At 67.2% G+C, this 45551-nt stretch carries 36 protein-coding genes and 1 pseudogene; 13 read left to right on the top strand and 24 right to left on the bottom strand.

What is annotated here, in order from left to right:
- Positions 1-2696, top strand: a pseudogene (locus DB30_RS27095) (hypothetical protein); the annotation flags it as partial.
- Positions 2697-2723: 27 nt separating this feature from the next.
- Here DB30_RS27095 and DB30_RS27090 read toward each other — a convergent pair.
- Positions 2724-2939, bottom strand: a complete 216-nt coding sequence (locus DB30_RS27090) for a hypothetical protein (RefSeq protein ID WP_165703968.1) — start codon at positions 2937-2939, stop codon at positions 2724-2726.
- A 241-nt stretch (positions 2940-3180) separates the two neighbouring features.
- On the opposite strand from DB30_RS27090, the gene DB30_RS27085 reads away from it, so the two are divergent.
- A complete protein-coding gene (locus tag DB30_RS27085; RefSeq protein ID WP_052554186.1) occupies positions 3181-3813 on the top strand; it encodes an HNH endonuclease signature motif containing protein in 633 nt (210 codons plus the stop codon).
- A gap of 305 nt (positions 3814-4118) precedes the next feature.
- Here the strand turns inward: DB30_RS27085 and DB30_RS27080 are convergent, their stop codons facing one another.
- Positions 4119-5282, bottom strand: a complete 1164-nt coding sequence (locus DB30_RS27080) for a hypothetical protein (RefSeq protein WP_052554185.1) — start codon at positions 5280-5282, stop codon at positions 4119-4121.
- A 166-nt stretch (positions 5283-5448) separates the two neighbouring features.
- Between DB30_RS27080 and DB30_RS27075 the strand changes: the two genes are divergently transcribed.
- The gene (locus tag DB30_RS27075) at positions 5449-6633 is read left to right on the top strand and encodes a hypothetical protein (protein WP_052554184.1); all 1185 of its coding nucleotides are present in this window, start codon (positions 5449-5451) and stop codon (positions 6631-6633) included.
- Here DB30_RS27075 and DB30_RS27070 read toward each other — a convergent pair.
- From DB30_RS27070 to DB30_RS27020, 10 genes are all read right to left on the bottom strand, one after another.
- Complete coding sequence (locus tag DB30_RS27070) at positions 6625-8883, bottom strand: KR domain-containing protein (RefSeq protein WP_052554183.1); 2259 nt, start codon at positions 8881-8883, stop codon at positions 6625-6627. The genes DB30_RS27075 and DB30_RS27070 overlap by 9 nt on opposite strands.
- A gap of 247 nt (positions 8884-9130) precedes the next feature.
- Positions 9131-10345 (bottom strand): hypothetical protein, encoded by a 1215-nt coding sequence (locus DB30_RS27065; protein WP_052554182.1) that lies wholly within the window; start codon positions 10343-10345, stop codon positions 9131-9133.
- A 138-nt stretch (positions 10346-10483) separates the two neighbouring features.
- Positions 10484-11227, bottom strand: a complete 744-nt coding sequence (locus tag DB30_RS27060) for a hypothetical protein (RefSeq protein WP_146660805.1) — start codon at positions 11225-11227, stop codon at positions 10484-10486.
- A 71-nt stretch (positions 11228-11298) separates the two neighbouring features.
- Positions 11299-11946, bottom strand: coding sequence for a hypothetical protein (locus DB30_RS27055; RefSeq protein ID WP_146660803.1), 648 nt, complete (start codon positions 11944-11946; stop codon positions 11299-11301).
- 45 nt (positions 11947-11991) lie between these two features.
- Positions 11992-12639 (bottom strand): protein N-terminal glutamine amidohydrolase, encoded by a 648-nt coding sequence (locus DB30_RS27050; protein ID WP_052554178.1) that lies wholly within the window; start codon positions 12637-12639, stop codon positions 11992-11994.
- Entirely contained in the window at positions 12636-13499 is an 864-nt protein-coding gene (locus tag DB30_RS27045) for an alpha/beta fold hydrolase (protein WP_052554176.1), read from the bottom strand. The genes DB30_RS27050 and DB30_RS27045 overlap by 4 nt, the downstream gene beginning before the upstream one ends.
- Positions 13500-13537: 38 nt before the next feature.
- On the bottom strand, positions 13538-14362 hold the full coding sequence (locus tag DB30_RS27040) for a hypothetical protein (protein ID WP_052554174.1): 825 nt from the start codon (positions 14360-14362) through the stop codon (positions 13538-13540).
- Positions 14363-14470: 108 nt separating this feature from the next.
- Positions 14471-15667, bottom strand: coding sequence for a bifunctional nicotinamidase/pyrazinamidase (gene pncA, locus DB30_RS42495; protein ID WP_240480338.1), 1197 nt, complete (start codon positions 15665-15667; stop codon positions 14471-14473).
- Between the two features lie 24 nt (positions 15668-15691).
- Positions 15692-16381: an NUDIX hydrolase gene (locus DB30_RS27025; protein WP_052554172.1), complete on the bottom strand. Its 690-nt coding sequence runs from the start codon at positions 16379-16381 to the stop codon at positions 15692-15694.
- 4 nt (positions 16382-16385) lie between these two features.
- Positions 16386-17870 (bottom strand): nicotinate phosphoribosyltransferase, encoded by a 1485-nt coding sequence (locus DB30_RS27020; RefSeq protein ID WP_052554171.1) that lies wholly within the window; start codon positions 17868-17870, stop codon positions 16386-16388.
- Positions 17871-18264: 394 nt separating this feature from the next.
- Here DB30_RS27020 and DB30_RS27015 point away from each other — a divergent pair, with 394 nt between their 5' ends.
- On the top strand, positions 18265-21345 hold the full coding sequence (locus DB30_RS27015) for a fused MFS/spermidine synthase (RefSeq protein WP_052554170.1): 3081 nt from the start codon (positions 18265-18267) through the stop codon (positions 21343-21345).
- A gap of 84 nt (positions 21346-21429) precedes the next feature.
- Here the strand turns inward: DB30_RS27015 and DB30_RS27010 are convergent, their stop codons facing one another.
- Together DB30_RS27010 and DB30_RS27005 are read right to left on the bottom strand one after the other, a co-directional pair.
- The gene (locus DB30_RS27010; protein ID WP_146660800.1) at positions 21430-21729 is read right to left on the bottom strand and encodes a hypothetical protein; all 300 of its coding nucleotides are present in this window, start codon (positions 21727-21729) and stop codon (positions 21430-21432) included.
- A 560-nt stretch (positions 21730-22289) separates the two neighbouring features.
- The gene (locus DB30_RS27005) at positions 22290-24644 is read right to left on the bottom strand and encodes an FG-GAP-like repeat-containing protein (RefSeq protein ID WP_052554168.1); all 2355 of its coding nucleotides are present in this window, start codon (positions 24642-24644) and stop codon (positions 22290-22292) included.
- A gap of 109 nt (positions 24645-24753) precedes the next feature.
- On the opposite strand from DB30_RS27005, the gene DB30_RS27000 reads away from it, so the two are divergent.
- Positions 24754-24981: a VF530 family protein gene (locus DB30_RS27000; RefSeq protein WP_052554165.1), complete on the top strand. Its 228-nt coding sequence runs from the start codon at positions 24754-24756 to the stop codon at positions 24979-24981.
- A gap of 5 nt (positions 24982-24986) precedes the next feature.
- Positions 24987-25283: a hypothetical protein gene (locus tag DB30_RS26995; RefSeq protein WP_052554164.1), complete on the top strand. Its 297-nt coding sequence runs from the start codon at positions 24987-24989 to the stop codon at positions 25281-25283.
- Between the two features lie 15 nt (positions 25284-25298).
- On the opposite strand, the gene DB30_RS26990 is transcribed toward DB30_RS26995, so the two are convergent.
- The 6 genes from DB30_RS26990 to DB30_RS26965 all read right to left on the bottom strand — a co-directional run bounded on the left by DB30_RS26990 (position 25299) and on the right by DB30_RS26965 (position 32490).
- The gene (locus DB30_RS26990; protein ID WP_052554162.1) at positions 25299-25943 is read right to left on the bottom strand and encodes a hypothetical protein; all 645 of its coding nucleotides are present in this window, start codon (positions 25941-25943) and stop codon (positions 25299-25301) included.
- Positions 25944-26047: 104 nt separating this feature from the next.
- On the bottom strand, positions 26048-27553 hold the full coding sequence (locus DB30_RS26985) for a serine/threonine protein kinase (RefSeq protein ID WP_052554160.1): 1506 nt from the start codon (positions 27551-27553) through the stop codon (positions 26048-26050).
- Between the two features lie 115 nt (positions 27554-27668).
- Positions 27669-29306, bottom strand: a complete 1638-nt coding sequence (gene gpmI, locus DB30_RS26980) for a 2,3-bisphosphoglycerate-independent phosphoglycerate mutase (RefSeq protein WP_052554159.1) — start codon at positions 29304-29306, stop codon at positions 27669-27671.
- A 9-nt stretch (positions 29307-29315) separates the two neighbouring features.
- Positions 29316-30485 (bottom strand): hypothetical protein, encoded by a 1170-nt coding sequence (locus tag DB30_RS26975; protein ID WP_052554158.1) that lies wholly within the window; start codon positions 30483-30485, stop codon positions 29316-29318.
- Positions 30485-31366 carry a phosphate/phosphite/phosphonate ABC transporter substrate-binding protein gene (locus DB30_RS26970; protein ID WP_052554157.1) on the bottom strand — a complete coding sequence of 294 codons (882 nt, stop codon included), beginning with the start codon at positions 31364-31366 and terminating at the stop codon, positions 30485-30487. Before DB30_RS26970 ends, DB30_RS26975 begins: the two co-directional genes overlap by 1 nt.
- Complete coding sequence (locus DB30_RS26965; RefSeq protein ID WP_052554154.1) at positions 31366-32490, bottom strand: acyl-CoA dehydrogenase family protein; 1125 nt, start codon at positions 32488-32490, stop codon at positions 31366-31368. The genes DB30_RS26970 and DB30_RS26965 overlap by 1 nt, the downstream gene beginning before the upstream one ends.
- A 137-nt stretch (positions 32491-32627) precedes the next feature.
- Between DB30_RS26965 and DB30_RS26960 the strand changes: the two genes are divergently transcribed.
- Positions 32628-33149, top strand: a complete 522-nt coding sequence (locus tag DB30_RS26960; protein ID WP_205633073.1) for a hypothetical protein — start codon at positions 32628-32630, stop codon at positions 33147-33149.
- 22 nt (positions 33150-33171) lie between these two features.
- Here DB30_RS26960 and DB30_RS26955 read toward each other — a convergent pair whose 3' ends face one another.
- The 3 genes from DB30_RS26955 to DB30_RS26945 form a co-directional block, all read right to left on the bottom strand.
- Positions 33172-34032: a hypothetical protein gene (locus tag DB30_RS26955; RefSeq protein WP_146660799.1), complete on the bottom strand. Its 861-nt coding sequence runs from the start codon at positions 34030-34032 to the stop codon at positions 33172-33174.
- A 246-nt stretch (positions 34033-34278) separates the two neighbouring features.
- On the bottom strand, positions 34279-35463 hold the full coding sequence (locus tag DB30_RS26950; RefSeq protein ID WP_052554150.1) for an MYXO-CTERM sorting domain-containing protein: 1185 nt from the start codon (positions 35461-35463) through the stop codon (positions 34279-34281).
- Positions 35460-36020, bottom strand: a complete 561-nt coding sequence (locus DB30_RS26945) for a DUF3347 domain-containing protein (protein ID WP_146660796.1) — start codon at positions 36018-36020, stop codon at positions 35460-35462. Before DB30_RS26945 ends, DB30_RS26950 begins: the two co-directional genes overlap by 4 nt.
- A 639-nt stretch (positions 36021-36659) precedes the next feature.
- Here DB30_RS26945 and DB30_RS26940 point away from each other — a divergent pair.
- The 5 genes from DB30_RS26940 to DB30_RS26920 all read left to right on the top strand — a co-directional run bounded on the left by DB30_RS26940 (position 36660) and on the right by DB30_RS26920 (position 43162).
- A complete protein-coding gene (locus DB30_RS26940; protein ID WP_146660794.1) occupies positions 36660-38327 on the top strand; it encodes a DUF4215 domain-containing protein in 1668 nt (555 codons plus the stop codon).
- 94 nt (positions 38328-38421) lie between these two features.
- On the top strand, positions 38422-40182 hold the full coding sequence (locus DB30_RS26935; RefSeq protein ID WP_052554144.1) for an IgGFc-binding protein: 1761 nt from the start codon (positions 38422-38424) through the stop codon (positions 40180-40182).
- Between the two features lie 4 nt (positions 40183-40186).
- Positions 40187-41926 carry an IgGFc-binding protein gene (locus DB30_RS26930; RefSeq protein WP_052554142.1) on the top strand — a complete coding sequence of 580 codons (1740 nt, stop codon included), beginning with the start codon at positions 40187-40189 and terminating at the stop codon, positions 41924-41926.
- A gap of 256 nt (positions 41927-42182) precedes the next feature.
- Positions 42183-42533: a hypothetical protein gene (locus DB30_RS42490; RefSeq protein WP_153258417.1), complete on the top strand. Its 351-nt coding sequence runs from the start codon at positions 42183-42185 to the stop codon at positions 42531-42533.
- Complete coding sequence (locus DB30_RS26920) at positions 42464-43162, top strand: hypothetical protein (RefSeq protein ID WP_165703967.1); 699 nt, start codon at positions 42464-42466, stop codon at positions 43160-43162. The genes DB30_RS42490 and DB30_RS26920 overlap by 70 nt, the downstream gene beginning before the upstream one ends.
- Here the strand turns inward: DB30_RS26920 and DB30_RS26915 are convergent.
- Positions 43088-43906 (bottom strand): DODA-type extradiol aromatic ring-opening family dioxygenase, encoded by an 819-nt coding sequence (locus DB30_RS26915; protein ID WP_165703966.1) that lies wholly within the window; start codon positions 43904-43906, stop codon positions 43088-43090. The two genes, DB30_RS26920 and DB30_RS26915, sit on opposite strands and share 75 nt — an antisense overlap.
- Before the next feature lie 203 nt (positions 43907-44109).
- Here DB30_RS26915 and DB30_RS26910 point away from each other — a divergent pair.
- Positions 44110-45551: DNRLRE domain-containing protein (locus DB30_RS26910; RefSeq protein WP_146660786.1), on the top strand; the 1442-nt coding region annotated here is incomplete at its 3' end.

Genomic DNA, 45551 nt, shown 5'->3' with positions numbered 1-45551 from the left:
CAGTCGCGCTCGAGGCCACGGTCACGGCGCAGGACGACCCCACGGACGCGGCGGCGCTCGAGGCCGAGCTCGAGGGCCGCGCCCGGGTCCGCGAGCACTATCGCAACGCCACGCTCGTCTCGACCCACGAACAGCTGCGCGCGCTCGATCAGCTGCTCGATCACCTCGACGCTCACGATCGCCGGGCGACCTTGTTCGTGACCCCGCTCGAGGATCGCTTCGCCGGCGCGACCATGGGCGAGGACACCCTTGGCCGCCGCTACGCCGCGCTCGCGCGCAAGGTCAACGATCACGCCGATCCAAACCTGCAGATCATCGATCTGGACCACCCGCTGTTCGTCGACGCGCACTTCATCGATCACGTGCACCTGTGGCCCGACGGCGCCCGGCTGCTGGCGATCAACCTGCTCCACGAGCTCAACCTACCCTTGGCCCAGCGGCCCCACGAGGTCATGATGGTCCACCCCGAGGGCCACGATCGCAGCTTGGTCCACCGGGTCAGCAGCGGCTACAACGAGGGCGGCGCGTGGCTGGCCCAGCTCCGCGAGCCCGAGGGCGTGGCGGTGACCGACGACGGCACGCGCGTGGTCGTGGCCGACACCCAAAACCACGTCCTGCGGGAGCTGCGGGGCAACATGCAGTTCGTCGAGACCATCGCCGGGCGGCCCCGCCAGGGCGACCAGATCGACGGCTGGGCCCGCGTCGACGCCCGCTTGTTCGAGCCGCGCAACCCCGAGCTGCGCGGTGACGCGGTGTGGTTCATCGACGGGCAGGACCGCGAGCACGTTCGCGTGCTCGAGGACGACTGGGTCCGAACCGCGAGCTGGGCGGGTCCGACCTGTGCCAGCTACCTGCGCCTGCGCGCCCGCGTAGGGGGGATCTGGATGCTGTGTGACGATGGTCGGCTGCTGCTGCTAGACGTCGAGCGCCACCGCTCACGGGTGCTGTCGGAGGTTGCGATGAGCCCGCTGGTGGCCTTCGATCTGGGGCCGCAGGCCGTGTACCTTGGCGACGTCGACGGCCGCCTGTGGCAGCGGGAGCTGGTGAACGCCGACTCGGCCGAGGCGTCAGACACACTCGAATTGGGCAGCTGGGAGCTGGTGTTTCGCAACCGGGGCGACGACCTGCTGCCCAACGGCCACCGCGTGGGCTTCCCCTATCACTACGACGAGCTGCGCCTGGCCAAGATCGTGGATCTGCGCTTCATTCAGCGCTACGGCGGGCTGCTGATCGCCGACGAATTCCCGCTCAACGCGCGCGAGAAGTCGCTGGAGAGCAAGTGGACCGAGCGCGTGCACCTGCGCTACTTCGACCTCGAGGCCGAGCGGATCTTGCCTTGGCTCAAGCCGCTGACCCACGGCGACGGCCACGTGATGTACAACGAGAGCGTAGAGCAGTACGCGTCCTATTGGCACGTGGGGAGCATGGCGATCGCCCAAGACGACGCCTCGATGATCTGGGTCGAGCACAAGCGCTCGCGGATCGTGCGGATCGCCGATGGCTTGCTGGGGGTCGCCAAGACCGGCAATCACCACACCAAGGCCATCACCGTGCCGATCCTCATGACGATCGCCTCGGTCGGGCCCAAGGTCGCCGCGCAGCTGCGGCCGGATCGCTACTTGGATCGGCGCTACGAGCCGCTCGCGCGGTCGGGGCCGTATGTTGCGTTGTTGCTGGGTTCGTCGCTCAGCTCGATGTCGGACCGCTACTCGAACTACTCGCTCGGTCGGCGGTTGGAGCAGGAGCTGCAGCGCGATCTTGGCTACCGCGACCGCGTGCGCCTGGATCTGTTTCAGATGTCCTGGGGGGCGTCTTCGTTCGGCGAGAACATCAATAACCTCGTCAACTGGATGGGCACATCGGTCCCGCCCGACGTGGTGTTCATTGAAGCCCATGACTTTGGGGGGTCGTATCTGAGGGACACCAAGGAGCCGGGCGAGGTCAACGCCGCGTTCGCCAAATTGCAGCGATTCGCCGAGCGCTACGACAGCCTGGTCGTGTTCTACGATCTCTCGTCAATGGAGTCCAACCGCCGCGACGGCATGCGCTCGACCGACGCCAACGTGCGCCAGCTGCTGGACAAGGCCGAGCAGCTGGGCTTTGTCGTGCTGGATCCGGGTGATCGCATGCTCCCCCACCTGCTGACCTACTCGCCGTGGGGCAACCAGCCGTTTGACGACAACCAGCACCACGGCTCGACCTGGGCGATCGACATCACCGCGCACACGCTCGCGGGCATGGTCGCGCCGGTGCTGCGCGAGTTCTTCGTTGACCGGGTGCCGGCCCGCCTGCGCGAGGTGGACCCCGCCGTGTTCGACGCGAACGAGGGCACCCGCAAGCCGCTGCGGCTCGCGCTCGACGAGCTGGATCTAGACGGCGTCGAGCTGCCCGAGGTGTCGATCACGCATGTGCAGACGAACTACGTCAACCGCGAGCTGCAGGTGTATGTTGACACCGCTGGGCTCGGTGACGCGGTCGTCAACCAGAGCTGGGATCGGATCGGCGCGGCGGTGGTCATCATGGTCTTGCAGGATGATTTGTACGCGGATCTGGCTGAGTCGTTGACCTTGGAGCTTGTCGAGTTTTCGAACTATGACGAGTATGGAAATGGGGTGTTGAGCTCGGCAAACTCGGTCTGGAAGCGGCGGTTTGATGGGGGGAGTTTGCGCAACTTCTTGCGCAAGCATGCTCGGTAGCTACGCGCTCCGCGGGTCTCACGATTCTCACGATTCATCGATCACGGGTGATTGCCGCCGCGTCCACGCAAACCCGAGGCCGACCAAGATCAGCAGTATCAGTCCTGCGATCAACACGGTGACCTCCAGCTTGTCGTTGCGCCGCGTCTGCTCGAGCAGCCGCAGCGTACAGGCGTGCTTTGGCGCGGAAGTCTCCGCGGCGCTAACGTCGGCCCAAGCACAGGCTTCCGCAGAAGCCTCCACGGCGCCATCGTCGGCCCATGCCCAGGCTTCCGCAGAAGCCTCCGCGGCGGCGCCATCGACCGCGCCGGGGTGCAAAGCACAGGCTTCCGCGGAAGCCTCGGCAGACCGCCTGCCCACAGATCCCCTGTCCGCCACCTACGGCGAGCACCTGCAGCAACAGCAAGCGGATGCGATCGTCAACATCTCCCGAGCCTATCTACAGCACCGCCCACGCACGCTCAGCTCCGGCTACGAGCTGGTGATGTTGACCTCCAAAGACCAACTCCAACACGGTCCAGGAGGCGTCGGTGGGTTCTTGCGCGACGGCACGCCGGTCCCGCTGCACATGGCGCGAATGCTGTCCTGCGACAGCGCCCGGGTCGACGTGGTGACCGGCGCGGACGGCCAACTACTCGATGTCGGTCGCAGCACCCGGGCGATCCCCTCGGCGATCAGTCGCGCGCTGTGGCTGCGTGATGGCGGGTGCCGGGTGCCGGGGTGCGGCCGAAACCGGCATCTTCATGGTCACCACATTCAAGGCTGGGCCGAAGGCGGGCCAACCCGCTTGTCCAATCTGGTGCTCGTGTGCCCGGGTCACCATCGCATGATTCACGAGGGCGGCCTGTCTGTGGAAATTCGGGCTGACAAGATCATGTTCATCGACCAGCGTGGTCACGCGATCTCGGCCGCGCCCCCTCGCGTTGATTGCGGCCAAGATCTGGAGTCTCTCGAGCGCTTCCTGCGTGAGGCCGACCTGCTGATCGACGACAGCACGGCGGCGCCTGTCCTGCCAAAGTGGGACGGGCGACCGATGAATCTGGGGGAGGCGTTGGACTGGATGTTCATCGCCGACAGGAGCCGCACGTCCGCGCGGCAGCGGCAGACAAGCAACTGAATGGTAGCCCGTCGGACAACCTGGGCGGGCCACCTCGGAGATTGCGCGACGCCCGCGCCGATGAGATGCCGGCGACGTGACGACTACTGGCTCCCTGATTGGCCTGAACCGACGACGCGAGTTCATTCTGGGCGAGCTCTAGTGCCGCTCACCCTACGTCCGTTCCGGGTTAGGTGCGGAGCTGAGGCCCAAGGGCGAGGAGCGGCGACGACGCTGTACCGGGCGTACTGCTAGGAGCGACACTGCCATTGGGCCTCAGTGCCGTGCATAACCCGGGGCGGACGTAGGGTGAGCGGCACTAACGCTCAATCGCGGGAGCGAGCCTGGCTCTGGTGAATGCCATCGACAAACGCAACCGGCGTGCTGGTTGGGTCGCCGGGGATCACCCACCACTGCGAGCGCAGGCTGGTGAGCAGGTTGGTGCGCTGCTCGTCGGTCATGTCGGGCAGGCGCTTGAACCAGTACACGAGCTTCTTGGCGTCGAGCTGGGGGCCGCGAAGCAGCGCGGCGACCAGCTCGGGATACTGCGCGGCGACGGCTGGGGGGACCTTGGCCTTGGCGCCGGGCTCCGACAGCGGGGGCGTGAAGCGCTGCAACCTGGCCTCGAAGGCCTGCAGCTGCTCGACGTTCATGACCGAGACCGCGGTGTACCAGTCCTCGTCCACGTCCGATTGCAGCGACATCATGGTCAAGATGTTCGCGTAGGCCTCGCGCGCGGCGTCACGCACGACGAGCACCCGCGCCGGTCGCAGCTGCTCGCAGCGGCGCTCGCAGCTGTCTTGCACGCCGCGCTCGCAGGCCGCGGCGAAGCTCGCGTTGGCCTGTTCGGTCTGCCCGGCGTGGCAGTACACGGCGCCAAGGCTCTCGAGGATCTCGGGCGCGGGGACCAGCTGCGCGGCCTTGCGTGCCGCTTCGATCGCTTGGTCATCGCACTCGCCAGACACGCCGCACCGTGCCCACGCTTGCACGCTGCACGAGCGGCCGTCGTTGTCGCTGCAGCCGGCCGCGCCCAGCTCCGCGAGCTGCTCGGGGGCCGGATCCACGCACGCGAGGAGGTCGCCGCGCTCACACAGCTCGGCGCGCGCCGGGTCGGCTTCGCTTGCACCCCACGCGCAGCCGTCGGGTTCGTCGTGACTGCACGCGAGCGCGTTGAACTTGTCGGCCTCGGCGCCGGCCCAGCTGTTGCGCGCGAACTCGAGGCAGGCGGCGCCACAACCTTGCGAGCAGGCGTCGTGCAGGGTGCCGCGGTGTTGCTCGTAGTGGGCGGGGTCTTGGGCCTCGAGCTGCTGCGCGCGCAGCTGCATGACCAGCTCGCGGCCGGCGGCGCGATCACCTGCCGCACACGCAGCGACCGGGCCCGACGCGCGCTCCGACCCCGGCGCGTTGCTGCTGGTGCCGCCCTGGGTTGGGCAGGCAGCGGCCGCAAACAACACCACGAGCAGGCTGGGCCACGAACGATCTACGCGCATGTGCACACTTAGCAAGGAATGACCCGCGCGGATACGCCGGACTTTGGAGTTTTCCATGGCCCGACGCGCGAACAGCACGAGCCGCCCAACACGACGGGACGCGACGGGACGCGACGGGTAAAGCTTGCGCTGGCCGAGTCGCGCGGGCCGATCCACATGCACCAACATGTGGGTCTCGCAGCTCGTCAAAGCCGTGTGTCTGGCACTCGTCGCAATCGCCGTGTTCGCGGTCCCGGTCGTGGCGGACGCAGCCGAGGTCCGCAAGGGTGATCACGTCGAGGTGACCGCGAGTGAGATCGTCGATGACACCCTGATCGCGCTGGCCCAGTCGGTCGTCATCAAGGGCCACGTGCGCGGGGACGCGGTCGTTTTTGCGCGCTCCGTCATCGTGGAAGGCACGATCGATGGGGATCTTCTGACCGCGGCGAGGCGCGTCGATATCCGGGGCACGGTGGCCGGCAGCGTGATCATGGCGGGGCAGGACGTCACGATCGGCGCGTCGGTGGCCTCGCAGCTGTACGTGGCGGGGCAGACGATCCACGTTGGGCCGGCGACGAAGCTGGGCGGCGACGCGATGCTGACCGGCAGCGAGATCGAGATCGCCGGCACGGTCGGCCGAGACGTCTACGCGATGGGCGATCGCGTTGACGTTGACGCCGCGACATCGCGCGATCTCGTGATTGGCGGCGAAGACCTGCGGGTTGGAGGCACGGCCACCGTTGGGCGCAACCTAACGGCCAAAGTTGGGGACGCCGAGGACGTGGTGGTTGATCGCAGCGCGTTGGTGCGCGGCTCGACCAACGTCGAGGTTGGGGCGATCGCCGACAACAACCCCTATGACGAATTCAGCTTCTATGCCTGGCACATCGCGATGATCGGGGCCGGGCTGATCTGTGGTCTGGTCGGGTTCGCGCTGGTCCCGGGGCTGTTTCGCGCGCCGCAACAGCAGGGCCAGTGGTTGCGGATGTTGGGCATCGGGGCTGTGGGCCTGTTCCTGGTCCCGATCGGCTCGGTGGTAGCGGCCGCGACCTTGATCGGGCTGCCCCTGGCGATGGTCGCGATGGCCGGCTACCTGATCGCGCTGTACGTGGGCAAGCTGGTGATCGCCGCCGAGCTTGGCCGCCGAATCTTGCGCTTTCCCAGCTTCGAGCGGCGCCGGATCCTGTGGAGCTTGCTGCTTGGATTGGTGATCGTGACCGTGCTGATCGAACTGCCCTACGTGGGCGGCGTGATCGCGTTCATTGTGGCGGTGCTGGGGTTTGGTGCAGTTGGCAATTACTTGCTCATGCGGAACCGGCTGCCAAGCTCGGGGGCGCCTCAACGAACGCATGACCCCGGCATATCAAAGTAAGCCAAGCATGACCTCGGCGATCGCAGCTGCGCCGCGATCGTGGGTCACCGCGTAGTAGCCCCCCGGTACGCGATGGGCCACGAGCTCCGAGACCCGTGGCAGCCAGCCCTGCGCATGATCGAGGGTAGCGGCGGGAGTGTTTGGCCCAAAGTAGTGGACGCTGGCGTCGAGGGTGCCCGGACGCCAGGCGGCCAGCGCCCGCGCGTGCGCGACGAACAGCTCGACCCTGGCCGCGAAGCGCTCGGGCTCGAGCGTGGGCGGGACCAGCTTGGTCGCGCGCGCGAGGTTGAACAACAGGTCGAGGCGAGCCTGGGGTGGCGCGTGCGCGAGCTCGGCCCGCGCGACCTCGTTGCGCCGGTCACCGGGGTCGAGCTGGCCAAGATCGGCCAGGAACGCCGCGAGCAGCTCGAGCTGGTCCTGTGCAGGTTTTGGGGTGGGCGCGTGGGTGTGGATCATGGCGAGGAGTCCGACCTCGCGGCGGTGGTGCAGCTCTTGCCGCGTCATCTCGAACGCGAGCGCGCCGCCGAATCCCCAGCCAAGAAGATCGAGCGGGCCCTCGGGTTGAACGCTGCGCAGGACGTGGCGGGCGTCGGCTGCGATCTGGGTGAGCTGCGCTGGGCAGTCGTGTGGCGCGGACAGGGCTGGCGAGCGCAGACCGATCAGCGGCCGGACCGTAGCGAGGCGGTCCACGAGCGCCGCATAGCAGCCCGGCTCGCCGTTCGCAGGGTGCAGGAGAAACAGCGGGCGGCCGTGACCGGTAGCGAACGAGATCAAGGGTCCGGGCAGGGGTGGGGGCGAGTCATCGAGCAAGCCCAAGACCACGCCAGCGAGCGGGGCCTGGCTCGCGCTCCTCGCAGCGCCGCCGCCAAGCCGACCGCGGTCGATCGGCGCACACACCAGCTGCGCATGCGCGGCCGTGATCGCGGTGTCGATCGCCTGCGCGGCCAGGGTTCGATCGACCACGCCAAACCCCGCGTGGATGCAGCGGCGGGGCAGCGGGTGCAGCTGCGGGCTGTCGTGCCACGGACCAAACGCGATCGCCACTGCCTCTGATCCACGCCCTCGCAGGGCGCTGGCGAACGCATGCGCGAACGCGTGACCGGCCGCTTGACACCCGCGACCTTGGGCGAGCCCAGGCACCAGCGACGCGACCGACGTACACGACATGAAGGGATCGAGCTGGCCAAACACGGCGTGGAGGTTCCAGCTGCCCGCGACCTCGATCGCCATTGCGTCGCCGATGTTGCGGGGCTCGAGGGTGACCAGCCGGCCCGCGTCGTCGCCCATCGCCGCGTGCACGACACCGCGGATCGGGGGACGGCCGGCCGCCTCGCGCTCACGACGGAGCGCCGCGAGGGCTGCACGATCACGCACGTCGACCCGGGCGAGTTCGACGGTCGCGCCCGCGAGCTCGAGCTCGGTGATGAAGTCGAGCTCACGATCTTGGCCCGCGAGCACCCGAACGCCGACCATGACCAGACGCCTGGCCCCGCGCTCGACCAGCCCGCGGCTGATCTCGCGGCCCAGCCGACCGAGGCCGCCGACCACGAGATACGCGGCCTCGGGGTCGAACGCGATCCGACCCGCGCGGGCGGGCGTCGGCACCAGGCGCGGCGCCAGGCGCTGTGAACCACGCAGCGCGAGCTCGCGATCGTCGTCGAACACCCGCGCGGCGCCGACGAACGAGGCCGCGGCGCGATCGGGATCGAGGCGCGGATCGAGGTCGATGAGGCCAAGGTCGAGCTCGGGGTGCTCAGCAGAGATCGCCCGCGCGAGGCCCCACGCGGGCGCCTGCAGGGCTCCTGCAAGATCAAGCTCGGGTTGCCCCGCCGCGCAGGCGCCCGAGCTGACCACCCGCAAGCGCGGGGTTGACCGCGTTTCACTGGCGAGACCCACCAAGCAGCGCGCGCACGCGGCCAGGGTGCCCGGTCCGCGGCGCAGCAGATCATCGAGCTGCTCGGGCGCGAGCGCGCGACCCGAAAAGACTGGCTGCCCAACGACGAGCCAGACCTCGTCGAACGCCTGGGTCCGCAGCTTCGCGTCGAGCACCGCCTCATCATCGAGATCGGCCGCCTCCCAGTTCATCACGCTCACGCCGATCCCAGCGCGCTCACCCGCCCACGCGAGCGCCTTGGCCAGGGCCTCGTCACCGGCCAGGATCAACGCCCGATCGCAACGCGGGCGCGCGGCGGATGAAGGCTGGATCGGCGTCCAGACAATCTCGAACAACGCGTCGGGGGTACGGTCCATCGCAGCCTCGCGCTGGCGCTTGGGCGGGGACCGCATGTGGCACCGACTGACTCGGCGTCCATCCAGCGGGTGCGCGCAGACCAGCGACCTCTCCCGCACATTTGGCCCCGAACCGGCAGCGCTGACAACTCGCCGACGGGACTGGCAAATGGCCGACCTGCGGCATTGCAACAACCAAAGAACGAGCCCCGACCGAGGTCATCCGTGACCAAGGCCGGGGCGGAAGGTTGGGGTTTTCAGCCCAGCACTATTGGCACTGAACGCCGATCTGGAATTCCCAGTTGTAGGAGCCGGGGCCCCCACAGCCCACGCCCACGTTTGGCAGCGGGCTGCACGAGTTGGCCACGTAGTATTGGCTGTTGGGCACGATCGAGGTGCCGACCGGGCACGGGTTGCCCCAATGGTTGATGTAGTCCTGCGTTGACCAGTTGCCGTTGACGTAGAAGTCGAGGTTGACCTGCGCGCCGCTCTCACAGTCGGCTTGCATCTGCGCCTGGGTGCCGGCTGCCATGCACATCTTGCGAGTGCCCTCGGGCGGGACCGAGACCGCGCCCGGCTCGAGGCAGTCGGCGGGCGTGTGGTTGATGTCATCACTGACGACGACGCACGCACGCTTGACGCCAGAGCCGTCGCGCGAGCCCGCGCCCACGGTGCGGTTGAGGCCGAAGTACCAGTTCTTCTCGTCGTGGCGGGCGGCGTCCTCGTAGTCGCAGCTGATCCCACGCGCGGGATCGGCCGCGCCGTTCGGGCACTTCGTATAGTCGAGCTTGAGGCCGTGGTTGTCGCTGATCGTGAACGGCGAGCCGTTGCCCCCGTCAAAGCCCATCACGCCGACGTGTGTACCCTCTTTGTGATAGGTGATCGTGTGCACGACCTGGCAGCCGCCGCCGTGCGCGTTGGCGACGCTGGTGGTGTTGGCGAACACGTTGTGGAGCGCGTCGGTGCTCGAGAAGAACAGCGCGCTGGTGTTGAACATGTGCAGCTCGGCGTCGTGATCTGCGGTGCCCGAGTCGCCGCCCCAGCCGTTGGTCGTTGGCGAGTCGGAGATCGAAAACGCGTACTCGGTGGGGTCACAGATCTCGGCGTAGATGTCCATGCGGCGGAACCCGTTGGCGTCCATGTGCACGGCGCCGGTCCACTCTTGGGGGTCGAACTCGTTGGCGTCGACGATCGCCGGGTCGCAGTTGGTCGAGCCGTTGGCGACGTCGACCTCGCACTGGTAGATCGCGTTGACGACGTTCTGGGCCTGCTCGCTGGGGGCCGCGAGCCCGAGCTGCTCGATCTCTGCCATCTCTTCATCGCTGAGCTCAGCCAGCGGGATCTCGAGCGAGAGCGAGTCGCTCACGCTCGCAGTTTGGGCGGCGTCCTCGCCAAGCTCGAGGTCTTGGTCAAAGCTGTCGCAGGCGGTGAGCAGGGCGAAGGAGGCAAGCAGGGTCGTGGTGATCGCGGTGGAGGTGTTCATGACAGAACCCCCATTGAACGCGGGCGGCCCCCATCGAACGCCGACGCCGTCAGTTTTCGCGCGGGCTAGCTCACCCACAAAAAATTACGGGTCGCCGTCAGATCCCAGCGCGCGGCGACAAGGTGGCTGCCCGGGCGATCAGGGGCACACGAGCTGGGCGCAGCCGGCCTCGTCCGAGTTGTCGCTGCAGTCTTGGCTGAGGTCACACCGGGCGCCGCCGACCACGACCTCGCCGTTGGCGCAGGCGAAGCTTGGGCAGCCCAGCTCGTCAGATCCGTCGTCGCAGTCTGGTTCGCCGTCGCACTGGTAGCTCATGGGTATCGACCCGCTTCCGTCGGTGCAGGCGACAAAGCCGGGGCAGTCGAGCTCGTCGGATCCGTCCTCGCAGTCCGGCCCGCCGTCGCACTTGAAGGACATCGGATAGGTGCCGTTGCCGTCGGCGCAGGTGAGCGGGACGCAGTCGGCCTCGTCGGACGCGTCAACGCAGTCTGGTTCGCCGTCGCACTGGTAGTCGCCCGGGACCGTGCTGCCGTCGCCGCAGGTGAACGGCGCCGGCCCGACCAGGCAGGTGTCGATGCAGGCGGTGAGCGCGGGGTCGGGCATCGCCGTGAAGGCGTCACAGCTGATCTCGGACAGGTCTTCGCAGGTCGCCGCGAGCAAGCAGTTGGCGACGCAGGCAGACTCTGGATCCAAGTCTTCTTGTAGCGCGGGCGTCTCGCCCTCGGTCAGGAGCCCGCACTCTTGCAAGCGGTCGATGTAGGCCGCCGCCGTGCCGCCGCCGCCACCACCGTTGCCCGACCCGTTGTTGCAGCCAAGCCCCAAGCCAAGCGCCACGCCGGAACAAACCAACAACACCTTGCCGAATGGAAGCCTGATACCCATTTGCAGAGCGTAGAGAGGTACGCTGCCGCGCACAAGCCGTGATTTCGCCCGGCGACGGGTTTGATTGAGCGCTACTTCAACGGCGGCGCCCCATCGACCATCGTGCAGCTGACCTCGCCGTTGATCCCGACCGCGTTGCCGTCTTGGCCAACGGCCCCAAAGAAGTCCACGCGCCAGATGGTCTTGTCGTTCATGTGCAAGAACAGCTGCAGGCGGCCGTAGTCTTCGATCCCCGCCTCGCAGCCGGTCGCGGGGGCGCCAGTGGGCTTGCCGGCGAACACCTGGGCCTCGGCGACGGCGGCCCAGTCGATGGTCTTGTGGCAGTGCGAGAACCGGGCCTCGAGCTCCCGGCGTGCGCCGACCGGGAGCGAGGGGCAGCTGTCGCGCAAGAAGCCTTCAACGAGCGGGGTGAGCTGGGCCAGGCGGTCAAACTCGCCGTCTTGCAGGGCGTCGAAGGCCGAGCGACCGACGTTGGCGAGCGCCTGCTTGCGCTCGCTGAGCTCGGGGTCTGGTTGGGGCTCGGGCTGTGGTTGGGGCTCGGGCTCGGGGGCTGGCTCGGGCGCGGGCGGTGGCGGCGGAGCAGGCTCAACGCGCGGCGCGAGCCCGGGCTCGACGCCGGTGGCGGCTTGGTGACCTGGATCGTGCGGCTCGCCGCCGCAGGCCGTGGCCAAGGCCACGCTGATCAACAAGCCCGAAGCGAGGAGCGATCGTGTGCGCACGATCGGGAGAATATCGGGGCCGGCAGGTTGATGCACGGGCAGCTTCTACGCACGATCCACCGCGCCGCTCTGCGCCAACCACCGGCGCAAGCCGGGCAGATCCAGCAGCTCCCCAATGAATTCCGAGTCCTCGCTGTCCAAGAAGCGGTCGAGGTTGCTGCCGTCGTCGTGGGTGCCAGGCGGGAGCTCACCCATGATCGGGGGCCAGCTGGGCGGGGGCTGAACCCAGTCGCCTGCGGGAGGGTGCGGGCTCTGGGCGGGCAAGCGACGCAAGATCGAGTTGCCCTCGGGGCCGCGCATGTGCCGACGATCACTGCGAAGATAGCGGCGGTAGTCCGCGCAGGTGACCATGCGAAACCGCGGCGCGAACTCTGGCGGCAGCAGGCCAATCCCGTGAAAGCTGTCCTCGAGCCACTGTGCGGCCGGGCGCGGGGTCGGGCCGGCGGCGTCGAGATCCCACGCCTCCCAGCCTTCGGGGCGCTCGACCAACATGATCACGTGGTAGTCCCACGCGACCGGCAGCGTGGGATCGGGGCTGGTTCGTTGACCCCACATCGCGACCCGGCGGGCGGGGTTGCTGATGATCAACACGCGTCGCTCACCGCCGCCAGCCAGGCGCCCGCGCTCATCGGCGCATAGCTGCCAGATGTTCTCTTCGCAGTAGAACGGGCAGTACGCCGGGGCCTGGCTCATGCGCCCGCGTCCTCGACCAGCGGCCGCATGAACGGGATCACCAGCGCGGCGACCCCCTCGGGGTCGTCCAAGTGCACGTGGTGAAGGCCCTGGATCTGCGCGATCTCGAGGGTGGCCACCGCCTCCACGCGCGCGCGCATCAGCTTGGGATCGTGGGGCCACCCCTCGCTGGCCGAGACCAACAACACCGGACACTTGATCGCAACCAAGAACGCGCGGACCTGCTCCTCTGTCAAGCGAAGCCGCGAGTCCAGGCGCAGCCCGGGATCCGCCCGCCAGGTCCACCCATCTTCGAGCTGCACGAGCCCGCGGCCAAGCAGGATCCGCGCGGACTCGAGGTCCATCTTGGCGACCTCGCGCAGCCGGGCCACCGCGATGTCGGGGTGCTCGAACGAGCGCTTGGCCTTGTGGCGCTTGGTCGCCTCGATCCGCAAGGATCGCCCGAGCCGACGCGCGGCCTGGCCCGCGTCGTCGGCCATCGGGCCAAGCCCCTCGAGCAGCACGCATCGCTCGATCCGATCTGGAACGGTGCCGGCGACGAGCGTGGAGATTCCCGCGCCCATCGAGTGGCCGAGCAGCGAGAAGCGCTCCCAACCCAGGGCGTCGGCGGCGTGGATGACGTCGGCGACCGAGTCGATGAAGTGGTAGGGGCCGCGCTTGTGCTCCGACAAGCCATGGCCCGGCAGATCCAGGCTGATGATCCGTAGGCCAAGCGCGTCGCACAACATCGGAGCGAGGCGCGACATCGTGGCCGCGTTGTCGAGCCAACCGTGGCTCGCCAGCACCGGCCGCCCATCTGCTGGGCCCCACGCGAGCGCGGCTAGTTTGGTTCCGATGTCGAGTTCGAGCGCCTCGGGCACGGGCGACTCATGACGCGGATTGGCCGATCACGCAAGCGTCAGCAGACCGCGCCACAATCCAAGATCGCCGAGTCGACGCACAGCGAATCCCACAAGGTGTCACAGCAGTAGGGATCGAGGCCACACACGCAATTCTGAATGGAGGGCACCTGGCAGCCCGGGTACCCGTTGTCGGTGCAGCAATCGCCCGACCCGTTGGTGCAGCCGGCTGTGTTGAACCCGGTGCAGCTGCCATTGCACAGCAAGGTCCCGCCCGCGAAGCCCTGGGTCGCGCAGGTCTGGCCGCCCAAGTTGTTGCTGTCACACACCTCGCCAGCCTCGACCACCGCGTTGCCACATACGGCGTCGACGCAGCCGCTGACGTCGAACGACTTGCAGTTGGGGTTGCAGCCCAGCTCCCCGCTCGAGAAGCCCACGCTGGCGCAGGTCTGGCCCTGCAGCTCGGGGCCGTCGCACAGCTCGCCCTCGTCGATCACGGCGTTGCCACAGACCGCCGACGAGCAGCCGCTGACGTCGAAGTCTGCGCAGTTGGGCGCGCACGCGAGCGCGCCGCCAGCGTAGCCAAGCGAGACGCAGGTCTCGCCCGCCAGGTTGCCGCCGTCGCACGCTTCGGTTGCGTCGACGAGGCCGTCGCCGCAGGTGGGCGCTGGCTCGCCGTCGCCGTCACCCGGGTCGGTATCGCCATCACCGGGCTCGCCGTCGCCAGTGGTCTCGGGCTCGAAGGTGGTGTTCGGGGTGGTCGTGAACCCCGTGTTGCCGAAGGTCGAGAACCCGCCCTCGTCGTCGTCGCTGCCCGTGCACGACGACAGCAGCAAGCTTGCCGAGGCAAGCAGCGCGATCCGAACCAGCGAGAGCGACATCATGACTGCCCGCGAGTGTACCCGTCCGCGGGGTGGGGCGCCGAAAAGCTTGCGAAAGGGAGTACATGGAGTGAGGCGCGCATCTTCACCCCCTGCGCGCCCCCTGCATGCTCAACCGCGCGCGGCCGCGGCCCTGCGCGCGAAGTACAGGCCCGACCAGATCTTCAGATCGATCACCCGCCCGGCTGCCTGCTGCGCGGCGATCCAAGCCTCGACCTGATCGAGCGGGACCAGGTGCACGGTGATGTCTTCGTGATCATCGCCGCCGCCGGGCCCAGTCTTGGTGACCCCGTGCGCGACGTAGAAGATCAAGTGCTCGTCGCTGAGCCCAGGCGTGCTGGTGCCCTGGGCGACCATCTCGAGCCGGGTGGGGGTGTAGCCCGTCTCTTCTTCGAGCTCGCGCGCGGCCGCCAGCTCGGGCGCCTCGTCTTCGGATCCGGCGTGGTCGCCAACGAGCCCCGCCGGCAGCTCGATGCACATGCCGGCGACCGCGGGGCGCGGCTGCTCGATCAGGATCAGCTCGTTGTCGTCGGTCACCGCAACGATCAGCGCCGCGGTCCCGCCCACGGTGCGCTGGCAATACTCCCAGCGCCCGCGCCGAACCAAGCGCAGCCACTTGCCCTCTGCGATCAGCTCTTGCTCGGGGAAATCCTGCATGCCCGCCCGAGGCTCACCCAGGATCGCAGCGCTGTCGACCACTTTACCGCCGGCCGCGGTGATCGCCTCGATCGCGCGCGCGTCGTCGCCGGGCTGCAGGTTGACCGCTCGGGTCGCGTCGCGGATCAGCGTGGTCTCGAGCCCGCGCTCGAGCGCGTCGAGGGCCGTGAACTTCACACAGTAATCGAGCGCCAGCCCACACACGGCGACCGAGCCCACGCCCTGCTCGGCGAGCCACTGCGCGAGGCCGGTGGGCTTGCGGTGGCCGTTGTCGAAGAACCCGCTGTAGCTGTCGATCTGCTTGTCGGTGCCCTTGCGAAACACGGCGTCGAGCTTGGCCGAGCTCGCGCGCAGCTGCGGGACCAGCTGCGCGCCCTCGGTGTCTTGCACGCAGTGAACCGGCCACAGGACCTGCGGGAGCCCGTCCAGATCAATGACCTCACCCGGCGAGCGGCCCGGGTGGTTGGCGGCGAAGCTGCCGTGGTCCGCGGGGTGCCAGTCCTGGGTCGCCACGACGATCTCGAAGCGCGACATCAGCTCGATCACGGTAGGGATGATCTCGTCGCCGCCCTGCACACCCAGCGGCCCGCCCGGCAAGAAGTCTGGCTGCAGATCAACGATGATCAGTGCTCGTTTGGATGGTGTGGTCATGGCGAATGGCGGATGGCGGATGGCTCAGATCTCGAACGAGAAGCCCTGCTTGACCAGCTTGCGGTAGCGCCGGTCGTCGAATTTGTAGAGCCGCGCCGCCCGGTGAGCGACGTCTTTTTGGACCTCGTCGAGCTCGACGAGCAGCTCCATGCCCAAGATCTTCTTGCGAAAATTACGCTTGTCCAGGGCGCGATCGAGGATCACCTCGTACATGCGCTGCAGCTGCGTGAGCGTGAACTTGCGCGGCAGCAGCTCGAACCCCAGCGGCTGGTAGCGGACCTTGCCGCGCAGCCGCTCGAGCGCGATCTCGAAGATCTGCGCGTGGTCGAACGCGAGCTCGGGCAGATCACTGATCGCAAACCACGCGGCGTCGGCGGCGTCGGTCGCGGCGCGGACCTTGTGATCGGACAGCTTGACCAGCGCGTAGTGGGCGACCGTGACCACGCGCTCGCGGGGGTCTCGATCGATCGCGTCAAACGTGAACAGCTGCTCGAGGAACACCTTGCTGAGCCCGGTCTCTTCTTCGAGCTCGCGGCGCGCCGCGGCCTCGAGGGTCTCGTCGAGGCGCACGAACCCGCCCGGCAGCGCCCAGCGGTTGGCGAAGGGCTCGATGCCGCGGCGGATCAGCAAGACCTCGAGCTCGCCCTCGTCGAGGCCAAACACCACGCAGTCAACGGTCAGCGCGGGGCGGGGGTATTCGTAGGAGTAGGCCACGCGCTCAGGATCCTTGCTCGCCGCCCGCGGCCTGGCCGGTGGCGATCAGCTCGCGCTTGAGCGCGGCGACCTGCGGCTCGAGGGCGACGGGGTAGCTTGTGTGGTCTTTGAGCAGGCGCAAGCTGGGCGGCAAGCTGGCGAGCTGGCGCTGCGCGCGGGCGCGGATCTGGGCGGTGCTGGGGAGCTCGGTCGCGCGCTTGCCCGCGCGCAACACCGGCACCAGTAGATCTTCGCTGGTGATGTTGTCGCCTGCGGGCAAGCTGACCGCGGCGTCGCTGCGTGGGTCGATTGAGCTGGCGCTTGCGCCCGCGGCGGGTGGCCCAAACTCTTCGTCGTAGACCACGTCGAGCAGGGGCGTGCCGTCCCGGCTGAGCCGGCGCACCTGCAAGATCCCGGGGATCGAGGTCTTGATCGGCGTGTCCGACAGCTTGACCATGCGCCGCCAGGGTTGGTCCGCGCTCGGGCGCAGGGCCGACAGCTTGTAGACGCCGCCGAGCGCCGGTTGGTCGTAGGCCGTCGCCAGCCGGGTGCCCACGCCCCACACGTCGATCCGGGCGCCGGCCTGTTTGAGCGCGGTGATCTTGTACTCGTCGAGATCGCTGCTGGCGACGACGGCCGCCTCGGGGAACCCGGCGGCGTCTAGTTTTTCGCGGGCGGCCTTGCTGAGCGCGGCCAGGTCACCCGAGTCCAGCCGGATCCCGACCATCTCGTGGCCGCGGGCGCGCAGCTGCATGGCCTCGTCGATCGCCCGATCGACCCCGCGCAAGGTGTCGTAGGTGTCGACCAGGAACACGCAGTTGTTGGGCATGACCTTGGCGTAGCCAGCGAAGGCCTCGGTCTCTTCGGCGAAGGACATGACCCACGAGTGCGCGTGGGTGCCCTTGATCGGGATGTCGTAGCGCATCCCGGCGGCGACGTTGGAGGTTGCTGCGCAGCCACCAATGTAGGCCGCGCGGCTGGCCGACAGCCCGCCATCTAGCCCCTGGGCCCGCCGCAACCCGAACTCGAGCACCGTGCCGCCCGCTGCCGCCGTCACGATCCGCGCGGCCTTTGTTGCGATCAGGGTCTGAAAATTCACGATCGTCAGCAGCGCGGTCTCGAGCAGCTGGGCCTGGCCAAGCGGACCCCGCACGCGCAGCAGTGGCTCGTGGGCGAAGCAGACCGTGCCCTCGGGCATCGCGTCCAGATCCACGCAGGGCCGCTGCAGCCCAAGCCACTCCAAGAAGCCCGGATCGAACAGCCGCTCGCCGTCGTTGCCGGTCAAGCGCGCGAGGTAGGTCAGCTGCGGCTCGGAGTAGCCAAAGTCCTCGATCAACTCCACCGCTTGCTGTAGCCCGCACGCGAGCGAGAACCCGGCCTTGAAGGGGTGCTTGCGAAACCCGAGGTGAAACACCGACTCCTCTTCGGTGCGCCCGAGCGCCCAATAGCCCTGGGCCATCGTCAACTGGTAGAGGTCGGTCTGAAGGCCGGTTGGGCTGAGGCTGGTCATGCAGGTCACGCAGGCGAGCGGGCACGGCTATCGTCGCTGGGCAGGCAGAAAACGGCAAGCACGGACGCTTTCGTCTCGCAACGGGTATCAATCACACCTGCGGATGGGGCGAGTCAGGCCGCGCGCGGTGTTGGGGACACCATGCTGTCTGAATGTGGCGATGATCGAAGTTGGGTTTGGTTGTCGTGGCGTCGCGCGAACTCGATGGCGCTCGCCCTGGTCGAGCGCGACCACCACAACCCAAACCAAGGCGAACGCGCGCAGAGCCCTCACGTGCTTGCCGTGAGCACACAGCGCCGACGGGAGGACCCCTGTAGCTGGTGTGTCTGGCCGGCTGCTAGACATCCGCACAGTCAGTAGGTGCGGGCGTGGGAAACCTATATCCTCCCGCGCCATGGGCCGCTCGCGGCACCTCTTCCTCCTGTTCTTCCTCTCCGGCATCAGCGGGCTCGTCTACGAGTCGCTGTGGTCGCGCTATCTCAAGTTGTTCGTCGGCAGCGCCGCGACGGCCCAGATCCTGGTGCTCGCGCTGTTCATGGGCGGCATGTCGCTGGGCTCGCTGCTCGCGGGCCGCTACAGCGCGCGGATCCAGCGACCGGTGCTGATCTACGGCCTGATCGAGGGGCTGATCGGTCTGTACGCGCTGGCGTTCCCCTATCTCTACGATGGGGTCACGCGGCTGTGCTACGACGTCGTGTTTCCGGCTGTCGGTGGCGGCGGTGGGGTCTCGCTGGCGAAGTGGAGCGCGGCGGCGATGTTGATCGCGCCCTCGTGTGTGCTGCTGGGCATGACCTTCCCGCTGATGAGCGTGGGGATCCTGCGGCGTGATCGCGAGCGCTCGGGCGAGATCCTGAGCTTCCTGTACTTCTCGAACAGCTTCGGCGCCTCGCTGGGCGCGCTGTTGTCGGGCTTCTTGCTGGTGCCGCTGCTGGGGCTGCCGGGCACGCTGGCGGCGGCCGCGGTGCTCAACTTGCTGATCGGCGCGATGTGCCTGCGCGAGCGGGGCCGCGACGCCGATCCACCGCTCGCGGATCACGACGAGCCGGCCGAGCCCAGCGAAAGCTCCAAGGCCAGCGCCAACGCCAACGACGAGGTCAAGTCAGCCGGGCGCGGACCTTCGCTGCTGACCTTGATGCTGCTGATCGCGCTGGGCACCGGGCTGAGCTCGTTCATGTACGAGATCGCCTGGATCCGCATGCTCTCGATGGTGCTTGGCTCGGCCACCCACTCGTTCGAGGTCATGCTGTCGGTGTTCGTGCTGGGGCTCGCGCTGGGTGGGCTGTGGGTCCGCAAGCGCATGGACAAGTTCAAGCGGCCCGAGCTCACGCTGGGGCTGGTGCAGCTGATCATGGGCGCGGCCGCGGTCGCAACGATCCCGCTGTACCGGCTGGGCGTGCTGGCGATCGGCGGGGTCTACTGGGTCAGCGTCAACTACCTCGACGGCGAGCGCACGGTCGAGCTGTGGTACCTGTTCAACGTCGTCCGCTACTTGGTGTGCCTGGTGATCATGCTGCCGGCGACCTTCTGCGCGGGCATGACCTTGCCGCTGGTCACCCACGTGCTGCTGCGTCGGGGCCGGCCGGAGTCTGCGGTTGGCAAGGTCTACGGCGTCAACACGCTCGGGGCGATCATTGGGGCGATCAGCGCGGGGATCTTGCTGCTGCCCTTGGTCGGCATCAAGACGGTGATCGTGATGGGGGCGCTGGTCGACATGGGCCTGGGCGTGTGGCTGGTCGCGCGCGAGCAGTCGCTGCGCCCCAGCCCAACGGTTCGCAAGCTGGTGACCTCGACAACCCTGGCCACCGCGGCGGTCGCCGTGATCGGGTTTGGCGTGCTGAACATCGATCCGCGCACGCTCGCGTCGGGCGTGTTTCGGCGCGGCACAATCAAGATGCACGACGACTACGTCGTCGCGCTGCACAAAGACGGGCGCACGGCCACGGTCACCGTCACCGAAGACAGCGCGCGCGAGGGCTACCACACGCTGTTCACCAATGGAAAGCCGGACGCGTCGATCTACACGGTCCGCTGGCCCGAGGGGCGCGACCCCAGCGAGGGCCCGATGTTGGCCGGCGACGAGCCGACCCAGCTGTTGTTGGCGATCATCCCGCTGCTGACCAAGCCCGACGCGCGCCTGGCCGCGACGATCGGGATGGGCTCGGGGATCACCTCGCACTCGCTGCTGGCATCGCCCACGCTCGAGCGGCTCGACACCGTCGAGATCGAGCCGTTCATGGCCGAGGGCGCCAAGCTGTTTCACCCGGTCAACCGCCGGACCTTTGAAGACCCGCGCAGCAACCTGATCTTCGACGACGCGAAGGCCTACTTCGCCGCCGCAGAGGCCCGCTACGATCTGGTGGTCTCGGAGCCCTCGAACCCGTGGGTGGCGGGGGTCTCGAGCCTGTTCACGATCGAGTTCTACGACGAGATCAAGCGCTACCTGACGGACGACGGGCTGTTTGGCCAGTGGGTGCACGGCTACGAGCTCTCGGACGAGCTGCTGCTGTCGGTGCTCGCCGCCGTGGATCAGAGCTTCGCGGACTACCGGGTGTATCGCGTGGGGGGTCGGGATTGGTTGATCCTCGCGTCGCAGCAGCCCGGCGGGGTCGGGGAGCTAGACGAGGGCGCGCTCGCGTGGCCTGACCTGCGTGACGACGCCGCGCTGCTGGGGATCCAGGCGCTGAGCCAGATCCAGTCGCTGCAGGTCGCCAACACCGAGCTGCTGCGCCCGTACCTGCATGGGCTGCAGCCGAACACCGACGCGCGACCGCTGCTCGACAACGGCGCGGAGCGGGCCCGGTTCTTCAAGCGCTCGGCCGAGGCGCTGCTCGAGCTGCGCGCGTACCCGCTGCCGCTGCTCGAGGTGCTAGGTGGCGAAGCGCGGCCGCCCTACGCGGACCGGATCCCCGACCGCCGGGTCGACGAGCACGTGCTGCACGAGTCGGAGCGGGCGCTGTTCTTGATGCGTCTGTGGGAGCTCGACAATCGTGAGCCCTACCCCGGGACCAGCACGCTGCGCAGCTACTACACCCAGCGCGACAACCTGGCGGCCAAGCCCGGGGAGCCGGCCCAGGCCAAGGCGTGGTTCGATGGGGTCTACGGCGTGTTTCACACGACCGCGCCGTGGATCGCCGTGGAGGACACGCCGTTTTGGGCGTCGGTGCTGGACACCGCCCGCTCCGAAGCGGTCACGCCCGAGGTCCGACGAGGGATCGAGATCTTGGATCTGATCGAGCGCCGCGACGGGGCCAAGCTGTGGGTCGCCGTCGAGGCCGAGCTCGCGCATGGGGACAGCGTGCTGCCTCCGCGGATCCTGGCGATGGCGGGGGCGCTGGCGCTGGCGTTGGAGGACGCTTCGGGCGAGCAGCGGCGGGCGTTCGCCGACACGCACATGCGGCCGCTGTTGGTCGAGCCGGCGGCGGTCAGCGAGGACATCGCGTATGCGATGGTCGTTGCGTGGATGAGCAGTCCTTGACCCCATACACATCGTAGCTCCACCAGGCACGAAAAACGGGCTGAGAGCCCGTCTTCGACCGCGCTTGTGCTGCGACCGCCGAACTCAGCCCGTGCACGTCACCTTCCCCTCATCGTTCGTGTAGCCGTCGGTGCAGTGGAGCACCTTGGAGCATCCGGCCACGACAGTGTGAAGAATCTGCTCGCAACCTTCGCCGGACCCCTTGCCCTGGCTATTGAGCGAGTCGCAGCAAAAATATGCGTCTTCTTGTCGGGGCGGTTCGGGCGGCGGCTGCCTGTCGTCGGGATGTTCTGGCTGAGAGAGCGCGTTGCCGCTATCCGGCGTGGTTGGGTTGGAGTTGACGCCGCAAGCGGCAAGGAGTGTTGCGAGGATTACTTTGAGCATGCGCCGACTCTAGGTGCTCGCGGGCCACCGAGCCGGCGAGTACTTTGCGTCATCGAGGAGCGCTGCGCGTCCGTCGGTGACCTGAGACGAACTCATTCGAGACAGGCCCGAGACGCGACATGACATGGAGAACAACCGACGACCACCGCCGCCCCCTCGTGCTCGAGCAGACAGGGCGCGCGCGCCCGAGGATCGCACGCACAACCGACGGCAGCCGCCAGCTAGCGACGGTGATCCGCGCCGCGACTCGTCGGTCCCGTCTCGGTCGCGCGTGACCGTGATCGAGCCGTACCAGTTGGTGCGGCTGGATCGTCGGAGTCGTGGCACTCACCGGCGTGGCGCCTCGGCGTGTACCGGCTGCGCCGTGGTCCGAGCCGAGCCGCGTTGGTGCACACCGCGAGCTCGACGAGTGGAGCGCTCGAATCCATTGTCAGTTCACAAACTGGGCCCCGCGCAGGATGTAGGGGGAGTCAGTGCCGCCGCTAAACCGACACGCGAGTTTCTCGAGCAGTTGGTTGTGGCAGAGCCCAAACGCAGTGGGCGAGGGCTAGACAGCCGCCTCACCCGATCGAGAGGCAGAACTCCTGGGGCCCGATGTCATTGTTGTCCTCGATGCACTCGTTGAGCGCGCCGCCGCCCATGCCGTCGTCATCGACGCTCGCGTTGATGAAGTAGGGCGCGGCGTCGTTCGGCGTGGGCACGGTGAGCTCAACGGTCTGACACGCGCCGGCCACGATCGCGGCGGCGGTCGAGGCGGTGCCGAGCACGCCCGCGTCTTGCTCGGAGAAGGTCACCTTCACGCCCGGGCCGACGCCAAGGCAGCCCTGGTTACACACGCGCACGCGCAGGGTCATCATGTTGTCCAAGCACGCGCCAACCTGGACGAGATCCTCGAGCACGAGGTCGGGGGCGCAGTTTGCCACGGCACCTTGGGCGTTGCGGCGGTAGGAGTTCTCGGGCTTGTCGACCGGCACCTGCCAGTTGTTCTCTTCGACGATCGGGATCCCGCCCTTCGCGTCGACGTTGGTCACGTGATAGGTGTGCTGATTCCAGATCGGCAAGGTCCCCACCCAGTTGTCGAGGCGGTCCTCGAACACCTCGACGCCGGCGTCACCGATCGCGCCTTGGCTCGACTCGTTGTTGGTCGTGACGATGATCTCGGCCTTGAAGTCGCCGTCGACGTCGGCGATGACCGGGTACTCGGCCCGGGTCCGCGACGAGTTGATGTCGATGAACAGGATCTCGGCGTCGGTCATGTCGCCGTCGCAGTTGGGCCCGGGGATCATCAGGTCGCAGTCGGGCTCGGTGCCTGGGTAGATGCGCAGGTACCACTCGTCGCCGTACACGACCTCGGACCGGCCGTCGCCGTCAAAGTCGAACACCGACGAGCCGGTTCGCTGGGACGAGCCGTCCTTGGTGCTGGCCTGCCACAGCTGGGTGAGCTGGTCGACGCCGTCGAATTGCACGACGACATAATTATTGCCGCCCGCGGTGCCGATGTCGGGGAAGCCGTCGCCGTCGAAGTCGGCGATGTTGGGTGGGCCACCCGCGCCGCCGCCCGCGATGGAGATCGAGGCCAGCAGCGTGCCGGTTGGCCCGTCGAGCACGTCGATCGAGTTGCTGCGCACGACCACGACCTCGGGGACCCCGTCGAGCTGGAAGTCCGCGATGCCGCAGTACCCGTCTGAGCCGTGCTTCCACAGGACCGAGCCGTCGAAGTCGACCCCGACCGTACCCGTGAACGCGTAGGCCGTTCCGCCCGCGATGACCTCGGGACGGAGATCCCCGTCGAGGTCGGCGACGCAGCTGAGCTGGCCGACCGAGCCGTTGTTGCCCACGTGGTCGCTACCCTGCCACAGCAGCGCGCCGTTCGAGTCGAACACCGCGCGGCCATAGACGATCTCGGCGTTGCCTTGCAGGTCCATGTTGGCCAGCGAAGGCGAGCCCGACTTGCCCGAGCCGCTGTAGCTGTCGGACTTCCACAGCAAGTTGCCTTGCGCAGAGAGGGCGTAGAGCCACGGCCCCTCGCCCGGGTTGATGATCTCAGGCGAGCCGTCGCCGTCGAGATCGCCGATCGCCGGGGTCGCGCCCGAGTCCGACTCGTGGTCGGGATCGGAGAAGGTCCACAGCTTCTCGCCGGTGTCGCCGTGGATCGCCCGCAGCACCCCGTTCGCCGTGTAGCTGCTGTTCTGGTAGGTGTTGAACACGATCTCGGGGATGCAGTCGCCGTCGAGATCGCCGACCGCCGGGGTTGAGACCGCCTGGTAGAAGGCTGGTAGATCGTCGTCGGCCGGCTGGATGTGCGGCCAGGTCACCGCGCACGAGCCGTTGTCGCAGATCTCTTCTTTTTGGCAGTCGGCGTCGCCATCACACACGCGGTTCTTCCGGCTGCCCCAAGTGAAGCGCGGCACCGGATCAAACACGCCGGGCTCGGGCTCGTAGGTGCAGCCGTTGTCGGCGAGGTTGGGGACGCACAGGTCAAGGTCGGGATCGCAGACCTCGGTTGGGCCGCAGCCGGTGTCCGTGTCTGTCGCGCACACGCCGACCTGGCAGGGATCGCCGGGCACGATGCAGCCGCCGCCGTAGCACAGCTGGCCGTCGCCACAGCACATCGCTGGATCGCCGCAGGGCTCTGCTTCGCCGCAGTCGATCTCGCAGGTGCCGGTGTTCAGGTCACACGACTCTTGGTCCCCGCAGCACTCGTCACCACAGGGGTCGGCGCAGTCGCCATCACCATCGCCGGGATCGCCGTCACCGTCGCCCGCGTCACCGTCACCGTCGCCCGCGGTCTCGGCCGTATCGCTGGTCGAGATGCCTTGCTCCGAGGCATCACCGGTGCCGGCGGCGTTGTCACCACACGCGAGCGGGAGCGCCGCGACAAGAGAGATCGAGAAGTAGCGAGCGGGCGAAGCCATGGGGTGACTGTATTCGATTTTGCCCGGTCGGGGACGTGTCATCTGCGTGTCGGTTGACGCCGTGTGGCCACGGCGTCGGCCGATGTTGCACAATGCGCGGGGAGAAAGCATGAGCCAGGACCACCCCAACGATCCCCTTCACGGCGTCACGCTCCGGGCGATCGTCGAGGATCTCGTCGCGCGCCGAGGCTGGCCCGACCTCGCCTCGCGGATCGAGATCCGATGTTTCAGTAACGACCCCAGCGTCAAGTCCAGCCTCACGTTCCTGCGCAAGAACGAGTGGGCCCGCCGGCAGGTCGAGCAGCTGTATCTAAACGACCACACCCTGCTACCCTGAACCCCGTGAACTGTCCGCTGTGCCAGGCCGCGATGACCCAAGGACGGCTCGAGCTGCGGACCTCCGCCGCGGTCCGGGCCCTGACCGGTGACCATGGCCTTGGCGCGCGGCTCCACTTTGTCGACGGGCAGACCGGCGAGGCCACGCCCGCGCCGCTCGGGCTGGTCGTGCATCGCTGTGGATCTTGCGAGGCCCTGCTCGTGGAGGGCGAGCGGGGCGAGGACGCGATGGATTGTTTCGAGTGTGGGACCCGGATCGCCGCCACCGCTGACGCGTGCCCGAGCTGCGGCTGGACGTGGTGAGCTCCCCGCTTGCGATCACTGCGGGCAAGTCAGCTGCGCACACCCGAGCTCGCTGGCCTCGTCGGACCCGTCTTCGCAGTCCGGGGTGAAGTTGCACTTGAAGCTAGCTGGGATCAGCTCACCGTTGGCGCAGGTGAAGGTGGTGGCCGTGGGGCAGCCGACCTCGTCCGAGCCGTCTTCGCAGTCTAGCTCTTGATCACAGCGATACGCTGGCGGGATCAGCTCACCGTCGTCACACGCGAAGTCGGCCGGGCAGTTGGCCTCGTCGGACTTGTCCATGCAGTCGTCGTAGCCGTCACACACATACTTGGGCGGGAACAGCTGGCCGCCGCACGCGTGGCCCTGCGGCTCCAAGCAGTTGAGGTAGCAAGCGTCGATCAGATCGGTGGTGTTCGAGTCACCGCCGCAGACCAGGAGCTCGAGCGCCTCGCACTCGCTGGCGGCGACGCACTGCGCTGCGCAGGTCTCGTAGGGGTCTTCACTCGAGGCCCCGAGCCCGCCAAGGTCGCCCTTGGTGATCAGCTCGCACGCGAGCAAGGCTTCGGCCACCGTGGGCTGATCGGGCCCGTTGTTGGTGCCGCACGACGCCACGGGTAGCAGGGTGATCGGGCTCAGGAGCACGAGGATCCGCGAGAGCCACTGGGCGTGGGCAGAGGTCATGATCGGGCCTTCAGAGGCCCGGCCACGGTACCACAGCGAGGATGGCGGGCACCCCGCGACGTGCGCCCGCGACCCCAACGCGCCGGGCGGGGACCTCGCCTCGCTCAGCCGGCGGCTTCTTGGTTGTGGTCGAGGCGCCGAAGGAGGCGTGAGACGATTCGGCCGGTCGCCCAACAAAGGGACAGCATCAGCCACAGGGAACAGCTCACGATGAGCGAATAGTGAATGTTTGGAGTGAGCTGACTGGCGCCGAGCTCCATCGCAGTCGTGGCAATGCTGCAAACGATGAGCAGACCACCAATGCCCAACCACACTCGCAGCAGCACGCCGCCAGCTTCGCTGGGCGTGCGACGGTGCGCCCAGGAGGACCGCACGAATACGACAATCAACGCGGTGATCGGCAGCAACACGAGCCCGGGCGTGACCAACGGCTCGAGTTCGGTCCAGCGCAGGTTTGAACCGGCATTCTCGAGGATGGCCTGATCGACATACGCGAGCACGAGCGGGAGCCCAATGAAGAACACGGCGGCCGCTGGGAACAGCAACAAACCAACGAGCACGCGCACGATCAACGTTGCGGTTGCCTGACCAAAGCGATCTACGGCATCGCTGACCTCTTCCGCCATGACCTTGACCTCGTCCACCTGCGCTCGAAAGGCGCCCTTGCGAGCGGGTTCGATGACCTCGGCGGTTTCGAGCGCGGGTTGGGCCACGCTGGGGACGAAGGGCATCCCGGGGGGTGTTGGGCTGGGGGCGTGGGGCGCCGTCGAACAGAGCGGTGCGAGCGAGGCGACGACCTCGGCCGCGCTGGACGGACGCGCCTCCCGGTCCTTCTCGAGCAACCGGTAGATCAACCGCTCGAGCGCAGGCGGTAACCCCTCGCGGGCGTGCTCTGGCAGCGGCGGGGTCGGGTGGGTGCACAGCTGCTCGAGCATCGAGCGCGGTGACTCGGCCATGAACGGCGGCCGGCCGGCGAGCATCTCCCACATGATGAGCCCGAGCGCGAACAGATCCGACCGCGGGTCGATCTGCTTGGCGTCGATGTGCTCGGGGCTCATGTATTGCATCGTGCCAATTGGATGGGTCGTGGAGCCGGACAGGGTCTGCAGCACCTTGGCGATTCCAAAGTCCATGACCTTCACCCGCCCATCTGCGAGGCACATGATGTTCTCGGGTTTGAGGTCGCGGTGGATGACCCGCGGATGGTGCGAGTGCGCCGTGTTGAGCGCCTTGGCGATCTGCTGGGCGTAGCCGACGGCCTCGCGCCACGGCACGGCGACGCGGTTGTCGAGCATTGTACGAAGCGTCCAGCCGTCCAATTGTTCGAGGACCATGACCGGCTGCTCTTCGATCTCCGTGCAGAGCAGGCAGCGAACGATGTGCGGATCGTCGATGTTGGCCAGGATCCTCATTTCGGTGAGGAACTGCTGGCGGCCCTTCTCGCTGCGAGCGAACTCGGCACGCAGGACCTTCAACGCGACGCGCCGATGCGAGAGCACCTCTTCACCAGCGTAGACTCGCGCCATGCCGCCCTCGCCGAGCAGGCCATGGATTAGGTAGTCGCCGAATCGGCGGGGCTCGCCATCTTCTAGTCTGTTGCGGTCGGGCATGTGATGTGCGCGGTTTTGACGGCCGCCTGTGACGGTCGAGGGGGAATCATATTCCTCGGACGCAACAATCCCAAGCAACGTGAGCGCGAGCGCGCGAATGAGCTTTCGCGTCGCCTCACTCGATCAACGCCGGATCGTAGCCCTCGGGCGGCAAGAACCCCAGCAGCGCGAGTGAGGTCGCCGCCAGGTTCGAGAGCCCCGGCCGCTCGGGCAAGCTCAGCGCGGGACCGCCGTCGGGCTCGCGCGGATCGTAGATCACCAACGGCACCGGGTTCAGGCTGTGGCTGGTCCGCACCTGCCGGGCCTGGCCCGCGCCGTCGAACATCTGCTCCGCGTTGCCGTGATCCGCGGTGACGAGCAGGACCCCGCGCAGCGCCTTGGTTGCGCTGACCAGCCGCGCCAGACACAGATCCACGGCCTCGACCGCGAGCATGGTCGCGCGCAGGTCCCCGGTGTGCCCGACCATGTCACCGTTCGCGTAGTTCAGCCGCACGAAGTCAAACCCCGGCCCCGGCTCGCGCAGCTGCTTCAGCAGCGCGTCGGTGACCTCGGCGGCCTTCATCCACGGCCGCTCCGCCAGCGGGTCGATGTCCGAGCGAACCTCCACATAGCGCTCGAGCGCCGGGTCAAACGGCTCGCTGCGGTTGCCGTTCCAAAAGTAGGTCACATGGCCAAACTTGTGGGTCTCGGCGATCGCCAGCTGACGCTTGCCCGCGCGGGCGAGCAGCTCGCCCATGGTGTTGTCGATCACCGGGGGCGCGACCAAGAACCGGGTGGGGAGGGCAAGATCGCCGTCGTACTGCATCATCCCGGCGTAGCGAACCTGCGGCCGGGGGCTGCGATCAAACGCGTCAAAGTGGTCTTGCTCGAACGCGCGGGTGATCTCGAGCGCCCGGTCCCCGCGGAAGTTGGTGAACACGACGGAGGCGCCGTCGCGGATCGGACCGAGCGGATCGCCTGCGCCCTGGTGATCCGCGATCACGAAGCTCGGCAAAAATTGGTCGTCGAGCTCGGGGTGCTCTTCATACAGGGTCTGCACCGCTTCGCGGGCGCTGGCGAACTTGCGACCGTGGCCGCGCACGTGGACGTTCCAGCCGCGCTCGACCATGGCCCAGTCCGCCTCGTAGCGATCCATGGTCAGGTACATGCGCCCACCGCCGCTGGCGATCGCGTAGTCAAACCCCTGCGCGCGCAGCTGCCCCAGCGTAGCCTCGAGCTTGTCGATGTAGCCCAACGCCGAGCGCCCCGGGACGTCGCGGCCGTCGGTCAGCACGTGCACGCGGGCCTTGGCGACCTTGTCCTGGGCGGCGCGCCGCAACATCGCCAGCAGGTGATCGATGTGCGAGTGGACGTTGCCGTCGCTGAGCAGGCCGATGAAGTGCAGCGGCTCGCCCGAGGCGTGCACGCCCTCGACCAGCCAGCGCCACACCTCACCTTGAAACAGCGCGCCCGAGCCGATCGACTGCTCGACCAGCGCGGCGCCCTGCTCGAACACGCGGCCGGCCCCGATCGCGTTGTGGCCGACCTCGCTGTTGCCCATGTCGCCGTCGCTTGGCATCCCAACCGCGGTCCCATGAGCGGCCAACGCAGTGGACGAGGGCAGCGCGCGGAGCCAGTCGAGCGTGGGCGTGTAGGCGCGCGCGACCGCGTCGCCTTCATCGCCGCGACCGATGCCGACGCCGTCCATGACCACGAACAACAGCGGGCCCTCGGGGGCGACGCGGTGCGGATGGGGGCGCAGTGGGGCGCTCATGCTCGGATGCTACATGAAGTTGCGCGTGTGTAGGCTGCTGAGGCGCTCGGCCGCTTCAGCGTCAAACCCAAGCCGCGCCAGCCGGGTCCGGCGTCCGCGATCCATGTCCTGCCGCAGCGCGACCACGGCGTCGAAGCCCCGGGCGATCGCTTCGGGCTCCCAGCTGCCGGCGGCCAGCAAAACCAGCGCGTCAAACACCTCTTCGTTCAGGCCCGCGGTGTGCTGCAGGGCGCTGAAGCGCTGCTCGACCGCGTTCGCCATGCGTGCGCGCAGGCCTGGCTCGCGCGCGGCGTGCTGCTGCAGGTGCGAGAGGCCAAACGCGACGTGGCGGGCCTCGTCTTGCGCGGCCAAGGTGGTGATCTGACGCGTGATCGGGTCGGGGCCGTGCTCGGCCAGAAACCACAGCAGGCTCAGGAAGCTGCCCTCGCCCAGCACGCTGAGCAGAAACGACGCGAGCGCGAAGTCGGGCTCTTCGAGCAAGGTCCGCAGCGAGCTCTGGCCGCCCACGGTCGAGAGCCCGGGCGCGTCTCGCTTCAACAGCGCGCGGCGGGTGAAGACCTCGATGTGGCGGGCTTCGTCGGCGGCCTGGATCGCGAGGACTTGCAGGATCTCGCGGAAGTGCGGGTGGATCCGGGCCAGGAACCGGGCCGGGATGATCAGCGCGGCCACTTCGTTCTCGATCAGGTAGGTCATCACCTGGACGACGGCGTCTTCGACGGCGTCCGGCAGCTCGCAGCTGGCGGCCCAGTTGATCGCGGTCTCGGGATCCCACTGGGCCGCGGCAGCCCGCGCGTACAGCCGGGCCGCGTCGTCGGTCCAGATCTCGTCGCGGGTGGCCAGGGGAAACTCGAGGGGGACCAGACCCGCCTCGACCCGGGCGCCGCGGGCGGCCAAGCCCCAGCTCGCCGACGCCTGCTCGCTGGGTCGGGCGGCGTGGCCTGCAGCCACGGCGCCGCACCACCGGCCGTCCTCGAGGCTCGTGCGGATCACGATCGGCGGCGGACCTGGCTCGAACCCGTGGCCCCGGGCTCGCGCCCACGCGCGCAGGTGGATCGCCAGCGCTGGATCCGAGCCGCGCACTTGCACGCGCGCGCCGACCTCCGCCTTGGCCAGAGCGTGGCGCACCAACAAGTGGGCCCCGCGGTCGAGGCCAAGCGCGCCGAGGTCAACCGTGCGCACTAGCTGCTCTGTCCGTCCGAATTGGCGCTGGCCGTGTCGAGCCACGCGTTGATCGTGCCCAGGCGGGTGATCGCGTCGTCGAGCAGCGCGTAGCCGCTGGTGCGGCCGGGCAGCCACTTCTTGAGCCCCTCGAGCTCGAGCAGGGGCCGCACGAGCGGATCCTCGAACGACTGACCCAACAACAAATTCACGAAGCGATCGAGCAGCGCGGCGTCGATGCCATCGAGCACGGTGAAGTTGCAGTGGTCGTAGGTCGGGGTCTGCCCAACGATCACCGTGCTGCCCGTGGGCAGGGTGCCGTCGGCGCCAAACGCCAGGTGGTTGGCGTCGATCATCGCGGCTGCGTCCACGCGCGCTTCGACCAAGTCCCGCGCCGCGTGTCGCTCACCGCCAACGTGATCACCGTGCATGCCAACGGCGATCTCGTGCTTGACGACGTTGAAGTCCCGACCGGGCTCGAGACCCTGGCTGGCCAGCCACCCAAGTGGGATCAGCGTGGCTTGGGGCGAGTCCGAGGCGCCAAAGGCGATGGTCTTGCCGCGCAGATCTTCAACGCGCTCGATCCCGCTGCCAGCGCGCGCGACCACGACCGAGGTCAGGTCACAGTCGGTGTCGCGCATCGCGACGGCCCGGGCCTTGCGACCCACCCGCGCTGCGAGGCGCTCCGCTTCGAGCCACGCGAGCGGGCTGTTCCAGGCCACGTTGCACACCCCGTCGAAGTGGGCCTGGACCTGGCGCTCGTAGTTGGAGAACAGCACATAGTCGAAGCCCAAGTCCTGATCCGCGAAGTAGGCCTTGAAGCCCTCCCAGATCGTGACGACTTTTGGATCGTAGGCGACCGCGCCCAATACAATCTGATTCGGTTTAATTTGATCGCGCATTAGAACAGCTCCTGTCCGCAGATTGCCTTGCCAATGAAGTCGTAGAGTACGTCGGTGGTTGGCGCCATGACCGAGGCCGCCTGCGCGTCGCGGAACCGCCGCTCAACGCCCACTTCTTTGCGGTAGGCCGCGCCCCCGCACACGCGCATGCCAAGCGACGCGACCTGCAGGGCTGACTCTGCGGCCGCGGCTTTGACCTGTAGCACCCGAAGCATCGTGTCTTCGCGGCCGCCCTCGACTGCGGCGATCGTGTCTTCCCACAGCGTGCGGACCTTGTCGGTCTCGATGCGCATGCGCGCCAAGTAGGCGCGGATTGTGGGTAGATCGGCGAGCGAGCTATTGAGGTGTTCGAAGCGCCCACCCGAGCAGTGCGCGACTGAAGCGGTGGTGATGCTCTCCATCAGGCCGAGCGAACCTGCGGCGTTGCACAGCTGGAAGATCGGCAGCACGGTGCCCATCATCACGTCGAAGCCCTGGCCGTCGTCGCCCAGGCGAGCCGCGGCTGGGATCCGAACCCCCGTCGCGCGAACCGGAGCGCTGTCGTTTCCGCGCAGCCCGAGCCCGCGGTAGGGCCCAGCGATTGCGAGGCCAGCGGCGTCCCGCGGGACCAGCCAGAGCGTCGCGGTCCCCTCGCTGCCGACCGAGGGCTGGCTCGACCACACGTAGGCGGTGGCGTGGCTGGCCGAGGTCACCCAGCTCTTGTTGGCGTCGAGGACGACCTGGTCGCCGTCGGACTTTGCGGTGGAGAGCGGCGCCCAAAAGTGGCTGCGAGAGCCGGCCTCGGAGAACGCCAGCGTGGTCAGGAGCTCGCCCGCGCCGACGGCCTTGCGCGCGTCCGTGCCGCCGAAGCGCTCGATCACCGCGGCGCCGCAGTAGTGCATGCAGACCACCATTGCCGAGCTGCCGCACGAGCGGGCCAGGCGTTCGACCACCCGCGCGGCGTCGCCCCAGCTGCGGCCCATGCCGCCCACTTCGGGCGCGCTGATCAGGCCAAGCAGGCCCTGCTGGCGGAGGGCGTCGATCGTGGCGGTTGGAAACGCGCCCGTCTCATCGACGACGGAGGCTTGGGGATCGACCACTTCTGAGATGACGTGGTCGAGGGTCTCGAGAAATTCGGTTGGCATTTGAGTCTTCTGCGGCGGCGCGCCGCCCGAAAGACTCAGGCCTGCGCACCCGGTGCGAGGGTGAACCCGGGAACTCCGGGCGCATGGTGGTTTCAGCGAGTTGCGAAGCGCATGTCGTCCTCGAAGGCGTGGGCATCGTGCCCGTGTCAGTCCACGAAGGCAAGCGCGAGGGGGCCGTCGTGCTCGCCCAACGCGGGCTTGTGATCACGGCAGTGGATCCGCTACGAACGAGCGTGACCGAAGACGAGATCCTCGCCCGCTTCGGGCTCCGTCCGCCGGCCGAGGCGCTCCCCGAGATCCGCCAACTGCTGATCGCCGAGACCGCGAAAGAACGACGCAGTCAGGGCGAAGGCGACACCGATCTCATGCGGGTGTGTTGCGTTCAGCTGTTCTTCGCGGGCACGTTGGCGGACACGCCGCTGATCTGGTCCGCGAAGTCGGCCAGCATGGACGCAAACGGTGCGATCGATGTCCAGATGTTGTGCGGCCCAGGCTTGCGCGAGACCAAGGCATACTTGCGTGCGCAACCTGGCGAGCTTGCCTTGGGGGCGCTCACGCGGATCTTGGAAGGCGAAGCGTGGGGCGAGTTCGAGGACTTCAGCGTCGAAGCCGAGCAACGGCGCCACGCCGCCTGGTACGGGCTCGAGCTCGAGGGGTGAGCTTCGAGGCGCGTGCACCCGATCAAGAGGGCAGCCGGTTGGCGCGGGCCATGATCCGCAAGACGTCGATCCCGATCCCCACGTGCCAGCCCCAGGGATCGACGACCCGCGAGTCGAGCGTTGGCGCCTGGGTGCCCAAGGTCTCGACGGCGAGCAGCACCTCGCTGCCTCCGATCACGCAGGCGATGTCCCACGCGGTGCACAGCGCGAGCGAGCCGCCGGCCACGAACGCGTACTCGTCCTTGCGGATCACCGCCGCACGATCCGCGGCGAACACCTTGGCGTTGCTGTAAAAGCCCAACCCGATCATTCCCGCGGGTTGAATCGAGAACCATTCGGGGTGCGGTCGCAGCAGCAGGTTGATGCTGAGCATGATCTGCTGCTGCTGCGCCTCGCTGGCGTCGAGCTCGACGCCGTCGGGCAGCTCGCGACGGTTGACGCCCGCGTAGCTGTACAGCGCCCCGATCCCGCCCGCGACCTGCCGCTGCTTGGTGACCCATGGGTAGAACACCAGGTGCAGGCGAAGGAACAGGCCGTGATGATCGAGACCCTCGGCGTTGCCGAGGTTGGTCTGCGCGTAGCCAGCCTCGGCGCGGGCCGAGATCTCGTGGCGCGGGCCTTCTTCATCCTCGCCATCCTCGCCTGGCTCGAGCGCGGGGGCCGGCAAGCCGTGCACGTTGGAGCTGGTGGTGATCGCCTCGACGCTGCCGAACCCGCCCGCTGCTGGGGGTGGCGCTGCGCTCGGCTCGGGCGCTGGCGCGGGGGTGACCTCTTCGGCCGACGCGGCGGGTGGCGCTGGCTCCGGTGTTGCGTCGGGTGCTGGCTCGGGCGAAGGACTCAGCGCGAGCAGAGCCACGCTCTGGGCGAAGGCGAGGGCGATCACGTTCGCCAAGTCTACGATGTGAGCGACTGCAACGGTCGCGTCGCGCAGCGTCGCAAGATGCAATATCGGCACATACAGAGCCTGGCTCTATTCTTCTAATATATTGATATTGTTCATGTTTTACACTCGGTGTACATGGCCTGAATCTCGTAAGGGATGGTTGCATGAAGAGGCTGCTACCCGCCGCGTTTCTCGTGAGCCTGACGCTGATGGTCCTGACCCTGCTAAGCGGGATCTAAGCTGTTCTCAGCTCGGCCGACCACGCCGACCGCGACCCACGAACACCAGACCGAGCAGGCTCCAGAACAAGAGCCCGCTCCCAGGTGTCTCGTGGGTCGAGCAATTGCAGCTGCCGCCGCCGTCACCCGCGTCGTTCAACCCGGGCCCCGTCGAGCTCCCCAAGTCGGCGCTGGTGTCGGCGCTGGTGTCCTCGCTCTCCTGCCCAGACCCCGTATCCGAGCCGCCGTCGTCGCACGGGTTTCCCACGAAGCCGCCGTCGTCGTCACACCCGGTCTCGCCAATGTCGTCGACGACCGCGATGTAGTGGCGGCTGTAGGCCGTCCACGCGCGCCCCATCGGGTCGACGATCTCCAGCCGGATCATCACGGAGTTCGACGCGGCGGCGAGCGGCGGCGCAAACGGTAGATCAAAGCTCCCGCGCTGCGCTGGGATGTTGGCGCTGAACAGCTCCCAGTTGGGCGCGCCGTTGATGTTGCCGTTGGACCACGACAGGCTCATCGTCGAGCCGGCCATCGCGTCAACGCAGCCGGTGATGCTGGCTTGCTCGTTGATCGTGACGGTCTGCTCGAAGAAGGTCAGCGCGGCCGCGGGTGGGCTCGCGGCCGGATCGGGATCGTCGACGATCTTGAACACGCCCGGGTGCGGGCTCCACAGGTTGAACCACGGCTCGTAGGTGTAGCCCTCGACCGACCACGTGCCCGCCGCCAGCATGCTCGTGTCCCACATGACCGGCTCGGCCGCGGCAGCGAAGGTGATCGGTCGGCGCTCGTCGTCGTTGGTGATCCGCGCCCAGCAGCCAGCCCAGTCGGGCGCGTTCTCCAGCACCTCGAGCTCGAAGTCGACGCCGTTTGGATCGCCCAGACCCGCGGCACCGGCTCCGGTGACCTCGGTCTCGGTGATCCAGCCGGGCAGGATGTCCTCCAGGTGGCGATCGCGACAAAACCCAAAGAACTGGTGCGTGCGGCTGCCAACGACCTCGTCGGCGGTGACCTCGGTGTCCTCGATCGGGATGGCGTAGCTGAGCGCGTAGACCGGGTCCTGGCTGCGATCGATGATCGTCATGCACGGCGCGTCGGACCAGTCGACCGGCGTTCGCGGGTGCGCGCCGTTTCCAGCCTCTGCGATGCCCGGGACCAAGGCGAGGGTGACCCCGAGCACGACTGCAGCAAGACGACTCGTCTCGATGATCACGTGTCCATGCCCTCCAGCTCGACGTTGCCAGCCGGGGGCGCGCCGCGGCGGTGATCTTCCCAGGCCAGCTTGGCCCCGCAGCGCAGCATCATCGCGCCCTCGTAGGGGTTGAATAGCTGCCCGCTGCGCTGCACCCAGTACGCGCCCTCGTTGGTGAACGCCATGGGGCAGTGCACGAGCACGAGCCCGGCGCGCTGATCTGGGTGGGCGGCCAGCCACGCGATCATGCCCTCGCTGAGCTTGCGATAGGCCAAGCGGGTGCTCGAGATGTTCGCGCCGCCGATCCGCCCGGCGGCCGCGAGCATCTCGGCGACCCCGGGCTCTTCGCTGTGCGCCTCGCTGGCGACGACGAGCTGGGCCCCGAGCTGCGCGATGCCTTCGAGCTGATCCGCCGCGAGGACCTCACCGATCCCCAGGTACGGGGTGAGCATGGTGCCGTCGGGTGCGAGCTCGGCGGGCTTCGTGCGACACGCCAACACCGACGCGCTGGCGATGCCGGCCGCACACCCGCGCAGCCAAGCACGACGTGTGATCGCGCGAGCGAGAGCCTGAGTCACCGTTTGCGGATACCACAGCCGCGCGCGTGTGGGGTAGAGTGCCGGGCCGCGAATGCCGATCTTCACGCTGTAGCTGACCGCGCTGTTGGTCCAGACGCCTCCCGAGCCTGGGCCTGGTCCAGATCCAGCCGAGCCGATCCTCCCGAATGTCGGCGGTGATGGCGATCTCGACGACGCGAGCGAGGCTCCGGCTTTTTCGCGCCCGAGGTGGAGTCGAGTGAGTCCAGCGGGTCTGCGGCGCCACCCATGCCGAAGATCGAGCAGCTCCCGTCGCGCGATCTGGACCCCTCCCCCTCTGTGCCAACACCCCCATCTGGCTGGTCCGCAACCGGTCGCCAAGCGCTGAAGGTGGTGGACCCTCCGGTTCGACGACTTCCCAGCGTGACCGACCAAGAAGGCACGACGGCCTCGTCGAGCTCGCCGGGAGCGGAGAAAATGTTCGCACCGTCGACGGGCGCGGCTCCCATGGGGCAGAACAACGGTTCTCCAGGTGCCGGAGAGATGTCTTCCGTCACATGGACTCCGAAGAATGGCTGCCTACCCTCATCGAGGGTCGTGGGCGGCCTGGAATCGCGTGGTGCGGCGCCTGCAAGTTGTGGGTTGACTTCTCAGCCGCGTTACCAGTAGGGTTCCACCCTGATGGAAGTAAGAACAGTATTGTCGCTCTACACCCTGGTTTTCGGGGTGTTCGGGTGCCAGCCCACCACGGCGAGCGACGATGGGGCCGATGAATCCGGACAAACCGAAGAGTCCGAGGATTCGACCGACGGCGAGTGCATGCCGGGCACCGCGGATTGCGTATGCCTAGACTCTCTGTGTTTCGTCGGCCTCGAGTGTGTCGCTGGTGTATGTGCGGACACCACCGGTGATGGCGACGGCGACCCAACCGGTGATGGCGACGGCGACCCAACCGGTGATGGTGATGGCGATGGCACATGCGGGGAGCTCGGATGCGACTGCGACGGAGCCCCGGACAGCTGCGATCCCGAGCTGGTCTGCGACGGTGGCAGCTGCGCACAGACTGTGTGCGGCGACGGCCTCGTCCAAGGTCTCGAGCAATGCGATGACGCCAACAACCAGCAAAACGATGGGTGCGAGGCTGACTGTACCAACACGGAGGTCATCGCTATCGTCGCGGCCACGAGCTCGACCTATGCGCTCATGCCAAACGGCAAGGTGATCGCTTGGGGAAGGAACAGCATTGGACTACTCGGCCAGGGCAACACGCTGGATATCGGCGATGACGAGCTGCCGTGGTTCGGCGTCCCGATCGAATTCGAGATCCCCATCACCGAGATCAGTGCCGGCCGAGACCACATGTTCGTAAAGCTGCAAGACGGCGGGCTGCGCTGTTGGGGGCAGACTTTTAATGGCCCGTGCGGCTATGGGTACACCACTCTCATCGGCGACAACGAGCTACTCGATGTGCTCATTGACGTGCCTCTCGACGACTTCACCCAGCAAGTTCGGCCGGGCCACTCTGCCACCTGCGCGATCATGTTGGGCGGACTTGTACGCTGCTGGGGCCAGAATACGGCATATCAGAAGCTCGGCCTCGGGCTGCCAGCGGCGACGAAAATTGGCGATGACGAACTCCCGACGGCTGTCGGCCATCTCGCCTTCAGTGGCCCCGTGACCACATTGGGTTTCGGCAGCACGACAAGTCACGGTTGCGCCCTCATCGACGACGGCAATCTGCAATGTTGGGGTCGCAACGACAATGGGGAGCTTGGTTACGGCCACACCAACGTATTGGAGACTCCAGGGCCGCCGTTTGCTCCGATCGCCCAGAGCCTGCCTCTTGACACACAAATCGTCGATGTCGGCACCGGGGCGTACGGCACTTGTGTACTTTACGATACTGGCGATGTGCTTTGCTGGGGGAACAATGTCGGTGGTTTCGCCGGCCAGGGCATGACAGACAATATAGGTGACAACGAGCTGCCGTCAGCCTTTCCGCCGATCGATCTTGGCGGCGCCGCGGTCTCCATCGAAGTTGGGTTCGGTCGGGTCTGTGCGGTGCTCGAAGGGCAAGGGCTCAAGTGTTGGGGGGTAGCGAGCAACGGGGCCCTCGGTCAGGGTGCCGAAGACGAGAGCATCGGCGATGACGAGACGCCGGCTGCCGTTCCCGTGCTCGACCTCCCGGCCGGGGTCTCGCAGGTTGCAATGGGGCAATCTTATGTGTGCGCGCTCTTGGTGACGAACGAGATCTATTGTTGGGGGTCCAATAACTATGGCCAACTCGGGCTTGGTCACACCAACAACGTGCTCATCGCCGCAGAGGGCGGCCCTGTCGAGCTGTTCTGATCAGCAGTGTGGGCAGGGCGTGGCTGGCAGCAGAGGTATTATGAAAAAATCACAGACGGCGAGGGCATTTCGGTGGAAGACGACGGCAGCAAGCTTGAGCCTGGCTCTGCTCGCTTGCTCACCCCCACCCTCAGCGGCAGATAGCGGCGGCACTGAGGAATCGAGCACCGAAGGCGGAGAGTGTACGCCTGGGGCGCAAGATTGTCCGTGCGTCGCGGGCGAGTGCCTGGGCAACGAGCTCGAGTGTATCGACAACATTTGCACGGGCTGTATACTGGGCACGCTGGGGTGTGAGTGCTTCGAGGGCGGATGCCTTGGGGATTACGAGTGTGTCGGCGGAGTCTGCCTCGAGCCCGGAGACGGCGACGGCGATCCTACGGGTGACGGCGACGGCGATCCTACGGGTGACGGCGACGGCGACGGCGATCCTACGGGTGACGGCGACGGCGACGGCGATCCTACTGGCGATGGCGATGGCGACCCCGTCGAGACCTGCGACAACGCCACCGGCACGGCAGGCTGCGAGTTTTATATCACGAGGTTTCCCAACAAGTTCTCTGGTGGTCTTCCGCCGGCTGCGGTCACCTTCATCAACCCGAGCCCCGACACGCCGAGCACGGTCGAGATCTACATCAAGAACAACGGCGTGTGGGTAGACGCCACGCTGCCGATCGAGGTCGCGCCGCTGGGCCATGAAGTCTACGAGTTCAACTCTGGCGCGATCTGGGCTTCCCCCAACGTGTCCGTGGGGGCGGCGCTGCGTTTCAACAGCGACAGCCCCGTCGAGGTCATCTATTCGGCGCCGGGGCCGTCGGCGATCGTCGGGGCATACGTGGATGGACGCGCTGCCACGCATGTGCTGCCCACGTCGGCCTGGGGCTACGATTACCGCGCTCTGGGCTGGCCCAAGGGGGCAAACGAAGGCATACACGCCAGCTATCTCGTCGTTATCGCATCGGTCGACAACACCACGCTCCGGTTCCGCTCGCCAGCCCAGATGGCGGCTGGCGCATGGGACGCTCCTGCTCCGGGCTTCCAAGTTCAGATCGAGCTCGACGCCGGTGACACCTTCAAGGTCAATCCCGTGAACGTCGGCACGAGTGTCTCGGGCACCCAACTCACCACCGACGCCGAACACCCGATCGCCGTGTTCACAGGCCACCCTTTCGCTGAGCTCTACGAGGGAGATTCAAAGCACACCTTCATCCTCGAGCAGAATCTCCCCATCCAGATGTGGGGGACGGAGTATGTCGGGCTGCGGGCGCCGAGGCTCGTCGATGCACCGCTCTCCAGCGCGTGGCAAATCGCAGCGTGGCAGGACGATACCGAGGTCACTTTCGAGTACAGTGGCACAATCCAAGGACTCCCGCCGGGGCCCGTCATCCTCCAAAATATGGAGTTCATCGAGTTTTCGGCCAACGGCATCGATAACATCGGGGACTTCGTCATCTCATCGAACCAGGCTGTCGGTGTGATGAACTACATGGTCGGGCAAAAGTGGAACCAGACTGACTCCACGGGCGCCGCACAGATCGCGGTCGCGCCCGCAGATCGATTGCAGACCAGCTACGTCGTCTACGTTCCTGACTACCTGCCCACTCCCCCCCGCATGCGTCTGGGCGTCGGGCGTGCGGTCGATTCACCGATCTACTTCAACGGTCAGCCCAACGACCCCCTCGGGCTGAGCCAGCTATGGATGCTCGGTGACTGGGAGGCGGGCGCCTGGGAACTCGCCGAGGGGGTCACACGAGTCACGGGCGACGAACCGTTTACGGCCAATGTGGTGTTCTCGCCCGAGGGTTACACGAACTACACCTACGGCTTGGGCTACCTCGCCGGGCTGAGGACAAACTGATCCCATGATCAACCTGATCGACATGAGCACCACCCTGAAGATCCTGCTACCGCTCGCGTTGCTTGGATGTGTGCCCGCCCCAGCGGCCGACGGCTCGGGTAACGCAGAGGATTCCACCAGCGAGGGCGCCTGCACCCCAGGAGGCGAGGATTGCGAATGTGTCGGGGGGGAGTGCCTGGGGGACCTGACATGTGAGGACAACATTTGCACGGCCTGTATCGACGGGCAGCTCGGTTGTGGGTGTGTCGGCGGCCAATGTCTGGGTGGCCTGGAGTGCGTCGACGACCTGTGCACCGATCCAGACACGGAGCCAACCGGCGATGGCGACGGTGATCCAACCGGCGATGGCGATGGCGATCCAACCGGCGATGGCGATGGCGATCCAACCGGTGACGGCGACGGCGATCCAACCGGCGACGGCGACGGCGACGGCGATACCTGCGAAACCGCTACGGGCCCGCTCGGCTGTGAGTTCTACGCGCTCAAGTTCCCCACCGACCAAGTGCAGATCGACGACGACCTTCCGCTGGTCATAGCGATCGGCAACGCGAGCATGGAGGTCGCGCAACTCGAGGTCTCCCATCGTGTCAACGGCGTGTGGGTCACGCTCGCTGGGCCAGTTCCCGTCGCGGGGATGAGCACGCACGAATTCTATTTCTATGGGGAGGAGTCCTTGCTCGCGCCCGGTCACTATGACAGCAAAGCCTTTCGCGTCACCTCGAGCCGCCCGGTCGCCGCGCATCAGTTCAACCCCGGAGGTCCCGCTAACATTTGGGCGCGTGTCAGCGCGACCAACTTGATTCCCGTCCCTGCTTGGGGCTCCATGGCCGAGACCATCGGCCGTGATCGCGGAGCCTGGAGCCCAGGCTACGGCTTCAGCGTGACCGCGGTAGCGACCACTGATGGGACCACGTTGATGGTCAATCCCACCGACACCGTGTCCGCCGGCCCGGATACACCGATGACAGATGCGCCGTTTCAGGTGCTGCTCGATGCGGGCGATGTCCTGAGCCTGTTCCAAGCCTCCGAAAACGAGGCGCTGCTGGGTACGACCTTCACCAGCGATCCCGACCACCCGATTGGCCTGTACATTTCGCAGTCGTGCGGCAACGCTATCGCTGATGTCTGCAATGATCATTATGCCGAGCAGTTGCTCCCAATAGACAAGAGCCACGGCGAAGTCTTCATCGGTCTGCGCGACACGGCGAACCCGCCAAATCAGCCCCAGTGGACCCGGTGGTTGCTGCTCCCCGAGCAAGCCAATACGACGGTCGTGATGGACTCGACGGATAACGTCGCGCTTCCCCCGCAGCCCTATGTTATCAGCGCCCCGACGTTGATCGGCACCTACAGCGTAATCTACCCCCAAATTGGGGACGTGTACTTTCAGGGGCTCTCGCCCCTCGCAATGTTCAACGTCGTCCAAAGCCGGGGTCCCTCACTGGTTCAGTTTCCGCCTCTCCAGCACTTACCGTCGCGCTACGTGTTTGCGATCCCCGATCTCAATTTGGAGACCAGCTTGTCGCTCGGCTACCCGACGGGCTCGGCGCCGATCATCACGGGCACCGGCGAAACCACCGTCCTCTTCGAAACCCATGAATTCGCCGAGGGTTGGACAGTAGCTCGCTACTCGCTCGAAAACGGAGTTCTCTATATCATCGAGAACGATCAACCCTTCATGGCCGTCGTCGATGGTTCGCTGGGCAACGCCGGCTTCTCGATGAACGGAGGCTTCGTCTACTAATCCGTTGGGTGGCGATCCACGCTCGACGGGAGTACGTACGCTTGGCTTTGGCTCAGGTGGCCCGAGGCTCCTCGGCGTCGCACGAGGTGACGACAGTCAGGGCCACGGCGCTGCTGATTGGTGATCGCATGGATATGGTCGTCGAGTCGTTCGATTCGTTTCTGTTGTTCAGCAACTGGACTACTTAGTTGGTACTGTGGCCGTGTCAGTTTTCGTAGCTGCCCCTCGACCTGGATCAGCAACATGCAGAAAAATATTGGACTCACCTCCTTGGTCCTCCTACGGGGCGTCATGGCCTACCGCTGACACCACGCCCGCCGACACCGGGAGCGAGACTGGTGACGGCGACGGTTATTCGGGCGACGGCGATGGCGACGGCGACGGTGATCCCGGCGATCCCGGCGTTGGCGACGGCGACGGTGATCCCGGCGATGGCGATGGCGATGGCGACGGTGAACCCGGCGACGGCGGTCCCTTCTGCGGTGACGGCAACCTCGACGAGATATCGCCGCGGGCTACCACACCAGCTGCGCGCTCTTGGCGGGTGGAACCGTCCGATGTTGGGGCAGCAACTTCCACGGTCAGCCCGGCCTGGGACCCACGATGAACATCGGCGACAACGAGCCCCCGACCTCCGTGCCCGTCTCTACCCCGTTACCTCGCGTTGCGCACCGCCGTCGCCAGAACATAGCGGTAATCGCCGAGCTGATTGGCGACCACGCGCGAGCACTTCGTGCTCACCAGCAGCTCGCGCCCGGTGTACGCGACCCAGCCCTGATCACGGGTCTCGGGCGCGCCGAAGCGGCCCTTCAACGCAGTTCGCCAACCATCCGAGACGGCTTGTCTCACCAGCCGCTCGCCGCTGGTCGTGCCGTCGCCTCGGACCGTTTCGAGGCTCGACACCAGCTGGTGGATGAGCGTCTGCGCCACTTCCTGGGCGACGATCTGCTCGTACCACGCGGGCTCGTCCCAGTACACGCTCCAGCGCGAACCCTCGCGCTCCATGGTGTCGCCGTCGTCGACCAGACCGAAGCGCTCGATCACGGCCGCCTCGGTGAGCGGAGCCGGCTCGCGCAGGAGCGGCGACGCGAGCAGTCGAGCCAGGATGATCTCGTGCATGCCACGATCTACCCGGCTTGTGACGTGGCGTTGAGGCCCGCGCTAGCGAAAGATGAAGTGGCTGGCCGCGTGCCCCATGAAGTCGTGGGGCATGCTCTCGACCTGGGTCGACGTTGACGCGGCGCCGGCACACACGAGCAGCGGCAAGAGGTGTTCGGGGCGCGGGTGGCAGCCCCTGGCTGCGGGGTGCTCGGCCCAGCGACGCAGCGCCGACGGGCCCGTGTCGCCGAGGCTGCGCAGGAAGGTGTCGAAGCCCGCCGCCTCAGCTGGGGTCGCGCGGCCGTGGTAGGTGTTGCCCGATCCGACCAGGAGCACGCCTTCACTGCGCAGTGGGGCCAACGCGAGCCCCATCGCCCAGTGTGACTCGGTGAGCTGGGGCTCGCCGGCCCTGTAGTCCACCGGGCCGCGAAGCGAGACGGAGACGACCGGAAGCTCGGGCCGCGCCGTGGTGACTTGCAGCCCCATCAGCGGGACAAACACGCCATGATCGTGGCCGCGGCCGCGCTCGAGTGCGCTCGGGATCCCAGCGCCCGTCAGCAGCTCGACGATCCGCGTGGCGACGGCGGGGGCGCCAGGATTTGAGATTGTGTATTCGTAGCTCTGTGGTGGGAAGCCACTATAGTCGAACAATAGGCCTGGCGCGGCGTCGGCCATGACGTGCACCGAGGCGTCGCGGCTTTCATGGTGGGCCGAGATCACGACGATTGTGGTGACGGATCGATCGTGCAGCGCCGCGTGAATTGGCAGATCCGGCGCCCAGGTCCGGACCAGCTCGGCATGGCCAGCGTGATCCAGGAGCGGGAGCGGGCCGCCGCCGTGGCCCAGGAACAGCGTTGGTTGCGTGTCGAATTGCTGTGTCATGGACTGCCCGATCATACCCCGGTCGCGGGTTCGGCTCGGCACCCTCGAATGTTACGGGGTACACACCACGAGCAGATGGCTGCTCGGGTGTCAAGTTAGCCAAAGGTCTAACTGTATTTCTGTGCCGATACGGCTACTAAAGCGCCCGCCGCTGGCACTCGACGTCAACACGCACAACTACGTGTCGGCGGCACGGATACCCAATGACGACCCACCACCAGACTCCCTCTTCCTCGACCCGCGCCGTCCTGCTCGGCCTCACGCTGCCGCTCACCGCCCTCGCCATGTCCGGCTGTGGCATCCAGGCCGACGACGCCGCCCCCGAGGCCGGCGCCCCCGAGCTGCGCAGCGCCCCGGTCTCCGAGTGCATCACGATCAGCGGCGAGGACGTCGAGGACGCGATGATCTCGAACCCGCCCAAGCACAACAACTATGGGGCGCACCCCCTCCTGCGGGTCGGCGGCAAGGACGAGTCGCTGATCCGCTTCAGCCTCGATGACATCCCCGCCGAGGCGTCGATCGACAGCGCGACCCTCAAGCTCTACGCAAATGGTGCGGTCGGCAACAACCCGATCAACATTCACCGCGCCACCGCGGCTTGGGCCGAGGACACGGTCACCTACCAGAGCTTCAACCAGCAGTTCGCGGCCGGTATCGCCGGCATCATCGCGCCCGGCAGCGCCAACGCCCTGCGCTCGGCCAACATCACCGCGCTGGTGAGTACGTGGGTGACCGGCGCACAGCCCAACTACGGCGTGCTGCTCGAGACCGAGGGCAACAAGAAGAACATCTTCAGCAGCAACGAAGGCGCCGGCGTCGGGCTGCGCCCCGCGCTCGAGGTCTGCTACACGCTGCCGCCCGAAGATTACTGCGATCCCGACCCGTGTGTGAACGGCGGGACCTGTGCCAACGGCGAGGACGACTACACCTGCGCGTGTCCGGCCGGCTTTGACGGGGTCAACTGCGAGAACGAGATCGACGAGTGCGCGGCTGCCCCGTGTGTGAACGGGGTCTGCCAGGACCAGCTTGCCGACTATATGTGCATTTGCCAGCCTGGGTGGACCGGCGACAACTGCGAGACCGACATCAACGAGTGTGACGCCGCCCCGTGTGTGAACGGTGGCATCTGCACCGATCTCATCAACGCCTACAGCTGCACCTGCGACGCCGGCTTCGACGGGGTCAACTGCGAGATCGACATCGACGAGTGCGCCGGCGACCCCTGCGTCAACGGCGAGTGCACCGACGGCAGCAACGACTACACCTGCGCGTGTGATCCCGGCTTCGAGGGCGACAACTGCGAACTCGATATCGACGAGTGTGTGGGTAATGCCTGCACTAACGGCGATTGTGTCGATCTGGTCAACGACTACGAGTGCGCGTGTATCCCCGGCTTCGCGGGTGAGTTCTGCGAGGAAGACATCGACGAGTGCGCTGGCGACCCCTGCCTCAACGGTGGCGTGTGTCAGGACCAGGTCAACGACTACGCGTGCGCGTGCGCTCCGGGCTGGACCGGGGAAAACTGCGAGATCGACATCGACAATTGCGAGCACAACCCGTGTTCATACGGGGTCTGCGTCGACGGCCTCGACGAGTACACCTGCGTGTGCGACGAGGGCTGGACCGGCGCCACCTGCGACGAGCC

The sequence above is a fragment of the Enhygromyxa salina genome, from assembly GCF_000737335.2.
GTDB lineage: Bacteria > Myxococcota_A > Polyangia > Nannocystales > Nannocystaceae > Plesiocystis > Plesiocystis salina_C.
Note: the sequence above shows the minus strand (reverse complement) of the source record. Positions and strands in the feature narration are given on the sequence as shown.

Bases quoted from the DNA above. Each gene is read 5' to 3' on its own strand.
- DB30_RS27085 (WP_052554186.1), top strand. From the start codon at position 3,181: ATGTTGACCTCCAAAGACCAACTCCAACACGGTCCAGGAGGCGTCGGT.
- DB30_RS27080 (WP_052554185.1), bottom strand. From the start codon at position 5,282: ATGCGCGTAGATCGTTCGTGGCCCAGCCTGCTCGTGGTGTTGTTTGCG.
- DB30_RS27075 (WP_052554184.1), top strand. From the start codon at position 5,449: ATGTGGGTCTCGCAGCTCGTCAAAGCCGTGTGTCTGGCACTCGTCGCA.
- DB30_RS27070 (WP_052554183.1), bottom strand. From the start codon at position 8,883: ATGGACCGTACCCCCGACGCGTTGTTCGAGATTGTCTGGACGCCGATC.
- DB30_RS27065 (WP_052554182.1), bottom strand. From the start codon at position 10,345: ATGAACACCTCCACCGCGATCACCACGACCCTGCTTGCCTCCTTCGCC.
- DB30_RS27060 (WP_146660805.1), bottom strand. From the start codon at position 11,227: ATGGGTATCAGGCTTCCATTCGGCAAGGTGTTGTTGGTTTGTTCCGGC.
- DB30_RS27050 (WP_052554178.1), bottom strand. From the start codon at position 12,639: ATGAGCCAGGCCCCGGCGTACTGCCCGTTCTACTGCGAAGAGAACATC.
- DB30_RS27040 (WP_052554174.1), bottom strand. From the start codon at position 14,362: ATGATGTCGCTCTCGCTGGTTCGGATCGCGCTGCTTGCCTCGGCAAGC.
- pncA (WP_240480338.1), bottom strand. From the start codon at position 15,667: ATGACCACACCATCCAAACGAGCACTGATCATCGTTGATCTGCAGCCA.
- DB30_RS27020 (WP_052554171.1), bottom strand. From the start codon at position 17,870: ATGACCAGCCTCAGCCCAACCGGCCTTCAGACCGACCTCTACCAGTTG.
- DB30_RS27015 (WP_052554170.1), top strand. From the start codon at position 18,265: ATGGGCCGCTCGCGGCACCTCTTCCTCCTGTTCTTCCTCTCCGGCATC.
- DB30_RS27010 (WP_146660800.1), bottom strand. From the start codon at position 21,729: ATGCTCAAAGTAATCCTCGCAACACTCCTTGCCGCTTGCGGCGTCAAC.
- DB30_RS27005 (WP_052554168.1), bottom strand. From the start codon at position 24,644: ATGGCTTCGCCCGCTCGCTACTTCTCGATCTCTCTTGTCGCGGCGCTC.
- DB30_RS27000 (WP_052554165.1), top strand. From the start codon at position 24,754: ATGAGCCAGGACCACCCCAACGATCCCCTTCACGGCGTCACGCTCCGG.
- DB30_RS26990 (WP_052554162.1), bottom strand. From the start codon at position 25,943: ATGACCTCTGCCCACGCCCAGTGGCTCTCGCGGATCCTCGTGCTCCTG.
- DB30_RS26985 (WP_052554160.1), bottom strand. From the start codon at position 27,553: ATGCCCGACCGCAACAGACTAGAAGATGGCGAGCCCCGCCGATTCGGC.
- gpmI (WP_052554159.1), bottom strand. From the start codon at position 29,306: ATGAGCGCCCCACTGCGCCCCCATCCGCACCGCGTCGCCCCCGAGGGC.
- DB30_RS26970 (WP_052554157.1), bottom strand. From the start codon at position 31,366: ATGCGCGATCAAATTAAACCGAATCAGATTGTATTGGGCGCGGTCGCC.
- DB30_RS26965 (WP_052554154.1), bottom strand. From the start codon at position 32,490: ATGCCAACCGAATTTCTCGAGACCCTCGACCACGTCATCTCAGAAGTG.
- DB30_RS26940 (WP_146660794.1), top strand. From the start codon at position 36,660: ATGGAAGTAAGAACAGTATTGTCGCTCTACACCCTGGTTTTCGGGGTG.
- DB30_RS26930 (WP_052554142.1), top strand. From the start codon at position 40,187: ATGATCAACCTGATCGACATGAGCACCACCCTGAAGATCCTGCTACCG.
- DB30_RS26915 (WP_165703966.1), bottom strand. From the start codon at position 43,906: ATGACACAGCAATTCGACACGCAACCAACGCTGTTCCTGGGCCACGGC.